The organism is Anaerobacillus sp. MEB173, assembly GCF_052119505.1.
In the GTDB taxonomy this organism is placed as follows: domain Bacteria; phylum Bacillota; class Bacilli; order Bacillales; family JBJMAU01; genus JBJMAU01.
In genome coordinates, this window is sequence record NZ_JBJMAU010000014.1 from 1 (window position 1) to 57,671 (window position 57,671).

Below are 57,671 nucleotides of genomic sequence, written 5' to 3' on the forward strand. Positions count from 1 at the left end.
AAAGCAAACACATCCGTTTTGGGTGTGTTTTTTTATTGATTTTTTATCTAAATAAATACAATTGTAAGATAATTGAAATTTCCTAATGCAAAAACTTTGTTAAAATAATAGAATAAGCCATAAAGAATAATATTCATACGAATTATATTAAAACCTTACTACATAAGGAAAGGGACTAATACTTATGACACTTGAGAATCATTTGATTAATAAGACTTATTATGAACGGTATTTGATAGAGAACAATGGCACTCATGCAATTCAACTACTCGCTGAACTATATATTACTGAAGAACAGAATGATTCACCGGATGTAAACTATTTGCGTTTTTCACAAGGTGAGATGTATTTTCATTATAAGGATTTTGAGGCAGCAATATTTAAATGGGAGAAGGTTTCAAATGAATTAGAATCTTGGGCAATCAAAAATATTGCTGATTCTTACTATAAAATGGGGGATTTCTCCATTGCTGAAGAAAAGTATAAATCAATTAATACGGATAGCCTTACCCTTAATACTGAGGTTGCATTAAAGTTATTTCAAATCTATGTTGAACAGGAACGGATAGATGAAGCGACAAAAGTAATAAAGAATGTGGTCGCGATTAACCCTGATTATGAAACTGTTACAATGATTGCCAGAACCTTTTTTGAAGAATTTGGGGATTGGAGTAATGCGATTGAGTTAGCTGTATTCGAATCTAACCGAACAGAATCGTTAGAATGGTTCGAAGCTTTGAAAACTTATGTAGACCAAGGGTTAACGAAAACAATTGCTCCTGAATACTTCTCTAAAGTATTACGCACATTGTTTAATGTTGACCAGGTTGTATTTGAGCATTTAACGTCAGCATTATGGAAAAGTTACAAAAATGAAAAACTCTACTTTACATGGATTAGTGACTTTAACGAAATATTCTTACAGATGGAAGTTAACCGTACAGAAGCGTGGAATGAACTAGCCAGTCTTTATCAGGAGACATTCTATGATTTGATTAATGGCGATTACTTCGTAAGTGAATTGTCAGAGGTCATACCAAAACTATTAACGAACTGGTTAAAGGTAACGGATTCCTCACATGCACTATTAGCAGCAGCCGCTGTGCTTTCTTGGAACGAGATGTTTCCTTCAAGTATGAGTTCGTCAGTACTGAGTGAAGCGGAGAAAAAAAGTTATGAAACAAGTGATTATTCTGGTGATATAGAGCAAAGTGATAACTTGTTTACTTCTATTGTCAATTGGTCACAAAGTAATGGATTAGATGTAGGACATAGAATAAAGTGGATTGTTGATGAACTTACAAATTTAAATAAAACGCACCTTTTAATTGCTGGTCTGGCCGGGAGTGGAAAATCATCTTTTATCAATTCTATACTTGGTGAAAAGATCGTAGAAGGTTCATCCTCAACATTTGTTATGTTTAAGGATGCTTCGGACACAAAGATTAAAGAAATAACAGATACTGATATTAGTTCAGATTTGACACTAACTGATTTTCATACAGTAACTGCAGTACCGCGTCAATCGCATATTTTAGATTTTTCAATACCTAACCAATTTTTAAATGAGCATTCACTTGCAATCATCGATACTCCAAGCTATAAAGGAGTCAAAAGTTGGAATGAATTGTTTAAGTACCTACAATTAGGCGACAGTATGTTGTTTGTATTAGATGCTAGAATGCCTTTTACTGATAAAGAATGTGATATTCTACTACAAATTAAAGAACTTGCTCCGAATATTTCCATTCACTTTTTATTAAATAAAATTGATGTAATAAATCATAACAAAGAAGCAAAAGGACTTATTGATGAAACTAGAGTGAAGATTCAAAAACATTTTCCAAATGCACATATCATACCTTACTCTTCACGATTTGATTCTAAAGGTCAAAGGGATGACCTTATTGCATTAGTTAATCAAGTGAAGTCTGCACGGAATCATGAAGAGAGAAATAGAAAATTACTTTTCTTTATTCGTAAAACGATTGCCCACCTTTTTGAGAAACGAGTTGAGATGGAAAACAATATGTCTGTCTCAATTAACTGGAATGAAGAACTAGTTTCGAAATTAAATGGAGCTGTTAATCAGTTAAAAGATATAGAGAAAGAAAAAATAAAAAATATCAAGCACTCGTACATGATGATTAAAGACGATATGAAGAACGATTTAACGAGTACGATTCCAAGTTTACTGCGTGAGTGCGCGAATTTAATTAAAGAAGATAGTGATTTAGGAACCATTCATCAACAGTTGAATGATGAAATGAATCAAAGAATTCGTCAATACATTCAACAGACGTTATTGCACAAATTTACGATATCAGTTCAAGAGTGGATTCAATTAGCTAAAGAGGAATTTAATGAGAGTCAATCTTACCTAGAGGATATTCGAGATGGGTTTAATGCTCTGTATGAGGAAGAAAAGTTAAATTTGGAATGTGATTTCAAAATCCTTGATGATTGGAGTCGTGATGCCCAACGAATGACAACGGGGATCCAATTAGAAAACATTAATATTCTAAGTGGGTTTAAACCGTCTTTAATGTTATTAAAAGGCTCAGGAAAGTTATTTGGAGGACTTCCAACAAGCAAAACCCTATATAAGATATACAAGAAATTTATAGAGAATGAAGGTTATGAACAAGCTTCTGCACTTGTTTCGAAGCAGTTTATGTTACAGTTTGAGTTATTTGAGAAGGGGATTGAGCGGGATATTACTTTATTCTTCAAAAACCCATTCGATATACTTAATGCTGCAATCGAGGAAGCACAAACGGAAATAGAAATAAACAAGGAATCTTTACAAACCTTAAAGTCAAATCCTGAGATTTATTTCGACCCGTTAACCTTATTTGAAATAAGATTACGTCAATATGAGTTAGTGATGGATGCTCTACAAAGGCAACAAACAAGAGAAAAACGGCATGTCAATTAATAGATGAATGACAATAATAGAGAGGGTTCTCACGTGAAAAGTTGAGAACCCCCTTCTTTTTTGCATGTAATTAGGTATAGATTAGTTATCTGTATTTCCGGCACGTTCACTCCAATCCTCATCAACCTTATATTCCTCTTTGATTTCACCACAGGCGGTTAGTACGGTTACAGCTAAGATACCGGCAATTAATGAAAGTAATAATCTTTTCATTTTTGATCCTCCTGATTGACTTTATATTATTTTTTTATAAATGTATGAGTTATTTATAAGAATTATGAATATTTATAAAACGCTTGAATAGTTTTTAAAAAAAAGAGTTGTACTTCAGTGAGTAGCCAAATAGTGGTTTGAATTGTCACGTAATCTCACGTATTTTTTCTCTATATTATATTTATTACCGTTTACTATATTGCAATAACAGAAGTTTTACTTTATAATTCGAATATATTAAAGATTCAAAAAGATTACAAAAAAATGGTAGAGAAAAAGGAGGCAAATTTATGGAACAAATCGTCAATTGGCTTAATGGTGTTCTGTGGAGTAACCCGATGATTTATTTTTGTTTAGGCGTAGGTTTACTTTTTTCAATCTTAACGCGGTTTTTACAAGTCAGACATATTAAAGAAATGGTTCTATTAATGTTTAAAGGGAAAAGTTCTGACGCAGGCGTTTCATCTTTTCAGGCATTATCAATTGCTCTTTCAGGACGAGTAGGAACTGGTAATATAGCAGGTACAGCAACTGCGATCGCGTTTGGTGGACCTGGGGCTGTTTTTTGGATGTGGACAATTGCTTTTATTGGAGCATCAAGTGCTTTTATTGAATCAACATTAGCACAAGTATACAAAGAAAAACATAATGGACTATATCGTGGTGGCCCAGCCTTTTATATTGAAAAAGGAATTGGTTGGAAGTGGTATGCTGTTATTTTTGCGATCGCTACTCTATTAGCGATGAGTCTTTTAATGCCAGGGATTCAATCGAATTCTATTGCTGTAGCAGTTGAGAATGCGTTTTCCATTTCACCATGGACAACTGGCTTTATCCTAATGGCTATTATTGGTGTTATTATTTTTGGTGGAGTTAAACGTATTGCAAATGTTGCTCAGCTCGTTGTTCCATTCATGGCGGTAGCTTACATGCTTTTAGCATTTGTTATTATTTTTGCAAATTTTTCTCAACTACCAGCAGTTTTTTCATTAATCATTAGCAGTGCTTTTGGTGCTGATGCTGCATTTGGTGGTATTATTGGTTTAGCGATTGCTTGGGGTGTAAAACGTGGTATTTATTCAAATGAAGCAGGGCAAGGAACTGGACCACATGCTGCAGCAGCTGCTGAAGTATCACATCCAGCTAAGCAAGGGTTAGTTCAATCGTTCTCAGTATATATTGATACACTTCTCGTTTGTTCTGCAACCGCTTTCATGATTCTTTTCACTGGTATGTATAATGTTGTTGATGGTGCAGGCAATACCATTGTGAATTACATCGGTGAGATTCCTGCAGGTGCCGGCTATACACAAGCTGCGATTGAATCCGTAATACCTGGCTTTGGCGCAGCATTTGTTGCGATTGCATTATTTTTCTTCGCATTTACAACGATTATGGCGTACTACTATATGGCGGAAACAAATGTTGCTTATTTAATAAGAGGAAAAAATAGTAAAATTGGAATGTTTATTTTGAAAATCGTATTATTAGGTGCTGTGCTTTTTGGAGCGGTGAGAGAAGCAGACCTTGCATGGGCACTAGGTGATATTGGATTAGGGCTGATGGTTTGGTTAAACTTAATTGCCATTCTTATTCTAGCAAAACCTGCACTAAGAGTTTTAAAGGATTACGAAGAGCAAAAGAAACAAGGGCTTGATCCAGTTTTTGATCCTGAGAAACTTGGAATTAAGAATGCAGATTATTGGGTAAATGAATACAAACAAGATCAAGAAAAAATGGATAAAGAACGCTCAAGCTAGTTTTGATAGAAGAAAGAGTTGCTCCTATAGCAAACTCTTTCTTCTATTTGTTTCTAAATGTTGATGCAAATGTGCGATATGTTACAGACGATGAATAGAGAACTGCGCTATACTGGATTCAAAGTATGATCAGTGAGGTGAATGAATTATGATATCTGGTGAGTTTCTTTATTTATTTATGAACGGAGCAGCAGCATTAATCTGTATCATCTTCATAATACAAGTCATCCGTTGGACAAAAAAACGCGTATAATTTAATCAAAAGGGGATGTCTAGTAAGCAACAGCTCTCCTCTAACGTTTTCAAAATCCAGAAGTTACATCACGAATTTACTTCTAGATTTTGTGTTCGAGGTGACTGTTACTTTGCATTAGAGACATCCCTTTTGATGTTACTTTGTATCGTCATTAAGTCTTTTTAGTGGGGATTTGGCTGGTCCCTCAATCACTGACCCTTCGATTGAAAATCTTGAACCATGACATGGACAATCCCATGATCGATCACCACTGTTCCATTCTACTTCACAACCCATATGAGTACATGTCGTATCAACGAGATAGAGATTTCCCTCATTATCTTTATAGGCTCCGGCTCTCTTACCATTTACAGATACAACTGCACCTTCGTCGGGATCTAAATCCTCTGGTTTTCCGAGCGCCATTTCCACTTTTCCTTGAATAAGATGCTTTGCTACATCTAAATTCTGACTCACGAAGTGTTTAATACTAGGATCAGCGACAAATCTTGATGGCGTGACCACATCATGATATAAGTTGTCTTTTCCAGTAATTAAATCAGTGAGTAATAATGCTGCGGCGGTTCCGTTAGTAATGCCCCATTTTCGATATCCGGTAGCTACATAAATGTTTGTATGATCCCTGGAAATGCGGCCAATATAAGGAAGTTTATCTAATGTTGTTAAATCTTGGGCTGACCAACGGTACGGAATTTCTTTGATACCGAAAGTTTCATGGCCGAATCGCTCAAGTGATTCATAGTGCTGAATGGTTGGAATTCCTTGTCCTGTTTTATGGTTTTCTCCACCAATGAGTACAAGCCTCTCACCATTCATGTTTGCATAACGAAGGGAGCGTGTTGGATTTTCAGCGCTTAAGTACATACCACCTGGAAACTCCTTTTCTGTTCTGACACCAAGAACATAAGAACGCTCGGCATACATTCGTGAAAAATAAAAGCCGGAGCCATCGTCGAATGGAAAGTGTGAACAGGAGATGATATGTTCTGCTGTAACTCGATTCCCATTGGATGTCACTACATGAATCTTGTCACCCTCTTGGTCAATATGGTCTGCTGTTGTTTGTTCATAAATAGCCACACCAGATTCAGTACAAAGATCGAGAAGGTGTTTCATGTACTGAAGTGGGTGAAATTGTGCCTGTTTTTTCATAACGATTGCTGCTTTTACATCAATAGGAATCGGGATCGACTCTACATATTCTGAATCAGCACCTATAATTTCATAAGCGAGAATTTCTTGTTCTAATTTTGAAATTTCCTGTTTTGAGTTCGTGTAAATATAGGCGTCTTCTTCGCTAAGATCACAATCGATGTTATGTTCAGCGATGGTATCCTTAATAAATTGAGAAGCTTGTTGAATCGCTTGATAATAAAGCTTTGTTTTCTCTGGACCGAAATGATTGAGATATTCATTGTAGATGAGTCCATGTTGAGCTGTAATTTTTGCTGTTGTATGACCAGTCGTTCCATTGAGCACTACCCCAGCTTCAAGCAAGGCAACTTTTACCCCTTCTTTCGCCAAAAGATAGGCATTAGTGATACCGGTTATTCCTCCTCCAATAATAGCTACATCAGCCTTAATATCTTCAGTAAGCTTTGGATAGGAGTTTAGATTAGTTGAATCTCTCCAATAGGGCTCTGGAAATTGAGGCATATTCCCTGATTGTAAATGTTCGCGCATGTTTTTCACTCCTAATCTTTTTCATCGTATTCATTATTTCCATTTAATAGAAAATAAATCAAAATGAAAAGGAATGAATGCAAATAATATTTAAACTTGTCTCATATCTATATAGAAATAAGCCTTGATAAGGAGACTTTCATCTATGAATACATTTTTTCGAGGAACGCTTCTTTTAGTTATTGCGGCATTTATTGGGGAGTGCTTAGAATTTTTCATTAATATGGTATTAGCTAGAGAGTTAGGTGAAGAAGGATTAGGGCTATATATGGCCATTTTCCCTTCAATTATATTTGTTGTTGTTCTTGCAAGTATGGAACTGCCGATTTCAATATCGAAATTCGTTGCGGAGAAAGATAAGAAATATCATCAAAGTATGCTCAAACATGCGTTACGATTTATAGTTATATTCACCGTGATATTTGTGCTTGTTGCTGCTATTGTTATTCCGATGATTCCGGTTTTTGATAAATATCATCCGTTAGTTCAATGGCTTGTTATCATTCTAATACCGCTCATTTCCTTATCAACCATTGCTAAAGGGTACTTTATGGGCTCCCATCATATGGGAAAAATCGCTTTTGCAAGTTTCTTAAAAAAGGCGGCTCAGCTAGTCCTATTAGTGGCTGTTTTTCAATTTTTTGAGTTTAAGCAGGATGTGGCGATTTTAATTGCACTTTGTACATTGGTAGGAAGTGAATTTGTCATTTTTGTGTATTTAATCACTGTCTACTTTATTCAAGTTCGCCATATGAAGCATGGACCTAGTGCAACAATGAGTGGTAAATCTGTTCGCAAACATTTATTAGCGGTATCGCTTCCAACAACTGGTTTACGGATTTTTCATGCGGCATCTTTTGCGATCAAACCATTTTTAATAAAAGCAGCTTTAGTGAGAGCAGGTTTAGCTGAACCGCTTGCTATGGTCCAATATGGCAAATTAGCAGGTGTTGCGATGACAATTGGTTTTTTTCCGGCGTTTATAGCGCACTCTTTTTTGATCGTACTTATTCCAACTGTTTCTGAAGCTTATTCTAAAAATGACCTTGAGAAGCTGCACAAGCTGTTGAAACAAGTAGTCATGTTGACTTTGCTCTATGCGGTGCCATCTGTGTTTGTGTTTTATTTTTACGCGGAACCATTAACTGATCTGTTCTTCAAAGACTCTCCGGCAGCTGGGTATTTGCAGTTACTTATACCTTATTTCTTTTTTCATTTTTTCGTTATGCCATTGCAAGCATTTTTGATTGGATTAGGACTTGTCAAAGATGCCTTTCTCCATTTCGTTTATTCAACCTTTATATCATTTGGGCTAATGTATGTTCTTGGTTCGATGGCTCATTTACAGATGGATGGAATTATCATTGGGATGAATACAGGGGCTGTCCTTGTGACATTTATGCACTACTTAACAATTTGTAATAAAATAGGGATAACTAGTACAATGACAAGTTTGGATAAAAGGAAGGTAGTATAACTATCAAATTCATTTAATGGAGGTGGGTGGGTTTTGGATCGAATTGTGTTACGCGGACATCACTTATTGTGTGTTCATGGCTTTCAAGGAATGGGATATAGTCTTCGGTTTGTAGAAAAGATGGAAGAGATTGTGTCAAGAATAAGAGATAGACAATTAGATTTTGAGATTCAAGTGGTTGCTGCTATTGATGATGCATGTCATGTTTGTCCTAACCGACAGGATGAGATATGTATGGCGAATATAGAGTCAAATCCCCATGTCTTATCAATGGATCAACGAGTAATGAAGCAGCTGGGAATTCAACATAACGACGTATATAAGAAAAGTGATTTACTGCGTTTAACCGTGAAAAAGGTGGATCCTGAGGATTTAGATTATTTGTGTGAGGGCTGCTCTTGGTTACGTTACGGCGTTTGCAAAAATGGATTAAAGCAGTTAAAAAAGCATGATGTAGAATAGCTTTTACTCATTTGAATACAAGAAATGGATCTAAAGATTAGTCAATAAACAAAACTGTTAAAAATTCTCTAGTATTCAATAGATTGACAATGTTTAAGAATCTTCTAATCTGGTAATAATTTATACTACTATATATAAGAACCGTTGAGGAGATGATAGAACATGAGTTTTAAAAATAAAAGTGATATTTTAAAAGCAAGACTTACCCTACTAACACTTGGTTATACGTTCAAAGAATTAAACACGATGAGTGAAACGGAACTGATATCATTGGCTATTCTATCATATCGTAAAAGCTCTTTAAGTAATTAATATAGTAGTTTCATAATTTGATCAGAAATTGAAAGGGTATACCTTTCTTTTTTTTGCCTGCTTTTGGAACAAATCAAAACTTTTTTTTCAAATCTAAATCATCTATTATTTTAAAAAAATGTAAAATAGTGTTAAACTATAAGGATTATTGTAACTAATGTTAGAAGGTGTACAAATGACTAGATCTTATCTTTTATTAATTTTCACTGTCTTGTTTTATTCAGGTAATATTTTGATTGGAAAGGCCATAAATGATTTGCCCCCAATTACAATCACGCTTATTCGCTGCTTGATTGCATTCATCATCTTATTACCAATAAGTATTAGAGAGATTAGAGTTCATAAACAGTTATGGCGGAAGGAATGGAAGCCATTAGTTTGGTTATCGTTAACGGGAATTGTGTTGTTTAATAGTTTGCTATACGGATCGTTACAATTTACCTCATCTACGAATGTTGCCATCATTGAAGCGATTACCCCTGTTTTTACAATCCTTTTAGGTATAACCTTGTTAAAGGAAAGACTTAACAGGTTGCAGTGGGCAGGGATTTTACTTTCAATTATCGGGGCGATTTGGGTGATTTCCAAAGGTTCATTGCAAGTAATTCTGCAGCTTCAGTTTAATCTAGGGGATCTTATTGCCCTTTTTGCAGTCGTATCATGGGCAGTTTATTCAATTTTAGTCAAACAGCACAGTTATAAGTTCCCGGTATATGGTGGCATAGCTGCTATGTTACTCATAGCGATCATTTTCTTAGTCCCTTTAGCTTCAGTAGAGTGGAGTCGGGATCTGCTTGATTTATTTAATCTGAAAATGATAATGGGTTTATTATATTTAGGAATTTTCCCGTCAATTTTAGCATTAATGTTCTGGAATAGAGCTGTAGCTGACATTGGCCCATCAAGAGCATCAATTTTTCTTAACTTATTACCTGTTTTTACAATCATAGGTGCAGTTCTTTTTTTAGGAGAAACGGTAACGATTGTTCAGTTATTAGGTGGAGTAATTGTAATTGCAGGTGTATTTTTATCAACGAGAGGCAAATCGAAGGAGCCGTTGAAAGAGGAATATAAGGAAAAAAACTGTAGCTAATACGAGAATGATCAATACATAGGCCTTAATTAAACGATTAATTAAGGCCTATGTTCGTATATATGTAACAATTGTAGAGAAAACGTCAGTTAATCACTTCCATATTTAAGTATCCACACATATGTTGTTATAAGGATCATTAATAATAGCAACAAGTTTTGATAAAAGGAGGTAAATTAGCTATGAATCCATGGTTTGGGGGCTTTCACCAGGTTCAAAATACTCCCTTTGATCAACAAATATTTGGACCTTTTCATGGGTTTCCGTTTAACCAAGTTCCTATTCACCAAGGGCCATTCCCGTATGGAGGAAATCCGTTTCAACAATTCCCATTTCATCAAGCACAACAATTTCAGTCACAAATACCGCAGTTTCCATTTCAATCGTTATTACCACAACACCAAAGTCAGCAAGTAACACCATCTCAACAAAATACACAGCAGCAATTACCTGGACAATTCACACCGCCAGATCCGTTTGCTGGCTTTAAGACGAAGGATGGAGATATAGACTTTACGAAGATTGGAAATAGTATTAATCAAGTGATGGGCATTGCCAATCAGATCGGTCCATTAATGAAAACCTTTGGGATAGGAAGATAATACATGATTAACAGGGGCGGTCATTTATGAGACATCCCCTTTACATAATCAGTGAAAAAGTGAATAAATTGAAAATAGATGATCTGTGATACTTGAAACAAAAAGGGGAGATTTCAATGGAGAAGGCTAATAGTAGAAAAGTACATATCTTTGCTCATCGGGGCTATTCTGCAGCTTATCCTGAAAATACAATGGCAGCATTTAAAGCCGCTGAACAGCTTCATGTAGATGGGATAGAATTTGATGTCCAGCTTTCGAAAGATAATATCCCGGTAATTATACATGACTCGACACTTGAACGTACGACAACAGGCTATGGTGAAGTCCGAGCCTGTACATTTCAACAGCTTCAGGAGCTAAGTGCCGGAAAGTGGTTTTCTAATTATTTTCAAGTTGAAAAAATCCCTTCTTTAGAGCAACTGTTAAATTGGGCGAAGGGAACAACATTACTCTTAAATATCGAATTAAAACCTCGACCGATTGATCGTGCTTTATTATGCGATGCTGTCCTCCAATTAGTCAGAAAATATCAACTCGAAGATAGAGTGATTATCTCATCATTTGATCATAAGCTGATTCAACACATTTCAAGTAAAAAACCTCATATTGAATCTGCTATTATTGTAGCGTCTTCTTTAGTGAATCCTGCAAACTATTTAAAAACAGTTGGAGTGACAAGTCTTCATTATGATTATCAAATGATGGTTACAAATGATGTCGTAGATCTGTTAGATGAAGGGATAAAGGTTAGACCGTATACAATAAACTCTGAAAAAGAGATGAAAGTATGTTTTCAAAACGAATATTCTGGCTTTTTTACAGATAATCCGAAGTTGGCGATAGAAGTTAGAAACGCTATCCATTGATACTCTTTTTTTGTTAATTAAATCAAGTTTAGGTACAATGAAAGTGAATATAAATATGGGAGGGCATTACATATGGTTACTAGTATTACCGATTGTGCAACGTTACATAATGGTGTGAAAATGCCTTTGCTTGGTCTTGGTGTCTATAAGGCAGAGGACGGTAAGGAAGTTGAAGAAGCGATTCATTATGCGATTAAAGCTGGCTACCGCAGTATTGATACAGCTGCTTTTTATCAAAATGAAGCGGGTGTTGGCAATGCAATTAAAGATTCAGAAGTTCCTCGTGAAGAATTATTTATTACGACAAAAGTTTGGAATTCTGATCAAGGTTATGAAGAGACGTTAGCAGCTTTTGAAGAAAGTCGCCGAAAGCTTGATCTTGAATATATTGATTTATATTTAATTCATTGGCCTGTAGAAGGAATGTATAAAGACACATGGCGTGCACTAGAAAAGCTCTACAAAGATGGCCTTGTTAAAGCTATTGGAGTTTGTAATTTCCAAGTTCATCATTTAAAAGATTTAATGGAGACGTGTGAAATCAAACCAATGGTGAATCAGGTGGAATTTCATCCGCGTTTAACGCAAAAAGAATTACTGCAGTACTGTAAGGAACAACAAATTCAACTAGAAGCATGGAGCCCATTAATGAGAGCGAAAATTTTTGATAACCCTGTGCTTTGCGAAATAGCTGAAAAACATGGGAAATCACCCGCCCAAATTATTCTTCGCTGGGATGTACAACATGGTGTTGTAACCATTCCGAAATCAGTGAAAGAACACCGAGTAAATGAAAATGCGGGCATCTTTGATTTTACCTTGACCCAAGAAGAAATGGATAAGATTGATGGGCTGAATAAAAATGAGCGTGTCGGTCCAGACCCAGATAACTTTAGTTTTTAAGCGTAAGCCTCGGTATTGCCGAGGTTTTTCTTATGGGAAGAACAAAGGTAACTATCGTTATGAAGAACCTCCTCCATGAAAAATCATATATTAACATTGATGGGGAGGTAAAAATTATGAGGAAAAGACAGCAAAATATCATTTGGGGTATTGATTCAGCTGCAGCGGCTAATGACAATTTATATGAATGTGTTAGAGACAATTTCGGGCATCCTGACTTTTGGGGTCGGTACTTAAATACAATTCCTAATGTGAGTGAAGGGTTAACTGTAAATGAAATCACTTTTTTAAAAGGAAAAGGGATTAAAATAATGCCGATTTATAATAACTTCCGTGAAGCAATAGGATATCGTAATGGTTCAGTGGCAGCCAGGAATGCGATCTTTAATGCGCGCAGACTAGGCATTGATGAGGGGGTATTTCTTTTTGCCAATGTTGAAAGGTTCTTTCTTGTTGATGCTGATTGGTTAATAGGCTGGGTTGAGACAATGATTCCAAGTGGTTATCGACCAGGCATTTATAATGATCCTAATGAGGGGCCATTTAATGAAGCCTATTGCGAAGCGATTCAGAGAAATAAACAGGTTAGAATTCAATCAGTTTTATGGAGCGCAGAACCAGAACCAGGAGTTACAGCAAAATCGAATCCCCCAAGATACAATCCGACTACTCCAAATTGTGAAGCGAATGTTTGGGCATGGCAATATGGACGTGATGCGAATGAATGTCCTATTGACACAGTTTTGATGGAACAAAGATTATATGTAAACCTGCATTAAATTGACAAACCTCTTAGTTATTTCATACTAAGGGGTTCTACTTTTGTTTTATATACAAATATTACATACGTATTTTAGTTATTATTTTGTTACTATTAATCGATGGAAGTCGTCTAATTAGTAGATCATGATCGTTCATCACAATTATATATAGAGAGGTGATCACCGTTGACTGATGAACAGCTTATCGATAAGGCTAAAAGTGGGGAAGATGAAGCGTTTCAAATGATAATAGAAAAACACTATAAAACAGTTGAGAAATTTGCCTATCAAATTGGTGTTAGACCGGAAAATATAGAGGATGTTACTCAAGAAGTTTTTTTGCGCGTTTATCGATTTCTTACAAAATATACAAGGGGTAAGTTTACGACATGGCTCTATACATTAACATTAAATGTTACCCGAGATTTAATAAGAAAAGAAAATAGCTTGCGAAAAAAAGCGGAAAGAATGCAACGGGAAACTGTTGATAATGCGTACCATGAGCTGGCGGTTGATGAAGAGGCACTTGAGCTTCATAGTGTGATTCAGCAGTTAGAAGAGAAATATCGAATCCCAATCGTCCTTCATTATTTTCATGACCAAAGCTATAAAGAAATTGCTGTTGTACTTGGTGTTAGGGAGTCAACAATCAAAACGAGAATGATGCGGGCAAAACAAATGTTAAAATCAAGCCTTGAGAAAGGGAGGATGCTCTATGAATAACGAACATTTTGAAGACATAATGAGCAGGTTAAAAAAGGGATATAATGGACTTCCTGAACACTCCTCTCCAGAGAGAATTATGCAGCATATTCATATGCAAAATAAAAATAGAAAACCTAAGCGCCAATGGATGTATGCAGCAAGTATTTTAATAGTCGTTACACTTGGAACGATTCTTCTTATGAACCAGTGGACCGGTACAGAGCAAATGGCTTCCGAAGATAGTGCAGGACATGATTTGACACCCGAAAGTGCGGCTATAATGATGGAAGAAGAGTTCGATAAGAATAATCAGGAAAGTGAAATGAGAGTGTTCATTGATGATGTTCCTGAAGGGGGAAGTAAAGTTGATCGTGATAAACAAATAGTAAAGTCTATTTTAATCGAAGGAATGGAAGAAGAAGTACCATTCACTCTTTATGTTGATGAATACTTTCAGTTTTCAACGTATTTGCCAGAGCAGTTTGAGACAGAACAATCCTCTACTGATGAAGGTACAACGACATTGATACATCCTGTCTTTAATGGGGTCTATCATGAAAATTCGTTTATTAGCATTTCTGAAGAGGAAAACTTCAAGAATCAAACAATCGATCAAATAGCTGAGAATCAAACATTACTATTGGAGGAAAATGGATTTAACGTTTCTTCTATAGAAGAGAGTATGAGAAGAGAGATTGCAGTTGACCACTATGCATATAGTAAGGGGTATAATCTGTTAGGCGAGCTTATAATTGTTGAACATAATGAACGGAAATTTGTCATTAAAATCCAGTATAGTGCCGAGCTAATGGATGGAATAAATCCTCGATTAGATGTCATATTTTCAGAATTAGAGTGGATTGAATAATGATAACAAAGTAGTAGATAACCCTGTTCCTACATGTACTGTAAGAACAGGGTTTTTTTATAATATTTTAGGTTCTGATTATTTTGTTTGTATCGATTCTTTTACTTGATGACGTTCATCTAATTTTTTCTCAATTTTCATAATAGCTGCTGGATCGCTTAATAGTTTCTTTTTGTTTTCACGTACTAATTCATCAAATGAAATTTTTTTATGTCTGCGCATGTTTACCCACCCTTTACATTTTTTTAAATTTTCTATTTATTTCTCTCCTACATCTATTGTACATAATTTTGTCGAAAAAAGATAGCAGAATTGTTACAATTATTCGAAAACTTATATATCGACATTTTTTTTGCTTCATTCGATAAATTACAAATTTGTATTAAAATTCGTGTTATAATTGATCAAAGTAATAGAGTTTTTTTAAATTTAGACAAGAAGATAGTCGATGTAATACTAATACTAATACTAATACTTCGGAAGAATAGTTCCTGAAGGGTAGGGGTTTCCTATTGTTGTATTTTAAAACAAGTGAGATAAGTCCAAATCATGAGTGGGTCGTCTTCTTTCATGGGTTAGGTGGCAATTCATCAATTTGGTATAAGCAAATAAAAGACTTTAAAAAGCATTACAACTTATTGTTTATCGATTTGCGTGGCCATGGTAAATCGAAGAATAATTTAAAAGAATTGTCGCAGTATACATTGACCACGGTCGGACAAGATGTGATTGAAGTAATGGATCATTTAAATATTAAAACAGCTCATTTTGTCGGAATTTCATTAGGTTCGATTATTATGAACAGAATTAGCCTATTTGCTCCTTCAAGAATTTCATCGATGGTATTAGGGGGAGCAATTGCCAGGTTTAATTTGCGATCCAAAGTATTAATTGAAATTGGTGATATTGGGAAGGCAATCACCCCATATATGTGGCTGTATCGTTTTTTTGCATGGATTCTAATGCCAAATAAAGATCATGCTTATTCCCGAAATATGTTCGTTCGTGAAGCAGAAAAACTGGGACAAAAGGAATTTATTAAATGGTATAAATTAACAAAGGAAGTAGAGCCGCTATTTAATGAATTAAGGCGAAACGAAGTACCTATTCCTAAGTTTTATATTGCGGGGAAAGGTGATCATATGTTTCTGCCTATTTTGAAGCATGAAGTGAAACGAGACAAATATGCTTCTCTTCATGTAATTGATGAGTGTGGTCACGTATGTAATATTGATCAACCTGAGGAATTCAATAAACATGTGATTAAGTTTTTAAAAAATACCAGTGCTGTTCAAAAACAAGCGTTATAAGAAAATAGGGGATGTCTCATAAGTGACAGCTCTCCTGCAAAATCTAGAGGTTACATCATGGATGAACTCTAAATTTTGTGATCGAGCTGACTGTTACCTATGAGACATCCCCTTACTAATGGGAATGAATCTCTCTCTTAAACTGTTAGGACAAATTGTTTATCCATATATGCTTTTACAATGAAGCCGTACATTTCCTTTGTAATATTTAAGCGCGGAATCCTGGCTTCTGCTAAAACTCGCTGCATATTCGAATCATCAAACGTACCATAATGATGTAAATAATTCTCGTATGTTTGCACGAAGGAATGAAGAATTTTCTCTTCCCTAGTTAACTCTTCAGTTGCAAGTCCTTTTATTAATTCAATTGAAAAGTCACGGATATCTAGAAGCTGTAATGATTCTGTAAATAAGAATTTATTTGAAAAAGGGGTTGAACTTGTTAAATGATAGATACCTGTTTGAATACCTTGCTCAAAGGCAGCCAAAATACAATTGCAAACATAATTTACCGGGACAAGGTTTGATGTTCCTTCAGGGTCTCCAATGATTCGGATTGTCCCGCCAGCAACTTTCTTACCAAATTTTCTTTGGAAGAGCTGGACCCCTCTCATATATCCGTAAAGTGTAAAACTAGTATCAGCTTCCCCAGTTTCAGAGTCTCCAACAATAATACTTGGCCGGAAAATAGCTGTTTTAAATTGCTCATCTTGGGCATTTGCTACCTCATATTCAGCAAGAGCCTTTGATTCTTCATATGGATTGTGAAATTGTGTGCCTGCAGGTTGAAGCTCTTCAGTTGCCAGGCGGTTTTTTCCGATTGTATAGGCCGTACTAATATAGTAAAAGGTAGTGACACATATCTGTTTAGCAAACGAAATAAGATTTTTTGTACCGTAATAGTTAACTTTAAATAGTTCATCCTTAAGTTCTTGATCAAAGCGTACTAGACCTGCAGAGTGAATGACGGTATTGATTGCCCCTTTCAGAGCGTCGATGTCTTTCTGTTTTAGTCCAAGGTTTTCTTTTGTTACATCTCCAGTAATAATTGTTATTTGATGATGGTACTGATTGTCGATAATGTCGTGTAACCGTTCTTCAACAGATTGTCCTCGTTTTTCACGAATGAGTACATAAATATGATGTCCTTTATGAACAAGACGGTGTAAAAGGTCCTTCCCCAAAAAGCCAGTGGTACCAGTTAATAGTACAGTTTTTTTCATTTTTAAACCCCTTGTCTTAACACATAGTTAAAAAGCTAGCTTACTAGCGATTATAACATGAATTTCGACATTTTTTGCTTTTGTCATGAAAATTTCTAGTTGGAAAAAGCAGCTAATGAAAACATACTATATGGGATATCCACAGTAGTTACTAGAATAAATCCGAGATTTACACAGTTTTATCCACATTATTAACAACGATGTGGATAAATTTAAACACAAAGTTACTAACAGCTCAAATAGTATCAATACACATGTTGTTTATTATATCCACATTTGTGGATTTGTTTGTGGATAAGTATCCTTCAGGGCGGAAAATAAAGAATTAAAAAAAAATTGAAAATGACAGCGATTACATTTTAAAAAGCGGTTTACAAATGATTCGAGAGTTGTTAGAATATTTTTAAATTAATAAAACGACAAAATGTTCAATAAACATCGATGCTGAACAACGGTTCAAAGGTAGTTAAAACGGTTCGTTCAGAGTCGAAAATTCTTTTAGTTATTATTGTCAGAAAATTCAAACAAATTAAAAGTGGGGAGAGGATCAAGATGACAGTAACAGTAGACGTAAAAGTATTAGAGGAAATGGAAAAGAAAATCGAGAGCTTAACAGTTGAATTAAAACAATTAAAGAAAGTAAAAGCTGAGGGATTTGAAAAGCTTGATACTGATTGTTACTTAACAGAAGTTTATAACTGATGAGTTAAAAAAGTGCTTAACTATAATGTTAGGCACTTTTTTGTATATTTACAAAAAAATACAATAGAGTAGTTAGAAAATACTGACAATATCACTGTAATAAGATAGAATTAAGTTATACATTAAAATTACAAAAGGGGGAGAGTATGCATGGAAGAGGAAATGTTTCACCGATTTACATTCTTGGTCGAAAAGGGAAAAGTAAAAGAATTTGTGCAAGCCATTGGAGATTCTAACACAATCTATGTTGATGAAGAGGAGGCTCGCAAACAAGGATTTAGGAATATTCCTGTACCACCTACTTTTGGAACGGTCATCGAGATGTGGGCTGGATTAGACTTTGAAGATCTTATTAGTAAATTTAATTTAAATATATTAAGAGTTTTACATGGAGAACAGTCCTATGAATATAAAGGACAGCTTTGCGTAGGTGATGAAATAACAGGCGAAACAACGGTAATCGATCGCTACGAAAAGAAGAAAATGACATTCTTAAAACTAAAGACAACCTATACAAATCAGTTTGGAGATGAAGTTCTTGTTGCCAAATCACTCATTATTGAACGGTAATCTATTGAGCGCTCGTTCATTCTGTTACTAGTGAAAAAAAGGAGGTTTTTCTATGGACTCATTCAAGCCGCTAAACAAGAAAGAAATCACTCATTCTCAGCTTGTGAAATATGCAGGTGCTTCTGGTGATTTCAATCCAATCCACACTGTGACTCCGATTGCCGAGCAAGCTGGACTAGGTGGTGTGATTGCTCATGGTATGTTAATTATGGGGTTTGCCGGACAAGCGATCACGCAGTGGTTTCCATTAAAACATGTAAAGGAATTGAATGTTAGATTTACAGCAATTACAAGACCTGGTGAATCGATCACGATTTTTGGAAAGCAAATTGAGGAGCAGCAGGTTGAAGGAAAGACCTATCTCATTGGAGAGGTTATTGCAAAGAATGAGGAAGGCGAGATGAAGTTAAAGGGACAGTTCAAAGTAGAAAAGTAGCGAAGATAAGGGGGAAGAAGGATGTTAGATGGGATAAGAGTGGTCGATTTTTCACAGTATTTACCGGGTCCCTATGCAAGTATGAGATTGGCTGACCGAGGGGCAGAAGTAGTTAAGGTTGAATCATTAAATGGTGATCCGGCAAGGGTAATGGCTGATCAAAAGGATGGTACAGGTCTTATATTTCTGGCAAATAATCGTAATAAAAAAAGTGTCGCATTAAATTTAAAAGAAGATGAGGGCCGGCAAATTGCATTGGATTTAGTTGCAAATGCGGATGTAATCATCGAAAGCTTTCGTCCTGGTGTAATGGCTCGGCTTGGGTTGAGTTATGAAGAAGTAAAAAAAGTAAACCCGATGATCATTTACTGCTCACTTTCTGGGTACGGTCAAGATAGTTCAATCAGTCATTTAGGTAGTCATGATTTGAACTATATGGCGCTTAGTGGGTTGTTATCACAACTAAAAACAAGTGATGGTACACCAGTTCAACCGAGTATGACTTTTGCCGATCTCATTGGTGGGATTGCTGCAAGTGAGGCGATCTTAGGGGCGTTAGTTCAACGGGGACGCAAAGGAATTGGACAATATATTGATTTAGCCATTGCAGATGTTATGGTCTCCTTTATGGCAAATCATGCTGCTATTGCTTCTGAAACAGGGCATAAGTATGGATTATCTGAATTAGCAGGTGAACTAGTATGCTATAACATTTATCAAACACAAGATGATCGATACATAACTTTAGGAGCATTAGAGCCGAAATTTTGGCAGAACTTTTGTAAGGCAGTTGAGAAAGAGCAATGGATAGAAGGACATTATTCTAAGGCAGAAGAAAGTAATACTCTATACAAAGAAGTAAAGGATTTGTTCTTTTCAAGAACTTTTGCCGAGTGGCATGAGTTTAGTATGCAGGTTGATTGTTGTCTGATGCCGGTGTTTGAAACCAATGAATTAAAAAAATTGCAGTATATTAATGAAAGAGAATTAATAAAAGATGATCAGTCAGGTACAACCTATGTAGCAACCAATACATCGCTTAGTCAAACTCTCATGACACCTGGTCTAGGTCAGCATACTGAGGAATTATTAGGGCAATTGTTAAAGAAAAACAAAAAAGAAGTAGCTCGCTTGAAAGAAAAAAAGATCATTCCAGATCAGACGGTGAATGTACAAAGGTAAAATGGGAAACGTATTTATAAGGGGATGTCACTAATGGGACATTCCCTTACTCTATTTGACGAAAGATTCAATAAATTTCAGATTACTGCTGTGCCATTGTTAATAGTTATTGATAAAATATAGGCGAGGCATAATGAAATAGTATTTGCTAACTAGTAAGGGGGAGAATTTATTGGAAAACAATACACTTTATAAAGGGATACTTATTGGGGGAGCTATTGGTGCCGCTATAGTATTAATCAATCCGTCGACAAGATCAAAAGTCATTAATAATCTAAAGGATATGAGCAACTGTACTTCAGAATGTATTAAGTTGATTTCAGAAAATCGCTCGGAAATTATTGAACAAGTGAAAGAATCAACAAACAAAATTTCAGATGTTGTAAGAGAGGCAAAAGATGATGTCTGCCAAATTGCTGAACGAATTGAGCATCTGAAGAAGAATTCGACTGAGATTATTGACACAGCAAAACAGGTAAAAGATGACCTAACTAATATGACAAGGAAATTAAGAATAGAACAGGGACAGGAAAATTAAAATCTTAATTAAATTTGTGCATGTTTAATTCGATTGTGGATATCCTATTTTTTGAACGAAATGAAAAGGAGGATGTCTTACATGAGTAAAAATAAACAAAACCATAACAACAAAAATAATAAGAAGCAAAAAAGCGGTAGTAATCATAAGACAAGCAGTAGTGCTAATAAAAAGAATGATTTTCACTAATTTAATTCATAATTTTTACCCCTTTTGTTAATATTAGGAGTAACAGTCAAAGGTATCCTATTGTAATGATTCATTTGCAGCTGCAAGCCGTAAGGCAAAGGATGACCATCTTGACTTGTTAATATCAATATGGTAACTTTTATCATATCAAAAGAATCATTTCTTTTGGCCAACTTTCTTTGCTTTATTACATAAGTCAGACTGCTTTAAATGAATCACCTTCATTTTTCTTTTTCGATAGTCTTAAGTTTTATGTAAGAGTAAAAAAGTGGTAACAACTTTAGTTCGCAGAATATTGTGTACAGATTTTAGGAGGAATTTACAATGCAAAACGGTAAAGTAAAATGGTTTAACGCAGAAAAAGGATTTGGATTTATCGAAGTTGAAGGTGGAGACGATGTATTCGTACATTACACAGCAATCGAAGGTGAAGGCTTTAAAAGTTTAGAAGAAGGTCAAGAAGTTAGCTTCGAAATCGTTGAAGGCAGCCGTGGACCTCAAGCTTCAAACGTTACAAAAATTTAATAACAATAATACAAGCGTGAGAGAAATTTCTCACGCTTTTTTTGTTCGGTTTTGCTCCACGGACTGCACATTCTCTTATCTATGCAACTCCTTCTACAGTTTCATTCTGATGGTTTTTCCCGCCTTTAAAACATAATCCGGCAATCGATACTAAGAGTAATACTCCACTAATTAAGAAATATATACTCCCTGAATCGAACAAATCAATAAAAATGCCACCGATTATAGGTCCAATCATGCTTCCAATTCCAAAACTAATAGCGACCATCACATTTCCAGTAGGTAGTAAATGGCGAGGAAGAATGTCAGCTAAGAATGCAATTCCTAAAGAATATAAAGAGCCAACTAGCGCTCCGCTAATAACAAATAAAATAAGCAGGCTATTCATTGATGATTCAAAGAAATTCATACTTAAGAAGGAAACAAAACCAAGAGAGGTGACTAAGAGTACTATGTTCCGCCTGCCAAAACGATCACTTATGATCCCTAACGGTAGTTGTGTTATCAATCCCCCAATGACAAATGATGGCAACAAAATAGATACCCAATCAACAGCAATTCCGGAGCGTAATGCATAAACTGGGAAATTCCCATGAAGTGATGCCTCAAGAAACCCATAACAAAAACCAGGTAATAAGGCAAACCATGCTTGACGGAAGACTGCTTTGTACCGTTGCCATACACCTAACTGGTGCATCGCGTCTGTATTCTTTTCAGGCCATTCATTTCTAAGAAAAATGACAAATCCCCATGTAAGGAAACTGGCAATTGATGCAATAATAAAAGGTAAGTATGGATTTATGGACAATAGCCTGGTCATCATTGGCCCTATAGCAAATCCCATTCCAAATGCAAATCCATATATTGAAAGGTTTCGGCCTCGTGTTTTAAGTGAGCTAGTTGATGTTATCCATACTTGAGTTGCAAAGTGTACCATGTTATCACCAATACCGACGATAATTCTAAGAATAAACCAAAACCAAAACACTTGCCAAAATGGAAAAAGCAGTAATGAAACTGTTACTAGAACTAGCCCAATCATGATAATTGGTTTGTAGCCATAGATACGTAATGGTTTTTCAATAAAGGGAGAAACAAGTAATATCCCGATATATAATCCAGCTGCATTAATTCCATTTAACGAAGAGGAGACACCAATGGTTTCTAACATAATTGATAACAATGGTAAAAGCATACCTTGGGAAAATCCCGTGATTGCCACCATAATAACTAAAACGATAAACCTGTATACCGGACTATTCAAATTCTGTTCATTTATTTCTTTTCTCATTACATCGCTCTCTCCAACTAAAAAAGTTACACACTATTCATATTTTAGAATTATTATATTCATTCATGCAACTATCATATATTTCCTAATTCGTGACGCAAAACTGTTTTAATTATACAATAGATATATACTTAGAGAAGGGGTTGGAAAAGTTGGAATTTAAAATGAAGGAACACAGTTTTGTAACAGAAGTTGAATTTGGTGAACTTGAGGTATCAGGTGATGCGCAGTATGGGTATCGACCATATCAATTGCTCGTTTCTGCAATAGCCGTCTGTAGCGGAGGTATTTTAAGAAAAGTGCTTCAGAAGAAAAGATTAAGTTACGAAGATATTCAAATTAAAACAGAAGTAACCCGAAATGAAGCAGGAGCTCAGGAAATTGAAAAAATTCATATGCACTTTATTATTAAAGGTTTAGAAATAGAAGAGGAAAAAATGGAAAAAATATTAGCCATTACAGAGAAAAACTGTTCAATGGTTCAATCTGTGAAGGAGAGTATCGAGATTACTGAAAGCTTTGAGATGATAAAGTAACGTCAGCAGCTCGATGATAAAAGACTAACCCCCTTTTTGAAAGTGGTTCTTTCAAAAGGGGGGAAGTTATTATTCATCAATGTGCAATGTTTCTGAATGACCAGTCGTACTTTCAATTAAGTGAAATAAATAAGGTTTGATTTCTAGGATAACGTAATTAGGATCTTCAGGTCCTTGTAACCATGGTTTTAGATTATCGTTCCAAAACTTCTTTTTTAACTCCTCAGTATCAATCACATTAGCAGTTGCCTCAACTTCCACGTAGGTGTCACCTTCTTTTTGGTAACCAAGTATGATATGAACGTTATAGTTCTTTTCAATTTCTTCTACCTTATGTGTTTCCTTACTAGTAGCTGTATAAAGCTTTAGGCCCTCATTAAAAATCATCATATACCTTGCGTGCGGCTTGTCTCCTTTAATCGTAGATAAAACCCCTAAACGATTATTTTCAATTACCTGTAAGATTTTATTTTTAAGGTCTGTTTGAGACATTATTATCTTCCTTTCTAACAATATTTACCTTATTACTATTTCTAAATTAATGAATTTTAAAACACAAATAATTAATGAGGATGCTTTTTCTTTTCGATATTCCCAATCGTTTCTTCATTAGCTATATTATATAACCTGCTTTTTGGCTCAAAAATTGTTTGTGAAGGCCATAAGCTGTGATGTCCTGATACAATATAACTAATAAAACATGCAATAAAAAAATATTCTATTCCTTTACCATTAAACATTTCTACGCTTAATAGGAAAGCTGCTATTGGTGTATTTGCGCCGCCACAAAATGTAGCAATCAATCCTAAGCCAGCAAGGAAGGAAGTCGGAAGGTTAATCACGTCAGATAAACTATTTCCAAGTGTTGCTCCAATGAAAAATAAAGGTATCGCCTCGCCACCAACAAAGCCCGATCCTAGTGTTATGGCTGTGAAGATCAGCTTGAAAATAAATGCGAAACTAGGAACGTCTTGTTTAAATGATTGTTCAAGCATGTCTAGTCCACGCCCATTATAATCTTGTGAACCGATCAAAAGCGTTAAGGCAACTATTACAATTCCACCAACAAAAGCTCTAATCATATGATTCTTCTTGAAAATTCTTTCTGACTCCCTTTGTATCCCATGTCTTAATTGACAATAGAAAACAGCAATAAGGCTAAAAATAATGGCAACGATAATGACTTTAAGAAAAGAAATAACCGATAATTCTGGTACAGTTTCAATAATGAATTTTTCATGTTCAACTCCCCATAGGGCATGAGTTATATAGTGACCAACAAAACTTGATACTAGACATGGAACAATGGCTTCAAATTTTAGTTTACCTAAGGAAGCCATTTCAATTCCAAAGATAGCACCTGTAATTGGTGTGCCGAAAGCTGATCCAAATCCAGCACTTATCCCGCTCATTATAAGAATCTTTGTGTCTAAAAAGTAGACTTTAAAGTACTTGTTTATAGCTTCGGCAACACTTCCCCCCATTTGAATTGCTGCACCTTCTCTTCCGGTTGATCCCCCAAATAGGACTGTAATAAATGTTCCTAAATAGACAATAGGCCCCATGCGCTTTAGAATCTTTGCTTTTCCATGGACAGCTTCTATTACTAAATTATTACCTTTTGCAGAGTCATTCCCGGCATACTTGCCGTAATACATATAGAAATAGCCTAAAACAATCCCGGCTAAAGGCAGAAAAAAAATAAGCCATGAATTTTTTTCTCGTACTTCTCCAAGAAAATCGTTCGTTGTTAATAGTAAAGCAGTTGTTGATCCAATCACTACACCAATAATTCCCCCAAAAAATACCCATTTGGAAAGGGTTGAAATAAAAACTTTATATTTTAGTTTGTCATCCATTGCTTTTCCTCATTTCAAATGTTCTGGAGGTGGGTTGGAATTCCCATTATTTTTAACTTCTGTAAAAAGATTATTAGGTGTATTAAAAAGGGGTATTGGATGTTGTTGTCCTGAAAGATTAGGATTATTACTTGTTTGTAATAAGGAAATTATCATTTGTATATCTTCTTTTGTAGCGTATTGTTTTTCAGGGTTTAGTAAGTACCCTAATTGACCGTTGGACTCAATCGTAGCCCATTGTATATCACTAATATTTTGAATGCCTTGCTGTCGTATTCGCACCTCAAGCATATCTACCGTTAAACGAATTTTTTTTAAGTTTTTCTCATTAATTTTGCCGTTTTCGACGACGATAATTGACTTGCCGTAAAAAAAACTTTCAAGTGCGTTATATTTTAAGACGATATACTCAATGAAAATAAGAGTAAGTACAAGCAAAAACGTAATGATCATAGTAATCCAAATATTCCTGTCACCAACTGGCTGAATAATTAGTGAACCAACGGCAACCATCATGACCGTTTGCGCAACAGTCAGTTGCGAAATTGATTTCCTTCCGGCTAATCTTAAAATAAGTACCCCACCAATAACAATAACGATTGCTTTCCATATAAAGTGTAAGTCCATTGAATATCCTCCATTTATACCTACCAATTAAACATTTAGAACTCAGATATTTATTGTGAATTAATCTTTTATTTTGTTAGAGTGACAAAATATAGGAGAATTTATTCTATATATATGTAGAATGATAATTAGTACATAAGTATGACTGAGCTTAAGCTTATATTGGAGATGAGGATAAATGTCAAAGTTTATTAAACGAGGAATAAGCTTTATCTTAGGTTTAATTATTCTATCTATTGGGATATCATTCACGATTCTTGCAGGGCTAGGAACAGGGGCATGGGATGCGCTGAATGTTGGGCTATCTCAACAAATAGGATTTACAGTCGGAAACTGGGTAATTATTATAGGGGTGTTATTAATTGTTATCAATGCCTTTTTACTTAAGGCAAGACCAGAAGTGGTTTCAATCATAACTGTAATATTGATTGGCTACTTTATTGATTTTTGGTTACTGTATGCTTTAGTGAATTGGTACCCTGAACCATTCTATTATCAAGTAATGGTATTAATTATTGGAGTGGTTTTGATGGCACTTGGTATTGCTATTTATTTGCAGGCAGAGTTTGCCGTCATTCCGATTGATCGATTAATGATTGCGATCAGACGAAGAACAGGGTTTAGCTTGATGGTTTCCAAAACAATAGGAGAAGTCATTGCCTTAGTTTTTGCCTTTTTGGTGGGGGGACCGATAGGGTTAGGAACAATTGTTGCTACATTCTCTATCGGTCCATTAATTCAAGTCTTTTTCCCACGAATTGAAAAGCTTGTGAAAACGTAATAAGCTTCTTAGTACCTATTTTTAAATAATTTTTGAATTTAAATGATGCGGTTATGGATAAATTATTACCTCCTCGAAAAAACTATGGTTACTGAATACAGAGTTTTTGTCCTATATCTATGTTTGATTCAAGGAGGAGCAATATTATGAAAAAGTTAACATTGTTCTTGGCTGCAATTATTCTTTTCATGTTGCCATTACATAGTTTGGCTGATGACAAAAAAGAGGAAAATGCTAAGAAAATACCTGATTATGTGATGAATATTTCTAAAGAAAATACGTATCCAAATCCTACTCAAGATTTACCGCAACTTCAGCCTAGTGAGCTGGCCCAAGAGTTACTAAACAGTGCCGACGTCAAAATTGAAAATCCTGAGCTGATACGAATGTTAAATGAAACGACCATTAACGGTTCAAAATTAGCGTTACTGTTTAATGCCTCCATTTATTTAGGACAGTGGCCTTTAGCCTATGAGTCAGCTGAAACAAATGTCAATTGGGAATTTAAAAAAATTAACACAAATTATGTAGATAACCGTGGTGGTAAGGCAGCACAAAGAATGCAGTACGCACAAGAGCAACAAAAAAATGTAACAGGTGGATTAACGGCCAAAATACCAAATAGTGAAGAAGTAAAGAAGATGATGATGATTAAAGCAACAGAAAATACCGGCTTACCGCTTGCTTTTGAAACAATTATCGGTCAAGGAACAAAAAAAGGAGGCGGTCATTACTATAATATCGCACCTAAAAATGTCGGATATCTATATGCTTTTGTTCCTGCCGCAAATGAAAAAGGAAAAGTCACATATGGTGAGGTCTATTTAAAGCTTAAAGGTGGTAAAAAATCATTAGAAGTGAAAAATGTAACACAACAAGGAATTGGCGCATGGATTCCAGTTCAAGACCATTTGGCATTGAAGTTCAATACTTCGAATCACCCTTACTAATAAAAAAACAGACGCATGTCTTGTTCCTGCGTCTGTTTTTTTTTTGGTGTAATTATAGCCGAATTTGTGCTGTTTTCGTTGTAAAATCAACACCTTTATAATATGAATCTTTAACAAGGACATTAGGGCCGAGACATTTCACGGCTGGACAATGACAATGTAAGTTCTTGGCTAAGTCGGTACTAAGCCAATTGTTATATGCATTCTGTAGTGTAGTTGTTTGAACATTACCAAGCGGAGGAGTATCCCCAAAGTCAGTAACAATAATGCTGCCATCAAAAATATTAATATTCAAACGTGAACGCCCGTCAGGGTCATTTCGTACTGTTACATTTTTTTCTTGATATAGCCGTCTAAGAATGTTTTGGTCATCCTTGTTTGTACTACAAGGGTAGAATGGCAATGTTCCAAATAACATCCAAATTTCTTCGTTCCGATGGTCAAGAAGTCTATGAATACCACTTCTTATCTCAGCTAATGAAGCAGTTTCAAGAGTACTGGCGAAATCACTAGAATACATAGGGTGAACCTCATGTCGTACACAATTCATCGCAACAATTTGATCGTGTATTTGTTCGAGATATGGTAGTGTACGCTTGTTGATCATTGTTTCTGCTGAAATAAGAACTCCAGATTTAGCAATTTGCTTTGCATTGTCAACCATCTTATCGAAGTAGGCTATTCTTTGTTTATAATTAGGTTTTTTGTCCATCATGGCAAAACCAATCTCTGCGAAGTCATCCACAGTCCCGTAATTATGAGAAATGTGGAGAACATCAAGATATGGAAGGATTTTTTCATATCGACTTAGATCAAGGGTGAGGTTTGAATTAATTTGTGTTCGAATTCCTCGCTCTCTCGCATACTTTAACAAAGGGACAACATAGTCATTCACTGAGGAGATCGATAGCATCGGTTCACCACCAGTGATGCTTAATGAACGTAAATGGGGGACTTCATCAAGACGTTTAATGAAAAGCTCGATTGGTAAAGCTTCTGGATCTTTCGATTGTAAAGTATACCCGACAGCGCAATGTTCACAGCGCATGTTGCATAATGTTGTTGTAGTAAACTCAACATTTGTCAGGCGCATTTCACCATACTCCTCTATATCTAAATAAGCTTCCCATGGATCATAGCTTGGTGTAATTGATTTCAGTTTGTTAATAAGCACTATAAATACTCCTTTATTTGAACAAATAATCATTCTAAAAAAGACTACCTTTTATCATAACGTAAAAATGATGAAAAGGAAAAACAAATAACAAACTCATGATTTTTTTTGTGTTTGGTTAGGCTAATGTTGTAGGTGCAGAAAAAATTTGATAAAGTTACGTTGTATGTGAAAGGAGCGAAGAAGATGGCAGAAACAGTATACCAAAAGTCTCAAATGAGTGATTTATATAGTCAAATGGACGGTTTGTTAACGATGTTGGATACGATTAATCCAGAAGAGGCTGGAGTAGAGGAAATCGATCGAATTATCGCAATGCTTGATGATCTTGAGAACAAGTGTCGAGAAGTTCGAGGAAATTTCTCTTCTAAAGGAGAAGCATAAAGAATGAAGTTATATTTAATTCGTCATGGTGAATCTGAGGCAAATCGAATTGGTAAGATTCAAGGCTGTCAGGACTTTCCGCTTTCTTCATTAGGCAAAGAACAGGCTTCTAAGCTTGGCGATCATATGTCCTCGATTACACTTGATTATCTTTATAGCAGTGATTTGACACGTGCTTATGAAACGGCAAAGGCAATTGAAGCCAGACAACCAGTTTCCGCTAATAAATGGGATAGAATCCGTGAAGTAGGGCTTGGACCATTCGAGGGGAAAACAAAGGATGAAATTTACGGTTTATATCCTGAAATGAGGAGCTTACCATTACTAACATCCGGTATTAAAGGGACAGAGACGATAGAACAGTTAACCGAACGTTGCCGATATGTATGCGATCAATTGTTAAGAGCTCATGATCGACATCAAGTGGCACTTGTCTCCCATGGTGGATTTATTTCAATACTGATCATGTTTATCATGTTAGGTGAAGAATGGTCTCAACATCATCGTCCCTTTCAGATTGATAACACAGGTATCACCCTTATAGACTGGCAACACGGGCAAAAGCCAATGATTGAATATATTAATCGTAATACACATCTTCTCGACCTTGAAGAACATTACAGAAAGTCGATTTAACATTGGAATCATCGTGAGGAAGCTTGTATCTCATCAAGAGGTCACAGGCTTTTTTGCATTGGAAATACAAATAAGATCAATTTGAAAGGATTCCCTTTTTAGAAAACCTTTCGAAATCTTTCGACAAGGCGTATAATATTAGATGGGAAAAATTTTTTAATAGATTTATAAAATATTAATCTTTTAGGGGAAAGGGAGTTTTTTTAGTGGAAAAGATAAAAGATAGTATGTATCAACTTATTCTTCAAGCATCTACTAATCTTCCAAAGGATGTTCGCCGGGCAATCGTTCAAGCAAAAGCAAAAGAAAATGCAGGAACACAATCGGCATTAGCACTATCAACCATTACTGATAATATTACAATGGCAGATACAAATGTATCACCGATTTGCCAAGATACGGGAATGCCAACATTTAAGTTTAAAGTACCAGTTGGCGTGAACCAAATTGAAATGAAGAAGGCCATCTATGAGTCAATGGAACAAGCGACAAAAGACGGAATTCTCCGTCCAAACTCTGTTGATTCATTAACAGGTGAGAATAGCGGAAATAACCTTGGTCCTGGTACACCAGCGATCTATTTTGAGCAATGGGAAAAGGACTACATTGATGCTCGCCTTATTTTAAAAGGCGGCGGCTGTGAGAACAAAAATATTCAATATAGTTTACCTGCAGAATTAGAAGGTCTTGGTCGTGCTGGACGTGACTTAGACGGTATTCGTAAATGTATCATGCATTCCGTATACCAAGCACAAGGACAAGGCTGTAGTGCTGGCTTCATCGGTGTTGGGATCGGTGGGGATCGTACATCAAGTTATTCATTAGCAAAAGAACAGCTTTTCCGCTCGGTTGATGATCAGAATCCGATTGAGGATCTTCGTAAGTTGGAAGAGTACGTAATGGAAAATGCGAATAAACTAGGCATTGGAACAATGGGATTCGGTGGTGAATCAACATTACTAGGCTGTAAAGTTGGTGTGATGAATCGTTTACCTGCAAGCTTCTATGTTTCTGTTGCGTATAACTGTTGGGCATACCGTCGTGTTGGTTGTCAAATTGATGCTGATAATGGTTCAATCCAAGAATGGTTCTACCAAGAAGGTGAAGAGGCTGACTTAAATAAAGCGATCGAAGAAGTGGCGGCAACTACAGAAGAAAAAGAATCTCGCACTGTTGAGTTAACTGCCCCAATTACTGAAGAACAAATTCGTGAATTAAAAGTTGGGGATGTTGTCGTGATTAACGGTATTATGCATACTGGACGTGATGCAATCCACCATCACTTAATGGACCACGATGCGCCAATCGATCTTAACGGTCAAATCATTTATCACTGTGGACCAGTTATGTTAAAAGACGATCAAGGTGAATGGCATGTAAAAGCAGCAGGACCAACAACTAGTATTCGTGAGGAGCCTTACCAAGGTGATGTTATGAAGAAGTTTGGTATTCGTGCTGTAATTGGGAAAGGCGGTATGGGTCCAAAAACACTTAAAGCTCTTCAGGAACACGGTGGTGTGTACTTGAACGCAATCGGCGGAGCGGCTCAATACTATGCTGACTGTATTAAGAAGGTTGAAGGTGTTGATTTAATGGAATTCGGTATTCCAGAAGCAATGTGGCACCTTCAAGTTGAAGGATTTGCAGCAATTGTAACGATGGATTCCCACGGTAACAGTTTGCATGCCGATGTAGATAAATCTTCATTAGAAAAGCTGGAGCAATTCAAAGAGCGTGTATTTTAATAAAAAATAGTAAAAGGGATGTCACTTATGAGACATCCTTTTTTGCTGTAAATGTGTGGAAAATTATTCCCTGTATAATGCTCCCAAATCGTGTGAAACTACTCACTAGAATAATGTAAAGGGGACGTTATCCAAATGAAGAAACATCTATTTCTTATTTTTCTATTACTAACAACTGTTATCGCTCCACTTAGCAGTAGTGTAACAGCAACTGAAAATTACAGTAATAAAGCTTATGATTGGAGCTTCAAACCGAATAAAACCAATGAACCTGTTACAACAGAACCTCTTTATGACGAGTTGCTTACGAAATATGGTGGATATTTTATTGGGGATTCAACAAAAAAGGAGTTGTACTTAACTTTTGATAATGGTTATGAAAATGGGTATACTGCCCAAATCCTCGATGTATTGAAGGAAAAGCAGGTTCCGGCAGCCTTTTTTGTGACTGGCCACTATTTAAAAACTGAAGAGGCATTAATTAAACGGATGGTAGATGAAGGGCATATTGTTGGCAATCATTCATGGCATCATCCGAGCCTTGCCGAAGTAAGTGATGAACGTTTGAAAGATGAGTTAGAAAAAGTAAGAGATAAATTTACAGAGATGACGGGAATAAAAGAGATGAATTACCTACGTCCACCGCGTGGGATTTTTAGTGAACGAACTTTAGCACTGTCTAATGAACTTGGCTATACAAATGTTTTCTGGTCAATGGCGTATAAAGACTGGGAGGTTGAAAAACAAAAGGGATGGAAGCATGCATATGATCAAATTATGAAGCGCGTACATCCAGGTTCAATCATGCTTTTGCACTCTGTTTCCAAAGATAATGCAGAAGCATTAGGTAAGGTAATCGATGATCTTAAGGTCGAGGGCTATACATTTAAAAGCCTCGATGATCTTATGATGTCAAAACATCTTCCTAATTAAAGAGCAAACAAAAACTCCCTTTGTTTAAGTGTGACAAGGGGAGTTTCATTATTATTATCTTTTAACTTTTAACTTTTAACTTTTAACTTTAACATCTAATTCGCAAAGCTGCGTTCACCAATCGCTTGGGCGATCGTTTCGAGGGTTGTAACATCTGTTACATCAAAAGCAATTGGCTGTTTACTGCGAACGACCATTGTGCCAATCTGCTGGTTATTTGAATTTGTGATCGGAAATTTCAGTTCACCATTACATTCCCATGAAATATCATCTTCAATATCGGAAGCAGCCACTAATGTGTTATCCTCATTCTCAAGTAGATAGATACCGACCCAATCTATGTAAGGTACCTCATTTACAAGACTTTGGACCGTTTTCTCAAAAATGTCTGATAAACTTTTTCTTTTATATACATCAGCCATTATTTGAAGTGATGCTACATCTGTTGGTATAGACAAAATCATTCTCTCCTTCCCTAATACGTGCTTATCTAATTTTAACAAAATGTTCACCAAAGTTGTTCTAGTAAGTTTTAGGAATTTTGCATGTTATAATTGGAAAGAAAGTGAAAGGAAGGGGAAAATTCATGTGGCAGGAAAAAGTATATCCAAATGCCCCCTATGATTTCCAACGTGTGCTAGCAAGATTAGCTGTTGATCCACTTGTTAATCTGAATCTAGAGAAGAGTGAAATATATGTTCCACTAGAAGTGGGCGGTGAAAATATTGTTGTTCATCTCAAAAGTCTTGGACAGATTGAAAAACCTCAATTTTTAATAACGTGTAGTAGGAGCGATGTCAAACAAGAGATTCTTACTAAGCTCGCACATATTTTTCAATGGGATATGTCTTTAGAAGAAGTGAACAACCACTTTTCAAATACTAAATTACATTCAATCTTCACTGCATATCGAGGAACACCACTTGTGTGTGATTTTGATCTCTATCGATGCTTGATGAAAACGATTATTCACCAACAACTTAATCTTAAATTTGCCCACATACTAACAGAACGTTTTGTCAAAGAGTTTGGTAAAGAAATCGAAGGCACCTGGTTTTATCCAACTGCTGGGCAGGTGAGTGTCATTTCCTATGAGTCGTTAAGAAAGTTGCAATTTAGCCAACGGAAAGCAGAATATATCATTGATACATCAAAGCTAATTGCGAATGGTCAGCTTCAATTAGAGCAGCTTGAAGAAATGAATAGTGACCAAGTCATTACGACCTTAACAAAAATTCGTGGCATTGGCCCTTGGACTGCACGTAGTTTACTGTTATTTGGATTAGGGAGAAAAGATCAGTTGCCAGCGAATGATATAGGCATTCAAAATGCTTTAAAGAAATTATTTGATTTGGAGAAAAAACCAACTGTTGAACAAATCAACGACTATGCTAACACATGGGCACCGTTTGAGAGTTATGCCTCACTTTATTTGTGGGAAAGCTTAGGGAATCAGACGGTAAATAATAGTTGAGAGTTGAATTATGCTGCTCAGTAAAGGAAATTATAAATTTTGAAATGAAAGACCGGTGTTTTGAATGCAGAAATCTTTTAAAAAGCAAAAGAGCGTTTTTATGAAAAAGGGTCAGGAATTCCCGTTAACAATCAAGCGTCTTGGCATTAATGGGGAAGGTGTTGGCTATTTTAAAAAACAAGTAGTCTTTGTACCAGGAGCACTTCCGAATGAGGAGATTGTTGCTGAAGTAACGAATGTACATACAAAGTATGCGGAAGCAAAAATTAAGAAAATCCGCAAAAAATCACCAGATCGTATAAAACCACTTTGCCCAGTTTATGACCAGTGTGGCGGTTGTCAGTTACAGCATTTAAGCTATGAGGCACAATTAAGAGAAAAGCGTGATATTGTCAGACAAGCGTTTGAACGTCATACAAAATTAACGGAAAAGCAATTAAAGATTAAGGAAACGATTGGAATGGAGGATCCTTGGAAATACCGTAATAAGAGTCAGCTTCAGGTTGGAAAAGAGAAAGAAAAAGTTATAGCAGGATTATATGGTCTTAATTCACACAAACTCATTGATATATCTGAGTGCATGATTCAACATCCAACTACAAATAAAGTGACACAAAGGGTAAAAATGATACTGCAAGATTTAAATATTCCTATATATGATGAACGAAAACGTGAAGGGCTTGTTCGAACCATTGTAACGAGAGTAGGCTTTGAGTCGGGTGAAATACAGCTTGTTCTAGTTACAACAGAAAAAGAGATTCCGCGTAAAGAGTTGCTCTTATACAAAATACAAGATGCTTTACCAGAAGTGACCTCCATTCTGCAAAATATAAATGGACAAAAAACATCGTTAATCTTTGGGGATGAGACTGTTCATCTACAGGGAGAAGAGGTCATCCAAGAAACATTAGGTGATGTTTCATTTGAATTATCAGCGCGTGCCTTCTTCCAGCTTAATCCGAAGCAAACGGTTAAATTGTATGATGAAGTCAAAAAAGCAGCACAACTAACCGGCAAAGAGAGAGTCGTTGATGCTTATTGTGGAGTCGGAACGATTGGTTTATGGCTCGCCCCGCATGCAGCTGAAATTCGTGGAATGGATGTAATTTTAGAATCGATCGATGATGCGAATGTGAATGCAGCAAAGCATGGATTTACTCACGCAACCTATGTAGAAGGAAAAGCAGAGTATTGGTTGCCACGGTGGGTGAAGGAAGGTTGGAAACCTGATGTTATCGTCGTCGATCCGCCAAGAACGGGCTGCGATGATAAACTCTTAAATACGATTATCAATGTAAAGCCAAAGCGTCTGGTATATGTCTCATGTAACCCAGCAACATTAGCGAAAGACTGTGATAAATTAGTAAAAGCAGGATTTAAAATTAACTTTTTGCAACCGGTTGATATGTTTCCTCATACAGCTCACGTGGAGGTTGTTGCGGAGATTGAATTAAAAATATAGGCTCACGTACTAATTTATAGTACATACTATAAATTAGTACAAATAAGGAACAAATAAGACAACGGTTATTTTATGGCCGTTGTCTTTTCTATGTTTAATAGATGTAGGTTTATATTAATTTTGAGCTAATCTCGGTGTGATCTCAGAAGGCGTTTCTGTAATAGGCTCTTCTGCTTGTTTTGCCCTTTTGATAAAGAATGCAAGAATAAGGGCGACAACGGCAATGAAAGAGGAGACGAAGAAGGCAAAGTTTATCCCATCCAGCATCGCTTGAATAGCTATCTGTTGTTGTAATTCTGTAGTTAGTTGATTTGTTGACTGCTCTGCATCAACTGTTAAGGCTGCAGCACTTGCTTCCATTCGGTTTGACATTACCGTGACTAACAATGCTGTTCCAATTGCGCCTGATACTTGGTTTAACGTATTGTTCATCGCGGTACCGTGTGGGTAGAATTGAGCGGGTAATTGATTTAACCCATTGGTAGAAACGGGCATCATCACCATTGACATTCCAAACATACGAATGGCATGGAGAATCATTAAATAATTGTAAGTCGTATCAAGTGATAATGTACTGAAAAGATATGTCGTTACTGTCATAATTGATAGTCCGATGATGGCTAAGGCACGTCCTCCAAACTTATCAAACAATCTCCCAGTAATTGGTGACATGAAAGCCATAACGAGTGCTCCTGGTAACATCATTAGACCGGCATCGAACGGTGATATTCCTCTTACGGTTTGAACATAGATTGGCAGAAGCAACATTCCTGAAAACATTGCCATATTAAGTACCATCGCAATGGATGATGAAAGTGCAAACATCGGATATCTGAAAACGCTGAAATTCAGCATTGGTCGTTGCAGTTTTGATTGGCGGGCTATAAATGTGACTAATGAGATACATCCAACAATAATTGTTATATATACTTCAGGACTAGACCAACCTTTGCTGCCTGCAGAACTAAAACCATAAAGAATTCCCCCAAAACCGATACTCGATAATAATAAGGAAATTAAGTCAAGACGGATATTGACTTTATCTTTTTTATCTTTAAGTAAGAAAAAGCCAAGTGCTAGAATTCCGATAGCAATGGGTGTTACAAAATGAAAGAGCATTCTCCAGTTGTAATGTTCTACGATCCAGCCTGATAATGTAGGACCGATAGAGGGGGCAGCCATTAAGATTAATCCGAAGACACCCATCGCTGTTCCCCTTTTTTCAATTGGGAAGCTGATTAACATTACGTTCATTAATAGCGGCATCATAATGGCTGTCCCTGAGGCTTGGAGCATACGTCCAGTTAATAACAAAGGAAATGAATGGGCAAGACCGGAAAGTATCGTTCCGATCGTAAAAAGTCCCATGGCGGTTAGAAAAAGTCGACGAACTGAATATTTTTGTATTAAAAACGCTGTAGTTGGTATCATAATCCCATTTACTAACATAAAACCTGTTGTGAGCCATTGTACAGTTGCTGTATCAACCTGTAAGTCATTCATAATGGACGGTAGGGCAATATTTAAGAGTGTATTATTTAAAAAAGCAATAAAAGCACCAACCATAAGGATCGATAAAATCCCATAGTTCGGTCGTTGGATTTCTTTTTTGGGTTGATCCATTTTTGATTCCTCCTGTACTAGCGGTTCAATAATTTATACCTTTAGTTTATCCAGATAATATCTTATACTAGGAGTTCAATAATTGCAATGATAATATGTTCCTGATACATGAGTGTTTGTGTAAAGGTTAAAAATAAGGTAGTATGAATTTTATACAGGTGGTCCAACCAGGCGAGAGGTGAATTTTATGAACGACCGGAAACAGCATGTCATTAAAATGGCGCATCACTTATTTATTGAAAAGGGATATCAAGCTACGTCAATTCAAGACATATTGGAATATAGCGGTATATCGAAAGGAACTTTTTATAATTATTTTTCATCTAAGAATGAATTAATCATTGCCTTATTTAAATCAATCTTTGAGAAGATGAAACGGAAAAGAACTGAATTGCTTGTCGGACAGGATCCTTCCAATATAGAAGTTTTTATTAAACAAATCGAAGTGCAAATGCAAATTAACAAGAAGAATAAATTATTTACTCTATTTGAAGAAGTTCTTGTTTCCAATGATGACGAGCTTAAGCAATTTATAAAAAAAGGTCAATTAAATTTGATTCGGTGGATATACTATCGCTTCATAGACATTTTTGGTGAAAACAATAAAACGTATCTATTGGATTGTACTATTATGTTTATGGGGATTTTGCATAACAATATGAAGTATTATTCTATGGTACATGATCCAAATAGCAGCATCAATCAAGTTGTCAAGTATAGTGTAGAAAGAGTAGTAAAGATTGTTCAAGAGGTGGCTGAGTCAGGTGCGCAATTAAATAAGCCTGAACTTTTTGGACATATTTTACGTGATTGTAATGAGGGAGACCACACATTTCAACAAACGTTATCTGAAACCGTACTACTCCTGAAGGAAAAGGTAAGAAATCAAGAAGAACAACCTAAATATAACGAGCTGTTGGACTTTATTCATGATGAATTGCTGCATGTTAAGGCGCCGAGAAAATTTCTAATTGAAAGTGCAATATCGACAATGAAAAATGATCAATGTCCTATCGAAAAAAATCATATTGAAAATTTAGAGAAAATAGTGGAACAATATTTTAGTCAAAGTAAAGAGAACGTATAAAATTGTTTTATGGTGATGGGACGTGAATAGAGAAATGGTATTATAGTTCCAAAATCAAGCAGATGGAATGATTTATTTTTTGAAAACTGTTATAGTTAGGTTTTCTGATATCGAAAATCTAGAGCAAGCTCATGGTCCCTTAACAAAATAATAATAGTACATATCATAATTCTCTTCTAATTTTCGATTGTTTCACTAAACTTTTGCGTTGGAACATGATTTAGTGTATGTAGTGGATGAAATGAATAAAGAGAAAGTGGGTAAAGTAATACTGAGTTCCCACTATAGGAAATTAGGAAAGTAGTTGGATGGCTGTTTTTTTAATCTGGGATTGATTTATTAAGAAGAAAGGAATTTTAGATGAAAAAAATATCAAACGTTTTTTGGATTGCGATAGCAATTGTACTTGGAGCAGTAATTTTTGGTGTTACGGCGCCAGATAGTTTTGAAAGAGTAGGTGCAAATCTTCAGGCATTTCTTACAACTGCCTTTGGATGGTATTATTTAATTTTAGTAACAATAATTGTCATTTTTTGTATATTTCTTATCTTCAGTCCTGTTGGGACGATAAAACTGGGTAAACCTGATGAAAAACCTGAGTTTTCAAAAGCTACTTGGTTTGCGATGTTATTTAGTGCAGGTATGGGAATCGGGCTTGTATTCTGGGGAGCTGCTGAACCACTTTCGCATTTCATCAGTCCGCCATTGGCAGAGGGCTTAACTCCAGAAGCACAGAGAGAGGCAATGAGGTATACGTTCTTTCACTGGGGAGTTCATGCTTGGGGAATTTATGCTATAGTTGCTTTGGCGCTAGCATATTTTCAATTTCGTAAAGGCGAACCGGGTTTAATTTCGGCGACATTAAAGCCTGTATTAGGTAAAAGTATGGAGGGTCCATTAGGGACTGTTGTCGATGTTCTTGCTGTATTTGCTACTGTTGTTGGGGTTGCGACAACTCTTGGTTTTGGAGCTACGCAAATTAATGGGGGACTATCTTATTTATTTGGGATCCCCAATAATATCCTTGTGCAATTTATTATCGTTGCTGTAGTAACAGTCCTATTCATGATTTCTGCATGGACTGGATTAGGCAAAGGGATTAAATATTTAAGTAACACAAACATGGTCTTGGCAGTAGCATTGTTAGCCCTAATGTTTATTACAGGTCCAACGATCCTAATATTAAATATGTTTACTGATACGATCGGTGGATACATTCAAAATATTACCCGAATGAGTTTTCGGATTGCACCACTTGATGAAGAGCACCGCTCATGGATAAATGGATGGACGATCTTTTATTGGGCTTGGTGGATTTCATGGTCACCATTTGTTGGTATTTTTATCGCCCGTGTATCGAGGGGGAGGACAATTCGGGAGTTTTTAATAGGAGTATTATTACTTCCCTCAATTGTAAGCTTTTTTTGGTTTTCGGTATTCGGTACATCTTCAATCAGTGTACACAACGCAGGGTTTGATCTAACACAGTTTGCGACAGAGGAAGTGTTATTTGCGACTTTCAGCCAGTTGCCATGGTCTAGTATCTTAGCGGTTGTAGCAATCACACTGATCAGTACATTTTTTATTACTTCAGCAGATTCGGCGACATTTGTTTTAGGCATGCAAACAACCTATGGTTCGCTGACACCGCCTCGTTCAGTGAAATTGACATGGGGAATTGCGCAGTCAACGGTTGCATTAATTCTTTTGTATAGTGGCGGATTACAAGCCCTTCAAAATGCTTTAATTGCTGCTGCATTTCCGTTTTCTTTTGTTATGATCTTAATGATGATATCACTGTATCGATCTTTAATGATAGAAAAGAAAGAACTTGGCTTATATTTCAAGCATAAGACAAAGAAAGAATACAGATAAAAAAGGTGCTTTCTCCCGGCTTTACTGTTAGGGAGAAGGCATTTTTATATGCTAACAAAAATACAATTGATTTTAATAAGAGCTGTGTTGTACATTGAACGTGTACGGCAGCTTGTGGAAATTTATGTGAGTCATTATACAATGAAATGAAAGGGGGAAGAAGAGGTGAAGAAAAGAATAACACTATTTCAATATGAATTTTTAAAAAAGGAACTGATTTATCTTGAAGAACAAGGTAAGTTACTTCCTGAACAGGCCAATGAACTAATGGAATGTTATGAACTTGAGTCGAAAAACACAAAGGCAAAAGGGAATATACATTTTGTACAACTTTTATCGATTATTGGTTCTGTATTAATCGGGCTTGGTATACTTAGCTTTGTTGCAAGTAATTGGTCTGGTCTTTCCGATATGACCAAGTTCCTTGTCCTACTAAGTGGACTTATAGTAACTTATTGTTTAGCTTGGGTGTTCGAGGAGAGAAAGCCCATCTTTTCAAAAAGCTTATATTACATCGGTGGATTTGCTTACGGGGCAGAAATATTCTATATTGGGCAACTTTTCCACTTGGGAGGTTCATTGGAAAATGCTTTGCTAGCTTGGGCACTAGGCGTGTTACCACTTGCTTATTATTTAAAAGACAAATGGATTTATATCTTTAGCATCATTCTTATCTATCTTTTTATCGAATTGAAGTTCATGATTATTGAAGGTGAACCATCTTATTGGATGGTTGTAGTTATACCAATGCTTTTTGCAGTTTGGTATTATTTTTTGAAAAAATCAACTGTTATGCTCTTCGTTAACTTTGTGTTACTCTACCAATTTATCGAGATGAAATTTGGTTTTCACTATGTTGAGGTGGGAGAGTATCCGATTATCTTTACAATTTTACTGCCGATTCTATTTGTCATTGGGCATAAGATAATGAATAAATCAGCACCGCTTTTTATTGTTAATATGCTGCTGTTTTATCAGTGGATAGGTATTACACTTCATTATTTGCATGTTGAACGTGTGGTTATTTATGTACTTCCATTTTTTATCATTGGACTTTGGTTATGGCATAAGCCTTTGCGCGATTATCAGGAGGTAGCTAAATTACTAGGTTTTTTAACTCATTTTGTTGCCGGGTTATTGCTGACAATGGAATGGGTATGGATGGCGGGCATTGGAATGAATCCTAACTCAACTGCATTTCCATATTGGATTATTGTAGGGGTTGCCTATATGATTTATGGTCTGTGGTTATCTTACAAAGGAGAACTAATAGGGATCTTTTTAGTAAGTGTGTTAATATTCCGCTTTTATGTTGACTTATCATTAGTCTTTATGAGTAAATCGATTGCCTTTTTCATTGGTGGTATTCTACTGCTTGTACTTGGCTATTGGTTTGAAAAAACGAGGAGAGGAGAGAAGAATCATGATAAAAAGACGACCAACTAAATGGTTTTTCTTAGCTCTAATCGTTCCGGTATTTGTTTTAACAGCAATGCTATTAAAGCCGGTTCAAGCCTATATGCTTGGCGATGAAATTCGTTTAGCTACTGTACCACTTGATCCTAGAGACCTTTTTTACGGTGATTATGTCATCCTTGACTTGGAGATTGAAACCGTACCAACAGACTTGTTAGATCAGTCACTGCTTTCAAGAATAAAGGAAACAAATGAGTGGAGACCTTTTTCAGTCTATACATCACTACAACCAGGAGAAAATAATGTCTATGAAGTTGAAAAAGTTAGTGAGGCAAAACCTGATGGATTATTCATTAAAGGGGAAGTCTATCCTTATATCCATGATGAGAGACAATGGAATGAGGATTCAACAATAGAACCATATGTGCAAATATCATATGGAATTGACCGGTTTTATGTAGAAGAAGGAACGGGTTTGGAGTTAGAAGAACTTTCGCGACAAGGAAGAATCGTCGTTACCGCAAAAGCTCATAATGGGTATGTTATTTTAACAGATATTGCAGAAATAGAATAATTAGCTTAAAATAATAAAATTCATAGATTTTTTACTCTTATAATATTAGACCACCGAGTGAATACACATATAAAGGTGGCTAATATTATTTTTTTGTCCATTCATTCAGAAAATTCCTTTAATTTTTGGCGAGATGTTATATAATAATGTATAATGTTATATAACAGCAAATTACCATCTAATGGGAATGGTAACATTCTAGGTAAATATTAAGGAGGCATATTTAATATGAGAGACTATGTACAGGTAGGAAACATTCAAGTTGCTACAGCTCTTTATCAATTTATCAATTCCGAGGCACTACCGGGAAGTGGTGTGACGAATGAGCAGTTTTGGGCTAGTATGGAAACGGTAATCACAGAATTAACTCCTGAAAATAAAGAGTTGTTATTTCGCCGTGAAGAGCTTCAAAAAGCGATCAGTACATGGCACAAGGAAAATAAAGAAAGTTATACATTTGAAAGCTATAAAACATTTCTACAGGAGATTGGCTATCTAGAACAAGTTGTGGATGATTTTGAAGTTTCCACTGAGAATGTTGATGACGAAATTGCACTCCAAGCCGGACCGCAACTTGTAGTTCCAGTAAATAACGCTCGATATGCTTTAAATGCAGCAAATGCAAGGTGGGGAAGCTTGTATGATGCTCTATACGGAACCGATGCGATTTCGGATGAGGATGGGGCTGAAAGGGGAAAAGAATATAACCCAAAGAGAGGAGAGAAGGTTATTTCATTTGCTAAAGACTTTCTTGATCGAGCTGTTCCCCTTGAAGAAGGCTCTCACAGAGACGTTGAGAAATATGTGATAAGCAGTGGAAAGCTGACTGCTTTGCTCAGCAATGGAAAAAATACTAAGCTTCAAGATGCTGCGAATCTAGCAGGCTATCAAGGACACCCTGAAAATCTATCAACGATTTTATTAAAAAATAATGGGTTACACTTTGAAATACAGCTTGATCGTAATCATCCAATAGGTAAGACTGATCAGGCTGGTGTAAAAGATATTTTGATGGAAGCAGCAATTACAACCATTATGGATTGTGAGGATTCTGTAGCAGCTGTTGATGCAGAGGATAAGGTCGAAGTGTATCGAAATTGGTTAGGTCTGATGAAGGGGAATTTAACGGAAACATTTACGAAAGGAAAGAAAACAGTAACACGTTCACTTAATTCTGACAGAACATATACATCCCTTTCTGGAAGTACATTTACATTACCAGGACGTTCGCTCATGTTTGTTCGTAATGTTGGACACTTAATGACAAATAATGCTGTTCTTGATCAGAATGGTGAAGAAGTCCCTGAAGGAATTCTAGACTGTATAATAACAAGTGTCATTGCCAAGCACGATCTATTAGATAATAGTAACGTGAAGAACTCAAGCAAAGGTTCAATCTATATTGTTAAACCAAAAATGCACGGCTCGAAAGAAGCAGCATTTGCTAATAAACTCTTTAATCGTGTTGAAGATTTACTGGGACTTGAGAGAAATACAATAAAAATCGGTGTAATGGATGAAGAACGACGTACATCATTAAATCTAAAAAACTGTATTCATGAAGTAAAGGAAAGAATTGCATTTATTAATACCGGCTTCTTAGATCGAACAGGTGATGAGATGCATACGTCGATGGAAGCAGGGCCGATGATTCGCAAAAATGATATGAAATCATCGACTTGGTTGCAATCATATGAGAAATCAAATGTAAATGTAGGTCTTGCTTGTGGCTTACAAGGTCATGCCCAAATTGGAAAAGGAATGTGGGCAATGCCAGATTTAATGGCTGAGATGTTAAAGCAAAAAATTGGCCAATTACATGCTGGTGCTAATACAGCTTGGGTGCCATCACCAACAGCAGCGACATTGCATGCTCTTCACTACCATCAGGTGGATGTGCCGCAAGTTCAAAATGAATTGAAAAAGAGCATCAGTAACTTACAAGATAAAATATTAGAGTTTCCAGTCGCTGAAAATCCAAGTTGGAGCGAAGAAGAAATACAACAGGAATTGGATAATAATGCCCAAGGAATTCTTGGTTATGTTGTTCGTTGGGTAGAGCAGGGAGTTGGTTGCTCTAAGGTCCCGGATATTAACAACATTGGTTTAATGGAAGACCGCGCTACATTACGTATTTCAAGTCAGCATATGGCGAACTGGTTACGCCATGGAATTTGTACGGAAGAGCAAGTGGTAGAAACGTTAAAACGAATGGCAAAGGTTGTTGACGAGCAAAATGCTGGCGATCCTGCATATCGTCCTATGGCACCTAATTACGAGGGTTCTGTAGCTTTTCAGGCGGCTTGTGAATTAGTGTTTAAAGGAATTGAGCAGCCTAGCGGTTATACAGAGCCAATTTTACATCGTCGTCGTATCGAGGCCAAAGCAAAATTCGCTGCAGAAAAAACAACGAAATAATGTAATTGATGGGGATGTCTCATAAGTGGCAGTTTTCCTCGAACACTTACAAAATCTAGAAGTTACATCACGGATCAACTTCTAGATTTTGTGGTCGAGGTGACTGTAACTTTGTGTTTGAGATATCCCTTTTATTTATGGGGAAACTAATAATAGAGAGTTCGAAATTGCTAAATTTCATACGCTTTTGTACGACTTTTTAAGTATTTATTCATTATTATGGTAAAATCGAATGATCAAAATGTTGTAGGAGGTAAATTGTGATGAACGAAACGACTCAAAACTACTTTGAGAAAAACCGTGAAATCCATCTTTCTGAACTGAAAGAGTTATTAAGAATACCAAGTATTAGTGCGGAATCTCAATATAAGGATGATGTGAGTCAGGCAGCACATTGGATTACAAAGTCATTGCAAAAAGCAGGAATGGAAAATGTTGAAGTGATACCGACAGATGGTCATCCTGTTGTATATGGCGATTGGTTACATGCTGAAGGGAAACCAACAGTACTTATTTATGGACATTATGATGTTCAACCAGTCGATCCTGTTGAGCTTTGGGATAGTCCACCATTTGAACCTGACATCCGTGATAATAGGATCTATGCACGTGGTGCGAGTGATGACAAAGGGCAAACATTTATGCATATTAAAGCCCTTGAGGCTTTGCTGCAAATAGAAGGGGCACTTCCTTTTAATTTTAAATTTTGTATTGAAGGTGAAGAGGAAATTGGAAGTCCGAATTTAGATCGTTTTGTTGCAGAAAGGAAAGAACAGCTAGCAGCTGATGTATTAGTCATTTCTGATACACCAATGCTTGAAAAAGGAAGACCAGCAATTTGTACGGGATTACGTGGTTTGTGCAGTCTGCAAATCGATGTAAAGGGTACGAAAGGGGACCTCCATTCAGGATTATACGGAGGCGCAGTTCAAAATCCGATTCATGCTCTTGTACAGCTTCTTGATTCAATGAGAAATGAAGATGGACAAATCACCATCGATGGATTTTATGATCATGTTACACCGCTTTCCAAGGAGGAAAAAGAAGCATTTGAAGCATTAGGTTATGATGAGGGAGCAATGCAACAGGAGTTAGAAGCACCAGAATTATTTGGTGAAAAGGGTTATACAACGTTAGAGAGGACCTGGGTTCGTCCCACATTAGAGGTGAATGGCATTTATGGAGGGTTTCAAGGAGAAGGTGTAAAAACAGTCATTCCAGCAGAAGCCCATGCAAAAATCACTTGTCGTCTCGTTCCTGACCAAGATCCGGAAGAGGTTGTATCACTCATTGAGAAGCATATTGCCAATCATACTCCGAAAGGGGTAACGATTACGATAAAAAGATATGACAGCGGCCGACCTTTTGCAACACCAATTGATCATTCTGCCATACAAGCAGCGGGGAGAGCATATGAGAAAGTGTATGAGACCCCTGTCGCATTCACAAGAATGGGGGGCTCGGTTCCCATTGTGGAAACGTTCAATCGTCTCTTACAGTTACCTGTTGTACTAATGGGATTTGGGTTGCCGAATGAAAACTTCCATGCACCAAATGAACACTTTCACCTTGAAAATTTCGATAAAGGATTACTGACACTTTGTGAGTATTGGTATGAGCTAGAAAGAACTCTTACGAAGTAATGGTTTGGTTGTGATAGGCGTCACTTCTATAGTAACGGTTGTTTGTTAAAATAAAACTAGTTAATGATAACATTTCTCATTAAATGGTTGTTAGACTGAACAATTATTGTACTATAGAAAGGACGTTGACAATGGCAAATATTCGAATTGAAAAGAATGATTTAATTCTTGAAGCAGATTTAGCAGACTTACAAGTGATTATTGAGGAAGCAACAAATAATTTAGATAAGTATAAAGAGGAGATCGCGGTTATATACGAAAAGATGCCTAAATTTGATTATAAGTATTTTTGCTTTTACGCATATTCTACGTATCGACTGCTTGAAACGGCATTAAACTTTGATACAGACAAAGTAGGGCATTTTCGTTTAATCGCACCAGATGAGTTTTTCTATGCCTTTTATGGTATGATTGCTACTCTTCACGAACAAGCGAATTTGGTAGTTGAAAGTTGAAAGTTAAAAGTTGAAAGCATCGATTTCATGAGTGAAATCGATGTTTTTTGGGCGGCTTTCTGTTACGAGATCATGAACAAAAAAGCTGAACAGAATTTTCTGTTCAGCTTAACTATTTAGTATATTGAAATAGAACAATTGATTTTTAAAATGTTATTTAGTTCTTTTTCCTTTTGCCCGTTTATCAGCAGCTTCTGCTCTTGCTTGGGCTTCCAAATCATTATGATCTGCTAATTCACTTGAATATTCTACGTCCAAACCATCTGGTTCTGGTGTGTTGTTTTTACGATTTTTCTTTCCCATCTTGCCATCCTCCTGATTATGTTTATTATTGAATGTTACCCACGTCTTGATGAATTATAGATCCGATCAGCGGCTTTAAATTCTGAAAAAAAATGAACTTCCTGCGCCTTTTTTAAAGTCCGTCTTTCTTCTTTCGCACGGCGTTTCTTACTTTCCATGAAAATTCCCCTCACTTTCCTAGAAGTTACGGATATTTTTCCCAAAAACAATAAAATCTATGTAGAATTTAGAATTTAGAATTGTTTGCGGGTCTTTTCAAGTAGGACAAAAAGGCCTCTTAGAAATCGCTAGATAATTTTACATTTTACATTTTCAATTTTACATTAAAAAAGATGACCGGCTCTGCGGTCATCTTTGGTATTATGCTTCTTTCAAGTGGCTTTCTTCGATTGCTGTTTGTTGACGCATTGTGTAGAGGTGATATTGATCCTTTTCAATTTGAAAGAGATCGTATATTATCTCATTGGCATTAATTTGGTTGTAGACATCAGAGCGAATTTCGTTTGCCAAGGTAGAATAAGGTAATTTGCTTGCTGCTCGTATTGAACGAATATTTTCCTTGCGGATACGCATGAAAATCGTCTGAATATCAAGTTCAAAGAATAGTTCCGAGAAGAAGGCGTTTTTGGCAGCTTGATTATAACCTTTGCCAAAATAAGGCTTACCAATCCATGTTCCCAAAAAGCCTGCACCATCCTGTACATCAAATAAGTTGATCGTTCCAATGGGATTTCCCCACTCGTCGACAATCGTACGAGAGACGAGTTCGCCTCGTTCTTCTGCTTCAATCGTTTGTTTTGTTAAAAATAAAAATTCATCATAAGAATACGCTTTTTGCCTTACATACGGAAAGACAGCTGGGTCAATCAATAAATCATATAATGCGTGACAATCAGTGAGTTCTCGTCTTTTTAGCATAGGAAATCCCTCCTTGCGAGGGCAGAAAACAAGCCCACCCTCGAATTTAATGTGAAATTACTAATCAAATTCGGGGTGGGAATCGAACCCACTAAAACCAGTTGTTCACTGGTGGCGCAACCAATTGCCTTCCCATTTAAGTTTTTATGTGAAAGTGTTTTGACTTTTTAATGAATACGGAAATAGTTTTCATTTTTATAATTTCTCCGTATTATGGTGATATTTATGGAATTAACCCGTATTCAAGAAAAAGAATGTATTTATATATAGTATGATGTGCTTTCCTCTGTATTCCATCAAATATCTTTAATTTCCTCATTTATCATAATCGATTTTATTCTAAAATGATACTATTTTTTTGTGTCATTCTTGTAAATTTTTTCCCCGTTAATAATTGTCATAATGGGAGTAGCAAGGTAGTGAAAAGGATGATGGTTCCATAATACGAAGTCGGCATCTTTTCCTTTTTCCAGACTTCCAACAAGATGATCAACACCTAAGTTTCTTGCCGGATTAATCGTAATTGCTTCGAGAGCTTTGTGCTCATCCAATCCTTCACGAACAGCTATGGCTGCACATATATTTAAATATTGAATGGGTGTATATGGGTGATCCGTCGTAATTGATACCGAAACGCCATTGTTAGCAAGGACATGGTACGTATCCCATGTTTTATTTTTTAACTCGATTTTTGAACGCCGGGTTAATGTAGGACCAATACTTACTTGCAGGTTAAGATGTTTTAGTTCATCAACAATCAAATGTCCTTCTGTACAATGCTCTAAACGCAGGTCAAGATCAAATTCTTCAGCAAGACGAATGGCTGATAGAATATCATCAGCACGATGGGCATGTATTCTTGTTGGAATTTCTTTATTTAGGGCGGCAACTAAAGGGGCAATCCTTGGATTATTAGGCTGCTTGCTATGTTTTGCCTCATAAAATGCTTCACGCAACATGCCCATAATCCCCATTCGTGTAATCAAATCGTTTTTTGAGGAATTACTATGGATGCGTTTTGGATTTTCGCCTAGAGCTATTTTTAAACCGGCATTTTCACGAATCATCATGTCTTTGATATTTTTTCCGACAGTTTTAATTACTGAAGTAGTTCCGCCAATGACGTTAGCACTTCCAGGCATCACTTGGACTGTTGTCACACCATATTTAATAGCATCTTTGAACCCAATATCAAGCGGGTATACACCATCCATTGCCCTTATATGTGGTGTTAGGGCTTCTATGGTTTCATTGGCATCATTACCTGCCCAACCGGTTCCTTCATCATATAAGCCAAGATGCGTATGAGCATCAATAAAGCCGGGTAATAAGTGCAGGCCATTGGCATCAATGATTTTCATTGTGTTATTTTCAGGGATGTGCTCACTAACTTCATGAATCTTTCCATCCTTTACATGAAGATCAGCTTTATTTAATATAGGTGATGTTATCGGATAAACGGTAGCATTTTTAATTAAAAGTTCCATAAGTTCTCCTTTTCCTCGAGTTCATAGGTAATAATAGTATATGTAATGTGGGCGATTATTGCTTATTGTCTTACTAGATCGGTTAATGCTTGAGTTAAGGTAGGATAATCGAATGTGAAGCCAAATTCTTCAGCTCTTTTTGGAAGAACATATTGTCCTTCTAAGACAAGCACACTCATTTCCCCTAGAATGATTTTCAAGGCTATGCCCGGCGTAGGTAACCAATGGGGTCGCCCAATGACATTACTTATTTCTTTCCCCATTTCCCTCATTTGAACTGGGTTAGGAGCCGTTACATTTAATGGTCCTTGAATAAGATCATTTTCAAGCGCAAATAGGATCATCCTTATAGCATCGTCAATATGGATCCAAGATAACCATTGCTTACCTGATCCAATCGTTCCGCCGGCAAAAAATTTATACGGAGTAACCATTTTTTCAAGGGCACCACCAAGAGTAGACAAGACGACACCAAAACGTACTAATACTGTCCTTACACCTAAATCGTTTGCATGATTTGCAACCATTTCCCATTGATTCACGACATGAGCCAGAAAGTCAGTGCCGCAAATTGTTGTATCTTCAGTAAACGTCTTCGTAAGCGAAGTTCCGTAATATCCTATTGCCGAGGCATTAACCAATACATGTGGATTTGTTTCCAGTTTCTCAATTAGATTTAGAATTTCATTTGTTGCATCAATTCGGCTATCTAATATGTTCTTCTTTCTCGTTTCCGTCCAACGCCCACTGTTCAATGATTCCCCGGCAAGGTTAATTACTGCATCTATTTGTTTAAGGTGTTCCTCAGGCTGGTCTCCATCATTTAACCATTGAACATATGTAACACGCTCACGATTGTTTTTATTCTTCGTACTACGAGTCAAAATGTAGATATGATGACCAGATTGAAGTAACATTTCAGTTAGTTTGCTACCAATGAATCCTGTTCCACCTGCGATAACTATATTCATTCTTCATTCACCTTCCAAAATAAATGTATTAATACTACTATACTCTTTTAGGATACAGATCTTCACTAAGAGAAAAATACTCACTGCCTATACTCTAAACTCTACACGCTAAAAGTGGTAAAATGAAAGAGGGTGATGTTCTGAATGATCTTAGTTACAAGAATTACGACACAAAAGAGGAATCAGGAACGGTTTAATGTTTATATTGATCGGGGGAACGGTGAGGAGTATGGTTTTAGTGTTGATCAGGACGTTCTCATCTCATGTCAATTAAAAAAAGGCTCTAATGTTGATGAAGCCCAATTAAAGGTAATCTTGTATCAAGATGAAATTAAAAAAGGGTTTAATGCAGCACTAAATTATTTATCATACCGAATGCGGACGGTAAAAGAGATACATAGTTATTTACATAAAAAAGAATATTCAGAAGCGGCCATAAATGAAGTGATAAAGAAATTGTACGAATATAAATATGTAGACGATCTGGAATTCGCAAAGGCGTTCGTTCGTACCCGAAAAAATACAACTGTGAAAGGTCCAGAAAAAATTAAACAAGAGCTTAAGGAAAAAGGTGTAAATCAAACTCATCTAGAAGCGAGCCTTGAGCAGTACTCGTTTGAAGAGCAGGTTCAAGCTGCTGTGACTTTCTTAGAAAAGAAAACAAAAATGAGTAGGAACCAATCAATAAATTCGTTGAAGCAAAAGCTAACAAGGACACTATATGGAAAAGGATTCTCCTTGGAGGTCATTGAAAAGGCTTTTGGATATGTAGACATGTCTGTTGATCAAGAAACTGAATGGGAAGTGCTTGTGAAAGAAGCAGAAAAAGCAATGCGAAAATATCATCAAAAATACCAGGGGTGGGAGCTGGAACGACGCATTCGGCAATATTTATACGGCAAGGGCTATTCATTTGAATTAATTGATAAATATATTAGTACAATTCCCGACAATAATTAATTTACTATATGACAAAATAACTTAAAGGAGATTTGGCAATTATGGAAAAAAGATATAGTGAGCTAACAGAATATGAATTAAATCAAGAGATTGCTGCATTAAAAGAAAAGGCTAGAAAAGCAGAACAAATGGGGATGGTCAGTGAATATGCAGTATATGAACGGAAAATTACGATGGCGAAAGCATATTTAATGGATCCTGATAATTACAAGGAAAATGAAGTGTATGAAATTGAAGGGGAGGAAGGATCAGTATTTAAAATTTCATATATGAATGGAAGGTTTGCGTGGGGTCATCGAAATAATGAAAGTGAAGAGAGCGCTTTACCCATTTCCTTATTATTGAAGAAGGTTGAAGAGAAGTAGTCGAAACTACTTCTCTTTCGGTACCTACGCGCGTTTTCTTGTTTGGATTCGTAATACTTGGTTGTGCAGACTACGCTCTGTTTCACCGTTAACTTGTGCAAATGCATGTTTTGGATTAGCTCTTGGAGATTGGAAAGGGTCGCTATAATATCTGTGACTATTTGCATGTTTTTTACCCAATTTAAACGCCTCCTTAGATGATCCAGTTAGACTTATTAGCACTACTCATTTTTAAAGATGATTAACCAAGTATTTATGCTTCATTGTTATTCTATTTCGCGCTTTTTGTTGGAGTTGAACATTCGTTCTTGTGGATGGTCACGAGTTGTTCCATTAGGTCGTTTAGAGGAGTATTCCTCCTTTGCTCGAGGTTCTCCATCATATGACATCCGATTAGGAAAGCCATTTTCTTTATTTCGCACCATTTGGTGAAACCTCCTTTCTAACCGGTACAAGCATAGTATTTGTTGTTTTCAATTCTTTATGGTATGTAAGTATTGTTAACTTTTTTAGGGGGTAAAAAAATGAATGATCGCTTTAATCGTTTAGCAGCTACATTGCTTGAATACAACGACCAACTTTCGTACGGTCAAGCGCTTTCTTGGGTCGAAAGTATGTGGGAAGATTACGAAGCAACCTATGCCAAGGCAGGAAGAGAATACAGAGATATAAAAGAAACAGAAAAAATGATCTTAGACTGGATCCAAATCTACGGTCCGCACTTACACGAAATCGTCAGCCTAAACCCAAAATTTGCACATTTACTGGAAGATAATTATTTGAAACACTGAAGCCTAATTTAGAATGTAGAATTTAGAATTCTTGTAAGTAATCTCATTGATGATATAAGGAAAAAAAGTGATGTATAAAGTACATCACTTTTTTAAAAATTACTTCTTTGATTTTCTTAAATAATTCTAAATTCTACATTATTAATTCTAAATTAAACTAGTCTGTTGCAAATTCGAGTTTCTTTTTTAGCGTTTCCTCACTGTAGACCCAGCCTGTGTAGGAGCTAAGGATATTGTAATCGTGGTCAAGCTTTACAATGGCTACAAATGGGTAGTGACCTTTACTTCGGTAACGGAGGTCGATAAAGCGAACTTCGTTGTAGTCCTTTTTTTCTTCGACTTCCCAGCGGTATGTTGGTGAGAAGGACAGAAACGCATGTAAATTGTCATCTTTTCTCGCTGCATTAATTAACGGTGTATCGGGAATAGGGATAAACTCGTACTTCTCAAAAAAGTTAATCTGATGATTTCTTGATTCAGCAACATATAAATATTGCCGTGTACGGATGACAAGATGCCATTGGTTCCATTTGAAACTGGGTGAAATAAACACATGTGTTGCATCAGGAATAATTCTTTTTGCATGTTTAATGACACTATGTCTGGCATTTGTTCGCCAAATATAATAGAAGATCAAAACAATATAGAGGGTAAGAAAGGTATAACCGGGATCAAAGCCGTAACGCCACAAAATAATGGCAATTATATGAGAAAAGAAAATAAACGGATCAAAAATATTTATAATACCGAAGGCAATCCAACGCTTAGAAAATGGTGCTAATCCTTGTGTGCCATAGGCATTGAACAGATCTACAAAAACATGTAAAAACACTGCTAAAAATGTCCATAACCAAAGATGAAGTAAGTTTGCTTCAGGAACAAAGAAGAAGATTCCTGCAGTAATCAGCAATGGCCATATGATAACAGCAGGTATAGAGTGTGTCATTCCTCGATGATTACGAATATAGGTTGCATTATTTTTTAATTTAAGTATTGTATCAAAGTCTGGTGCTTGTGAACCTATGATGGTTCCGATCATCACAGCTTGAGCAAGTGCAGGATCATTTCCAACAACAGGATCTAATGTTGCCAGGCCACCGAGACCTATCCCCATAACAACGTGGGTCCCTGTATCCATCTTATGTTTGATCCTCCTTAATGTAAATGTGTGCTATCTATACTTTGCCTCTATACTTATTTATACCCGATAATTGTGAAATTAAAAAGGGAGGAATATGAAAATTGCGAGAAAATTTACAAATCTTTATTGAATACAAAATTAAAGCTGAAGCTGTTCAAGCATATGAGCAAACTATGAGAAAAATTATTGATCTATTGCCAGAATTTGAGGCGAAAAACATCCAATGGTTTGTGGCAACAGACCAGCCACATCTTTATGTAGAGATGTTTGAAGTTCCAACTGTTGCCCATTACCATGCATTAAAGAAACTTAGAAGATCGAATGATCATCACTTATTTAAAGAATTAGATCCATTAATTGATGGCGGACTGCAAAAATTAAATTGCTGGGCGTTCCAATCATGTCAGCGAGAAGAGTAACTGGAGGAGAATTTAAGCGTGAGAAAAAATACATTACAACAAGATTTAACAACATGGTTCAAATATAATCAACGCGACCTGCCATGGCGGGAAAATCAGGATCCATACCGGATTTGGGTTTCTGAAGTGATGCTCCAGCAAACGAGAGTCGAAACGGTGATTCCGTTTTATCATCGATTTATAGAAAAATTCCCAACAGTTGAGGCATTAGCATCGGCTGATGAGGAACACGTATTAAAAGCGTGGGAGGGCTTAGGGTATTATTCACGGGTAAGGAATTTGCAGAGTGCCGTTCGAGAGGTATCTGAAAACTATAATGGTGTCGTTCCAAATACTAGTGAAGAAATTTCATCGCTCAAAGGTGTTGGACCTTATACAGCCGGTGCGATTCTAAGCATTGCTTATGATCAGCCTGAGCCAGCCGTCGATGGCAATGTCATGCGGGTATTATCACGCATTTATAACATTTGGGATGATGTTTCTAAACAAAAAACAAGAAAGAATTTTGAAGAAATCATTAGAGAACTATTAATTGATACAGATCCATCGATGTTTAATCAAGGATTGATGGAATTAGGGGCTTTAATTTGTACACCACGGAGTCCATCATGTGAAACATGTCCGGTCCAAGTCCATTGTCTGGCATATGAAAAAGGAGTACAAGCAGAATTGCCAGTCAAGAAGAAAAAGAAGGCGCCAAAGCCAAAGAAAATGGCAGCTGTTTTCTTAAAAAATGAAAATGGAGAAGTACTGATTCATAGACGCCCTAACACGGGGTTACTAGCACGTCTATGGGAGTTTCCAAATCACGAAACCATCGAAAAAGCCGGCTCACAACAGGAACAATTAGGGGCCTTTTTACAACAGGAATTTAACATTAAAGCAATTATTGGTCATGAAATTCAACAGGTTGAACATGTTTTTTCTCATCTTGTTTGGAATATTACCATTTATGAAGGAGAGCTTCTTGGTGAAAAATTTGAGGATGAGGATTTTCACTGGGTGAATGCGACTAAAATTAAACAATATCCATTTCCAGTTTCTCATCAGAAAATCATTGCCCAAAACATAAAGGAGGAGTAAATTCTTGGATTTAAAATTGCAAAATAAGGTTGTTTTTGTTACAGGTGGCTCAAAGGGGATTGGAAAAGGAATTGCTAAAGCTTTTGTTGAAGAAGGAGCGAAAGTGGCTATTGCTGCAAGATCCAAAGAAGCACTGCTGAAAGCAAAGGAAGAGCTCGGAGGTCATGTTCAAGTATATGAGGCTGATTTATTGATAAAAGAAGAGCGCGAACAGCTATTTGAACATGTAATCAATGATTTTGGAACGATTGATGTGCTGATTAATAATCTTGGCGGCAGTAATGGCAGTGCAACACTTGAGACTGAGTTATCATTATTCGAGGAAGCGATGAATTTAAATTACTTTTCAGCTGTTCACTTTAGTCAGCTTGCTGCTAACGAGATGAAGAAGAAGCAGTGTGGTGCGATTATTAACATCTCCTCTATATTTGGACGGGAATCAGGCGGTAAGCCAACCTACAATAGCGCCAAAGCAGCAATGATTAGTTTTACGAAATCATTAGCAGATGAATTGATTAAAGATGGAATTCGTGTAAATGGTGTAGCCCCTGGATCAATTATTCACCCAACAGGTAATTGGCAAAAACGGTTAGATGAAAATCCTGATAAGATAAATCGATTTGTTGCTGATGAAATTCCTGCTGGACGATTTGGAACAGTAGAAGAAATAGCGAATGTTGTTGTCTTTCTCGCGTCAGAAAAATCCTCCTGGGTCGTTGGGGCCACAGTGAATGTTGATGGCGGACAATCAAAATCTAATTTTTAATATGGGAGTGAAAGACATTCACTGTATTAGTTTAAGATTGCTAAATAAATACCACAACATGCGAAAATTAACATGTCAAAAAAATGAGCTGGAGGATGACTGCTAGCTCATTTTTTTCACCAACTTATAATTTTGTAATTAGCGGTTTCAATCGCTGGGCTGCTTCAATTAATCGATCGTCTGATTGAACAAGGGCAATCCGTACATAGCCTTCTCCTCCATCTCCGAAAGCATGCCCGGGAGTAACGATAACACCTTCATCAATAGCAGCGAGGGCAAAGCTTAATGACGTCCAGCCTTCAGGGATTTTTGCCCAGATAAACATTCCGCCTTGTGGTACTTGGACATTCCAGCCTAATTTATGTAATTCATGAATAAAAACATCACGACGCTTTTGATAAATCGCTGTAGATTCTTCTAAAAACTGATAATTACTCGTTAATGCTTGTGTGGCAGCTGCTTGGATTGGATGAAATACGCCGTAATCAATATGTGATTTTAAGATTGCGAGTGGTTCTAATAATTCAGGCTTACCAATGATGTAACCGATGCGGGAGCCAGCCATATTAAAGCTTTTTGATAATGAGTTTATTTCAATGGCAGTTTCTTTTGCACCTGGTATGGATAATATACTTAACGGTTTATTCTGATCAAATAGTAGCTCACAATACGCAAAATCATGAACAATTAATATATTATGTTTCTTTCCAAAATCAATTAGCTTTTCAAAATAGTGACGGTCGACCAAAGTTGGAATTGGATTTCCGGGGTGGCTTACAATCATTATTTTTGCTCGTTTACAAATTTCCTCAGGGATGATATTTATATCTGCCTTAAAATTGTTTTCTTCGTTAAGTGTGACTGGATACAGTTCGCCTCCAGCGATATGGACACTCGCAGAGTAAATTGGGTATCCAGGATCAGGAACAATTACAATGTCACCTTTATCTAAATATGCAAGGGCCAGGTGAGCAAGACCATCCTGTGAGCCCATTAACTGTAATACTTCATTTGACGCTAGATTTACGTTGAAACGATTTTTGTAATAGTATGCAACGGCTTCTTTAAATTGTTCAGTTCCTGATAGTGCATAACCATATTGATCATTTTTCTTAACTTTCTTTGCTAAACATTCTTTTACAAATTCAGGTGGTGGAAGATCAGGACTTCCGATACTTAAATCAATCATATCAAAGCCTTTTTGAAGCTTTAGTGATTTTTTTGCTGCTAAATCACTAAAAACACTGGTTGCTAAATGCTCTAATCTTGAAGATGGTGTAATCATAAATTTCCCCCCATTGTCTGATTTCTCTCTTTATTCATTATATAACAAAAGAAGTTTAGAGTTTAGAATTTAGAGTTTAGAGTTAATTAAATGGATATTAAAATAAAAATAATTTTTCATATTAGAGTAGGTTTCAATAACTCTACACTCAACACTCTAAACTATTTAACGTTTGTATAGTTAATTTAAGGATAGAAGGGAAATCTTCTAGGTGATCTTCATTTAGTTTTCGGTTAAACTGAAGGTTGCATGTTGAAGTTAGATTTTGTTTTTGATGATTGTTCCAATTGTAGGAGATCTGTTGGGTAATTAATGGTCTGGATTGCCAGGCATCCTTTAATATATGATAGATTTGTTTTGGATCGTCATTTTCATCCTTTATTGGAATCGTGAACGAAATAACAAGGTGGCAGCCGTTGTTTTTCCCGTGTTGCTCAAGTATCTCACCAGCCAAGTCCTCCGTATTAGCAATGAGTGTAACCGTTGCTGAAACGGGTGTTTCTTGTTTTTTCGTTTTAAATGTACAGTGATATTTACGTGACATAAGCGCTAAATCTATTAAATCCTTCCGATCAATAATGAGAATTTCCTCATTCAGATCAAGATCATAAATCACCCCTTCAAGAACAACTTTCATATTTTCATATATCGTAGGATCAAACATA

61 protein-coding genes are annotated in these 57,671 nt (G+C 36.3%); 40 read left to right on the top strand and 21 right to left on the bottom strand.

Features of this window, described 5'->3' with window-relative positions:
- The first annotated feature begins 184 nt into the window (after window positions 1–184).
- A complete protein-coding gene (locus tag ACJ2A9_RS18665; RefSeq protein ID WP_441423201.1) occupies window positions 185–2,938 on the top strand; it encodes a GTP-binding protein in 2,754 nt (917 codons plus the stop codon).
- An 81-nt stretch (window positions 2,939–3,019) separates the two neighbouring features.
- Here the strand turns inward: ACJ2A9_RS18665 and ACJ2A9_RS18670 are convergent, their stop codons facing one another.
- Window positions 3,020–3,151 carry a hypothetical protein gene (locus ACJ2A9_RS18670; RefSeq protein ID WP_441423202.1) on the bottom strand — a complete coding sequence of 44 codons (132 nt, stop codon included), beginning with the start codon at window positions 3,149–3,151 and terminating at the stop codon, window positions 3,020–3,022.
- A gap of 290 nt (window positions 3,152–3,441) precedes the next feature.
- Between ACJ2A9_RS18670 and ACJ2A9_RS18675 the strand changes: the two genes are divergently transcribed.
- Window positions 3,442–4,911: an alanine/glycine:cation symporter family protein gene (locus ACJ2A9_RS18675; RefSeq protein WP_441423203.1), complete on the top strand. Its 1,470-nt coding sequence runs from the start codon at window positions 3,442–3,444 to the stop codon at window positions 4,909–4,911.
- A 391-nt stretch (window positions 4,912–5,302) separates the two neighbouring features.
- On the opposite strand, the gene ACJ2A9_RS18680 is transcribed toward ACJ2A9_RS18675, so the two are convergent.
- Window positions 5,303–6,850 (bottom strand): FAD-dependent oxidoreductase, encoded by a 1,548-nt coding sequence (locus ACJ2A9_RS18680; RefSeq protein ID WP_441423204.1) that lies wholly within the window; start codon window positions 6,848–6,850, stop codon window positions 5,303–5,305.
- A gap of 145 nt (window positions 6,851–6,995) precedes the next feature.
- Here ACJ2A9_RS18680 and ACJ2A9_RS18685 point away from each other — a divergent pair, with 145 nt between their 5' ends.
- The 9 genes from ACJ2A9_RS18685 (at window position 6,996) to ACJ2A9_RS18725 (ending at window position 14,899) form a co-directional block, all read left to right on the top strand.
- Window positions 6,996–8,327, top strand: a complete 1,332-nt coding sequence (locus tag ACJ2A9_RS18685) for a polysaccharide biosynthesis protein (protein ID WP_441423205.1) — start codon at window positions 6,996–6,998, stop codon at window positions 8,325–8,327.
- 33 nt (window positions 8,328–8,360) lie between these two features.
- Window positions 8,361–8,789, top strand: coding sequence for a DUF1284 domain-containing protein (locus ACJ2A9_RS18690; RefSeq protein WP_441423206.1), 429 nt, complete (start codon window positions 8,361–8,363; stop codon window positions 8,787–8,789).
- Between the two features lie 487 nt (window positions 8,790–9,276).
- Window positions 9,277–10,194: a DMT family transporter gene (locus tag ACJ2A9_RS18695; RefSeq protein WP_441423207.1), complete on the top strand. Its 918-nt coding sequence runs from the start codon at window positions 9,277–9,279 to the stop codon at window positions 10,192–10,194.
- Between the two features lie 182 nt (window positions 10,195–10,376).
- Window positions 10,377–10,796 carry a YppG family protein gene (locus ACJ2A9_RS18700; protein WP_441423208.1) on the top strand — a complete coding sequence of 140 codons (420 nt, stop codon included), beginning with the start codon at window positions 10,377–10,379 and terminating at the stop codon, window positions 10,794–10,796.
- Between the two features lie 116 nt (window positions 10,797–10,912).
- The gene (locus ACJ2A9_RS18705) at window positions 10,913–11,662 is read left to right on the top strand and encodes a glycerophosphodiester phosphodiesterase family protein (protein WP_441423209.1); all 750 of its coding nucleotides are present in this window, start codon (window positions 10,913–10,915) and stop codon (window positions 11,660–11,662) included.
- Between the two features lie 72 nt (window positions 11,663–11,734).
- Window positions 11,735–12,565: an aldo/keto reductase gene (locus ACJ2A9_RS18710; protein ID WP_441423210.1), complete on the top strand. Its 831-nt coding sequence runs from the start codon at window positions 11,735–11,737 to the stop codon at window positions 12,563–12,565.
- A 116-nt stretch (window positions 12,566–12,681) separates the two neighbouring features.
- Window positions 12,682–13,344 carry a glycoside hydrolase domain-containing protein gene (locus ACJ2A9_RS18715; protein ID WP_441423211.1) on the top strand — a complete coding sequence of 221 codons (663 nt, stop codon included), beginning with the start codon at window positions 12,682–12,684 and terminating at the stop codon, window positions 13,342–13,344.
- A 168-nt stretch (window positions 13,345–13,512) separates the two neighbouring features.
- Complete coding sequence (locus ACJ2A9_RS18720; RefSeq protein WP_441423212.1) at window positions 13,513–14,049, top strand: RNA polymerase sigma factor; 537 nt, start codon at window positions 13,513–13,515, stop codon at window positions 14,047–14,049.
- The gene (locus tag ACJ2A9_RS18725; protein WP_441423213.1) at window positions 14,042–14,899 is read left to right on the top strand and encodes a hypothetical protein; all 858 of its coding nucleotides are present in this window, start codon (window positions 14,042–14,044) and stop codon (window positions 14,897–14,899) included. Before ACJ2A9_RS18720 ends, ACJ2A9_RS18725 begins: the two co-directional genes overlap by 8 nt.
- Window positions 14,900–14,977: 78 nt before the next feature.
- On the opposite strand, the gene ACJ2A9_RS18730 is transcribed toward ACJ2A9_RS18725, so the two are convergent.
- Entirely contained in the window at window positions 14,978–15,121 is a 144-nt protein-coding gene (locus tag ACJ2A9_RS18730) for an FbpB family small basic protein (RefSeq protein WP_441423214.1), read from the bottom strand.
- 293 nt (window positions 15,122–15,414) lie between these two features.
- On the opposite strand from ACJ2A9_RS18730, the gene ACJ2A9_RS18735 reads away from it, so the two are divergent.
- Window positions 15,415–16,209: an alpha/beta fold hydrolase gene (locus ACJ2A9_RS18735; RefSeq protein ID WP_441423215.1), complete on the top strand. Its 795-nt coding sequence runs from the start codon at window positions 15,415–15,417 to the stop codon at window positions 16,207–16,209.
- A gap of 137 nt (window positions 16,210–16,346) precedes the next feature.
- Here ACJ2A9_RS18735 and ACJ2A9_RS18740 read toward each other — a convergent pair whose 3' ends face one another.
- On the bottom strand, window positions 16,347–17,432 hold the full coding sequence (locus tag ACJ2A9_RS18740; protein WP_441423216.1) for an SDR family oxidoreductase: 1,086 nt from the start codon (window positions 17,430–17,432) through the stop codon (window positions 16,347–16,349).
- A 552-nt stretch (window positions 17,433–17,984) separates the two neighbouring features.
- On the opposite strand from ACJ2A9_RS18740, the gene ACJ2A9_RS18745 reads away from it, so the two are divergent.
- From ACJ2A9_RS18745 to cspD, 6 genes are all read left to right on the top strand, one after another.
- Window positions 17,985–18,134: a hypothetical protein gene (locus ACJ2A9_RS18745; RefSeq protein ID WP_441423217.1), complete on the top strand. Its 150-nt coding sequence runs from the start codon at window positions 17,985–17,987 to the stop codon at window positions 18,132–18,134.
- 150 nt (window positions 18,135–18,284) lie between these two features.
- On the top strand, window positions 18,285–18,704 hold the full coding sequence (locus tag ACJ2A9_RS18750) for a MaoC family dehydratase N-terminal domain-containing protein (RefSeq protein ID WP_441423218.1): 420 nt from the start codon (window positions 18,285–18,287) through the stop codon (window positions 18,702–18,704).
- Window positions 18,705–18,756: 52 nt separating this feature from the next.
- Window positions 18,757–19,140 (top strand): MaoC/PaaZ C-terminal domain-containing protein, encoded by a 384-nt coding sequence (locus ACJ2A9_RS18755; protein ID WP_441423219.1) that lies wholly within the window; start codon window positions 18,757–18,759, stop codon window positions 19,138–19,140.
- 21 nt (window positions 19,141–19,161) lie between these two features.
- Window positions 19,162–20,322 carry a CaiB/BaiF CoA transferase family protein gene (locus tag ACJ2A9_RS18760; protein WP_441423220.1) on the top strand — a complete coding sequence of 387 codons (1,161 nt, stop codon included), beginning with the start codon at window positions 19,162–19,164 and terminating at the stop codon, window positions 20,320–20,322.
- A gap of 172 nt (window positions 20,323–20,494) precedes the next feature.
- On the top strand, window positions 20,495–20,860 hold the full coding sequence (locus ACJ2A9_RS18765) for a YtxH domain-containing protein (RefSeq protein WP_441423221.1): 366 nt from the start codon (window positions 20,495–20,497) through the stop codon (window positions 20,858–20,860).
- Window positions 20,861–21,373: 513 nt separating this feature from the next.
- The gene (gene cspD, locus ACJ2A9_RS18770; protein WP_441423222.1) at window positions 21,374–21,574 is read left to right on the top strand and encodes a cold-shock protein CspD; all 201 of its coding nucleotides are present in this window, start codon (window positions 21,374–21,376) and stop codon (window positions 21,572–21,574) included.
- Window positions 21,575–21,653: 79 nt separating this feature from the next.
- On the opposite strand, the gene ACJ2A9_RS18775 is transcribed toward cspD, so the two are convergent.
- Window positions 21,654–22,865, bottom strand: coding sequence for an MFS transporter (locus ACJ2A9_RS18775; RefSeq protein ID WP_441423223.1), 1,212 nt, complete (start codon window positions 22,863–22,865; stop codon window positions 21,654–21,656).
- 152 nt (window positions 22,866–23,017) lie between these two features.
- Here ACJ2A9_RS18775 and ACJ2A9_RS18780 point away from each other — a divergent pair, with 152 nt between their 5' ends.
- Window positions 23,018–23,401, top strand: a complete 384-nt coding sequence (locus ACJ2A9_RS18780; protein ID WP_441423224.1) for an OsmC family protein — start codon at window positions 23,018–23,020, stop codon at window positions 23,399–23,401.
- 69 nt (window positions 23,402–23,470) lie between these two features.
- On the opposite strand, the gene ACJ2A9_RS18785 is transcribed toward ACJ2A9_RS18780, so the two are convergent.
- The 3 genes from ACJ2A9_RS18785 to ACJ2A9_RS18795 form a co-directional block, all read right to left on the bottom strand.
- Window positions 23,471–23,893 carry a pyridoxamine 5'-phosphate oxidase family protein gene (locus ACJ2A9_RS18785; RefSeq protein ID WP_441423225.1) on the bottom strand — a complete coding sequence of 141 codons (423 nt, stop codon included), beginning with the start codon at window positions 23,891–23,893 and terminating at the stop codon, window positions 23,471–23,473.
- 71 nt (window positions 23,894–23,964) lie between these two features.
- The gene (locus ACJ2A9_RS18790; RefSeq protein ID WP_441423226.1) at window positions 23,965–25,260 is read right to left on the bottom strand and encodes a voltage-gated chloride channel family protein; all 1,296 of its coding nucleotides are present in this window, start codon (window positions 25,258–25,260) and stop codon (window positions 23,965–23,967) included.
- Between the two features lie 9 nt (window positions 25,261–25,269).
- The gene (locus ACJ2A9_RS18795) at window positions 25,270–25,887 is read right to left on the bottom strand and encodes a DUF421 domain-containing protein (protein WP_441423227.1); all 618 of its coding nucleotides are present in this window, start codon (window positions 25,885–25,887) and stop codon (window positions 25,270–25,272) included.
- Between the two features lie 178 nt (window positions 25,888–26,065).
- Here ACJ2A9_RS18795 and ACJ2A9_RS18800 point away from each other — a divergent pair, with 178 nt between their 5' ends.
- Both ACJ2A9_RS18800 and ACJ2A9_RS18805 read left to right on the top strand, forming a co-directional pair.
- Entirely contained in the window at window positions 26,066–26,668 is a 603-nt protein-coding gene (locus ACJ2A9_RS18800; RefSeq protein WP_441423228.1) for a YczE/YyaS/YitT family protein, read from the top strand.
- Between the two features lie 146 nt (window positions 26,669–26,814).
- Window positions 26,815–27,618 carry a YfkD family protein gene (locus ACJ2A9_RS18805; protein ID WP_441423229.1) on the top strand — a complete coding sequence of 268 codons (804 nt, stop codon included), beginning with the start codon at window positions 26,815–26,817 and terminating at the stop codon, window positions 27,616–27,618.
- 52 nt (window positions 27,619–27,670) lie between these two features.
- Here ACJ2A9_RS18805 and yfkAB read toward each other — a convergent pair whose 3' ends face one another.
- Complete coding sequence (yfkAB, locus tag ACJ2A9_RS18810; protein ID WP_441423230.1) at window positions 27,671–28,825, bottom strand: radical SAM/CxCxxxxC motif protein YfkAB; 1,155 nt, start codon at window positions 28,823–28,825, stop codon at window positions 27,671–27,673.
- A gap of 153 nt (window positions 28,826–28,978) precedes the next feature.
- Between yfkAB and ACJ2A9_RS18815 the strand changes: the two genes are divergently transcribed.
- The 4 genes from ACJ2A9_RS18815 to pdaA all read left to right on the top strand — a co-directional run bounded on the left by ACJ2A9_RS18815 (window position 28,979) and on the right by pdaA (window position 32,490).
- Entirely contained in the window at window positions 28,979–29,176 is a 198-nt protein-coding gene (locus ACJ2A9_RS18815; RefSeq protein WP_441423231.1) for an SE1561 family protein, read from the top strand.
- 3 nt (window positions 29,177–29,179) lie between these two features.
- Window positions 29,180–29,812: a histidine phosphatase family protein gene (locus tag ACJ2A9_RS18820; RefSeq protein ID WP_441423232.1), complete on the top strand. Its 633-nt coding sequence runs from the start codon at window positions 29,180–29,182 to the stop codon at window positions 29,810–29,812.
- A gap of 227 nt (window positions 29,813–30,039) precedes the next feature.
- Complete coding sequence (locus tag ACJ2A9_RS18825) at window positions 30,040–31,557, top strand: fumarate hydratase (protein WP_441423273.1); 1,518 nt, start codon at window positions 30,040–30,042, stop codon at window positions 31,555–31,557.
- 135 nt (window positions 31,558–31,692) lie between these two features.
- Window positions 31,693–32,490 carry a delta-lactam-biosynthetic de-N-acetylase gene (gene pdaA / locus ACJ2A9_RS18830; protein ID WP_441423233.1) on the top strand — a complete coding sequence of 266 codons (798 nt, stop codon included), beginning with the start codon at window positions 31,693–31,695 and terminating at the stop codon, window positions 32,488–32,490.
- A gap of 95 nt (window positions 32,491–32,585) precedes the next feature.
- On the opposite strand, the gene ACJ2A9_RS18835 is transcribed toward pdaA, so the two are convergent.
- Window positions 32,586–32,948, bottom strand: coding sequence for a GAF domain-containing protein (locus tag ACJ2A9_RS18835; RefSeq protein ID WP_441423234.1), 363 nt, complete (start codon window positions 32,946–32,948; stop codon window positions 32,586–32,588).
- 128 nt (window positions 32,949–33,076) lie between these two features.
- Here ACJ2A9_RS18835 and ACJ2A9_RS18840 point away from each other — a divergent pair, with 128 nt between their 5' ends.
- Together ACJ2A9_RS18840 and rlmD are read left to right on the top strand one after the other, a co-directional pair.
- Window positions 33,077–33,964 (top strand): DNA-3-methyladenine glycosylase family protein, encoded by an 888-nt coding sequence (locus ACJ2A9_RS18840; protein ID WP_441423235.1) that lies wholly within the window; start codon window positions 33,077–33,079, stop codon window positions 33,962–33,964.
- A gap of 100 nt (window positions 33,965–34,064) precedes the next feature.
- Complete coding sequence (rlmD, locus tag ACJ2A9_RS18845) at window positions 34,065–35,426, top strand: 23S rRNA (uracil(1939)-C(5))-methyltransferase RlmD (protein ID WP_441423236.1); 1,362 nt, start codon at window positions 34,065–34,067, stop codon at window positions 35,424–35,426.
- A 114-nt stretch (window positions 35,427–35,540) separates the two neighbouring features.
- On the opposite strand, the gene ACJ2A9_RS18850 is transcribed toward rlmD, so the two are convergent.
- Window positions 35,541–37,049 (bottom strand): MDR family MFS transporter, encoded by a 1,509-nt coding sequence (locus ACJ2A9_RS18850; protein ID WP_441423237.1) that lies wholly within the window; start codon window positions 37,047–37,049, stop codon window positions 35,541–35,543.
- Window positions 37,050–37,236: 187 nt separating this feature from the next.
- Here ACJ2A9_RS18850 and ACJ2A9_RS18855 point away from each other — a divergent pair, with 187 nt between their 5' ends.
- The 7 genes from ACJ2A9_RS18855 (at window position 37,237) to ACJ2A9_RS18885 (ending at window position 46,517) form a co-directional block, all read left to right on the top strand.
- Window positions 37,237–38,136 carry a TetR/AcrR family transcriptional regulator gene (locus tag ACJ2A9_RS18855; protein ID WP_441423238.1) on the top strand — a complete coding sequence of 300 codons (900 nt, stop codon included), beginning with the start codon at window positions 37,237–37,239 and terminating at the stop codon, window positions 38,134–38,136.
- Window positions 38,137–38,496: 360 nt separating this feature from the next.
- On the top strand, window positions 38,497–40,011 hold the full coding sequence (locus tag ACJ2A9_RS18860) for a glycine betaine uptake BCCT transporter (protein WP_441423239.1): 1,515 nt from the start codon (window positions 38,497–38,499) through the stop codon (window positions 40,009–40,011).
- Between the two features lie 165 nt (window positions 40,012–40,176).
- Window positions 40,177–41,457: a DUF2157 domain-containing protein gene (locus ACJ2A9_RS18865; RefSeq protein WP_441423240.1), complete on the top strand. Its 1,281-nt coding sequence runs from the start codon at window positions 40,177–40,179 to the stop codon at window positions 41,455–41,457.
- On the top strand, window positions 41,435–42,001 hold the full coding sequence (locus ACJ2A9_RS18870) for a GDYXXLXY domain-containing protein (RefSeq protein ID WP_441423241.1): 567 nt from the start codon (window positions 41,435–41,437) through the stop codon (window positions 41,999–42,001). The genes ACJ2A9_RS18865 and ACJ2A9_RS18870 overlap by 23 nt, the downstream gene beginning before the upstream one ends.
- A 228-nt stretch (window positions 42,002–42,229) precedes the next feature.
- Window positions 42,230–44,419 carry a malate synthase G gene (locus tag ACJ2A9_RS18875; RefSeq protein ID WP_441423242.1) on the top strand — a complete coding sequence of 730 codons (2,190 nt, stop codon included), beginning with the start codon at window positions 42,230–42,232 and terminating at the stop codon, window positions 44,417–44,419.
- Between the two features lie 263 nt (window positions 44,420–44,682).
- A complete protein-coding gene (locus tag ACJ2A9_RS18880; RefSeq protein ID WP_441423243.1) occupies window positions 44,683–46,062 on the top strand; it encodes a dipeptidase in 1,380 nt (459 codons plus the stop codon).
- A 131-nt stretch (window positions 46,063–46,193) separates the two neighbouring features.
- A complete protein-coding gene (locus ACJ2A9_RS18885) occupies window positions 46,194–46,517 on the top strand; it encodes a hypothetical protein (protein ID WP_441423244.1) in 324 nt (107 codons plus the stop codon).
- A 153-nt stretch (window positions 46,518–46,670) separates the two neighbouring features.
- On the opposite strand, the gene ACJ2A9_RS18890 is transcribed toward ACJ2A9_RS18885, so the two are convergent.
- From ACJ2A9_RS18890 to ACJ2A9_RS18910, 5 genes are all read right to left on the bottom strand, one after another.
- Window positions 46,671–46,871 (bottom strand): YfhD family protein, encoded by a 201-nt coding sequence (locus ACJ2A9_RS18890; protein WP_441423274.1) that lies wholly within the window; start codon window positions 46,869–46,871, stop codon window positions 46,671–46,673.
- The gene (locus tag ACJ2A9_RS18895; protein ID WP_441423245.1) at window positions 46,856–46,978 is read right to left on the bottom strand and encodes a YfhE family protein; all 123 of its coding nucleotides are present in this window, start codon (window positions 46,976–46,978) and stop codon (window positions 46,856–46,858) included. The genes ACJ2A9_RS18890 and ACJ2A9_RS18895 overlap by 16 nt, the downstream gene beginning before the upstream one ends.
- A 202-nt stretch (window positions 46,979–47,180) precedes the next feature.
- Window positions 47,181–47,738, bottom strand: a complete 558-nt coding sequence (locus ACJ2A9_RS18900) for a GNAT family N-acetyltransferase (RefSeq protein WP_441423246.1) — start codon at window positions 47,736–47,738, stop codon at window positions 47,181–47,183.
- Between the two features lie 350 nt (window positions 47,739–48,088).
- A complete protein-coding gene (locus ACJ2A9_RS18905; protein ID WP_441423247.1) occupies window positions 48,089–49,225 on the bottom strand; it encodes an amidohydrolase in 1,137 nt (378 codons plus the stop codon).
- Between the two features lie 62 nt (window positions 49,226–49,287).
- Window positions 49,288–50,196 carry a TIGR01777 family oxidoreductase gene (locus tag ACJ2A9_RS18910; protein WP_441423248.1) on the bottom strand — a complete coding sequence of 303 codons (909 nt, stop codon included), beginning with the start codon at window positions 50,194–50,196 and terminating at the stop codon, window positions 49,288–49,290.
- Window positions 50,197–50,340: 144 nt separating this feature from the next.
- Between ACJ2A9_RS18910 and recX the strand changes: the two genes are divergently transcribed.
- Entirely contained in the window at window positions 50,341–51,156 is an 816-nt protein-coding gene (gene recX, locus ACJ2A9_RS18915) for a recombination regulator RecX (RefSeq protein ID WP_441423249.1), read from the top strand.
- A gap of 41 nt (window positions 51,157–51,197) precedes the next feature.
- The gene (locus ACJ2A9_RS18920) at window positions 51,198–51,521 is read left to right on the top strand and encodes a YfhH family protein (RefSeq protein WP_441423250.1); all 324 of its coding nucleotides are present in this window, start codon (window positions 51,198–51,200) and stop codon (window positions 51,519–51,521) included.
- A 24-nt stretch (window positions 51,522–51,545) separates the two neighbouring features.
- On the opposite strand, the gene ACJ2A9_RS18925 is transcribed toward ACJ2A9_RS18920, so the two are convergent.
- Together ACJ2A9_RS18925 and sspK are read right to left on the bottom strand one after the other, a co-directional pair.
- A complete protein-coding gene (locus ACJ2A9_RS18925; protein WP_441423251.1) occupies window positions 51,546–51,701 on the bottom strand; it encodes a YpzG family protein in 156 nt (51 codons plus the stop codon).
- Window positions 51,702–51,787: 86 nt separating this feature from the next.
- Window positions 51,788–51,946 carry a small, acid-soluble spore protein K gene (gene sspK, locus ACJ2A9_RS18930; protein ID WP_441423252.1) on the bottom strand — a complete coding sequence of 53 codons (159 nt, stop codon included), beginning with the start codon at window positions 51,944–51,946 and terminating at the stop codon, window positions 51,788–51,790.
- A gap of 99 nt (window positions 51,947–52,045) precedes the next feature.
- Here sspK and ACJ2A9_RS18935 point away from each other — a divergent pair, with 99 nt between their 5' ends.
- On the top strand, window positions 52,046–52,312 hold the full coding sequence (locus ACJ2A9_RS18935; RefSeq protein WP_441423253.1) for a YfhJ family protein: 267 nt from the start codon (window positions 52,046–52,048) through the stop codon (window positions 52,310–52,312).
- Between the two features lie 157 nt (window positions 52,313–52,469).
- On the opposite strand, the gene ACJ2A9_RS18940 is transcribed toward ACJ2A9_RS18935, so the two are convergent.
- The gene (locus ACJ2A9_RS18940; protein ID WP_441423254.1) at window positions 52,470–53,450 is read right to left on the bottom strand and encodes a metal-dependent hydrolase; all 981 of its coding nucleotides are present in this window, start codon (window positions 53,448–53,450) and stop codon (window positions 52,470–52,472) included.
- A gap of 104 nt (window positions 53,451–53,554) precedes the next feature.
- Here ACJ2A9_RS18940 and ACJ2A9_RS18945 point away from each other — a divergent pair, with 104 nt between their 5' ends.
- Genes ACJ2A9_RS18945 through ACJ2A9_RS18955 form a run of 3 tightly spaced genes read left to right on the top strand, consistent with a single transcriptional unit; the run spans window position 53,555 to window position 55,721 of the window.
- A complete protein-coding gene (locus ACJ2A9_RS18945) occupies window positions 53,555–53,872 on the top strand; it encodes a hypothetical protein (protein WP_441423255.1) in 318 nt (105 codons plus the stop codon).
- Window positions 53,873–53,890: 18 nt separating this feature from the next.
- A complete protein-coding gene (mutY, locus tag ACJ2A9_RS18950; RefSeq protein ID WP_441423256.1) occupies window positions 53,891–54,955 on the top strand; it encodes an A/G-specific adenine glycosylase in 1,065 nt (354 codons plus the stop codon).
- Between the two features lie 4 nt (window positions 54,956–54,959).
- Window positions 54,960–55,721, top strand: coding sequence for an SDR family NAD(P)-dependent oxidoreductase (locus ACJ2A9_RS18955; protein WP_441423257.1), 762 nt, complete (start codon window positions 54,960–54,962; stop codon window positions 55,719–55,721).
- A gap of 124 nt (window positions 55,722–55,845) precedes the next feature.
- Here the strand turns inward: ACJ2A9_RS18955 and ACJ2A9_RS18960 are convergent, their stop codons facing one another.
- Both ACJ2A9_RS18960 and ACJ2A9_RS18965 read right to left on the bottom strand, forming a co-directional pair.
- Complete coding sequence (locus tag ACJ2A9_RS18960) at window positions 55,846–57,006, bottom strand: LL-diaminopimelate aminotransferase (RefSeq protein WP_441423258.1); 1,161 nt, start codon at window positions 57,004–57,006, stop codon at window positions 55,846–55,848.
- Window positions 57,007–57,154: 148 nt separating this feature from the next.
- A complete protein-coding gene (locus tag ACJ2A9_RS18965; protein ID WP_441423259.1) occupies window positions 57,155–57,670 on the bottom strand; it encodes a hypothetical protein in 516 nt (171 codons plus the stop codon).
- Between the last annotated feature and the right edge of the window lies 1 nt (window position 57,671).

Coding starts and splice junctions, on each gene's coding strand:
- ACJ2A9_RS18665 (WP_441423201.1), top strand. CDS start 185: ATGACACTTGAGAATCATTTGATTAATAAGACTTATTATGAACGGTAT.
- ACJ2A9_RS18670 (WP_441423202.1), bottom strand. CDS start 3,151: ATGAAAAGATTATTACTTTCATTAATTGCCGGTATCTTAGCTGTAACC.
- ACJ2A9_RS18675 (WP_441423203.1), top strand. CDS start 3,442: ATGGAACAAATCGTCAATTGGCTTAATGGTGTTCTGTGGAGTAACCCG.
- ACJ2A9_RS18680 (WP_441423204.1), bottom strand. CDS start 6,850: ATGCGCGAACATTTACAATCAGGGAATATGCCTCAATTTCCAGAGCCC.
- ACJ2A9_RS18685 (WP_441423205.1), top strand. CDS start 6,996: ATGAATACATTTTTTCGAGGAACGCTTCTTTTAGTTATTGCGGCATTT.
- ACJ2A9_RS18695 (WP_441423207.1), top strand. CDS start 9,277: ATGACTAGATCTTATCTTTTATTAATTTTCACTGTCTTGTTTTATTCA.
- ACJ2A9_RS18700 (WP_441423208.1), top strand. CDS start 10,377: ATGAATCCATGGTTTGGGGGCTTTCACCAGGTTCAAAATACTCCCTTT.
- ACJ2A9_RS18705 (WP_441423209.1), top strand. CDS start 10,913: ATGGAGAAGGCTAATAGTAGAAAAGTACATATCTTTGCTCATCGGGGC.
- ACJ2A9_RS18710 (WP_441423210.1), top strand. CDS start 11,735: ATGGTTACTAGTATTACCGATTGTGCAACGTTACATAATGGTGTGAAA.
- ACJ2A9_RS18715 (WP_441423211.1), top strand. CDS start 12,682: ATGAGGAAAAGACAGCAAAATATCATTTGGGGTATTGATTCAGCTGCA.
- ACJ2A9_RS18725 (WP_441423213.1), top strand. CDS start 14,042: ATGAATAACGAACATTTTGAAGACATAATGAGCAGGTTAAAAAAGGGA.
- ACJ2A9_RS18730 (WP_441423214.1), bottom strand. CDS start 15,121: ATGCGCAGACATAAAAAAATTTCATTTGATGAATTAGTACGTGAAAAC.
- ACJ2A9_RS18740 (WP_441423216.1), bottom strand. CDS start 17,432: ATGAAAAAAACTGTACTATTAACTGGTACCACTGGCTTTTTGGGGAAG.
- ACJ2A9_RS18745 (WP_441423217.1), top strand. CDS start 17,985: ATGACAGTAACAGTAGACGTAAAAGTATTAGAGGAAATGGAAAAGAAA.
- ACJ2A9_RS18750 (WP_441423218.1), top strand. CDS start 18,285: ATGGAAGAGGAAATGTTTCACCGATTTACATTCTTGGTCGAAAAGGGA.
- ACJ2A9_RS18755 (WP_441423219.1), top strand. CDS start 18,757: ATGGACTCATTCAAGCCGCTAAACAAGAAAGAAATCACTCATTCTCAG.
- ACJ2A9_RS18760 (WP_441423220.1), top strand. CDS start 19,162: ATGTTAGATGGGATAAGAGTGGTCGATTTTTCACAGTATTTACCGGGT.
- cspD (WP_441423222.1), top strand. CDS start 21,374: ATGCAAAACGGTAAAGTAAAATGGTTTAACGCAGAAAAAGGATTTGGA.
- ACJ2A9_RS18775 (WP_441423223.1), bottom strand. CDS start 22,865: ATGAGAAAAGAAATAAATGAACAGAATTTGAATAGTCCGGTATACAGG.
- ACJ2A9_RS18785 (WP_441423225.1), bottom strand. CDS start 23,893: ATGTCTCAAACAGACCTTAAAAATAAAATCTTACAGGTAATTGAAAAT.
- ACJ2A9_RS18790 (WP_441423226.1), bottom strand. CDS start 25,260: ATGGATGACAAACTAAAATATAAAGTTTTTATTTCAACCCTTTCCAAA.
- ACJ2A9_RS18795 (WP_441423227.1), bottom strand. CDS start 25,887: ATGGACTTACACTTTATATGGAAAGCAATCGTTATTGTTATTGGTGGG.
- ACJ2A9_RS18800 (WP_441423228.1), top strand. CDS start 26,066: ATGTCAAAGTTTATTAAACGAGGAATAAGCTTTATCTTAGGTTTAATT.
- ACJ2A9_RS18805 (WP_441423229.1), top strand. CDS start 26,815: ATGAAAAAGTTAACATTGTTCTTGGCTGCAATTATTCTTTTCATGTTG.
- yfkAB (WP_441423230.1), bottom strand. CDS start 28,825: ATGATTATTTGTTCAAATAAAGGAGTATTTATAGTGCTTATTAACAAA.
- ACJ2A9_RS18815 (WP_441423231.1), top strand. CDS start 28,979: ATGGCAGAAACAGTATACCAAAAGTCTCAAATGAGTGATTTATATAGT.
- ACJ2A9_RS18820 (WP_441423232.1), top strand. CDS start 29,180: ATGAAGTTATATTTAATTCGTCATGGTGAATCTGAGGCAAATCGAATT.
- ACJ2A9_RS18825 (WP_441423273.1), top strand. CDS start 30,040: ATGTATCAACTTATTCTTCAAGCATCTACTAATCTTCCAAAGGATGTT.
- pdaA (WP_441423233.1), top strand. CDS start 31,693: ATGAAGAAACATCTATTTCTTATTTTTCTATTACTAACAACTGTTATC.
- ACJ2A9_RS18840 (WP_441423235.1), top strand. CDS start 33,077: ATGTGGCAGGAAAAAGTATATCCAAATGCCCCCTATGATTTCCAACGT.
- rlmD (WP_441423236.1), top strand. CDS start 34,065: ATGAAAAAGGGTCAGGAATTCCCGTTAACAATCAAGCGTCTTGGCATT.
- ACJ2A9_RS18850 (WP_441423237.1), bottom strand. CDS start 37,049: ATGGATCAACCCAAAAAAGAAATCCAACGACCGAACTATGGGATTTTA.
- ACJ2A9_RS18855 (WP_441423238.1), top strand. CDS start 37,237: ATGAACGACCGGAAACAGCATGTCATTAAAATGGCGCATCACTTATTT.
- ACJ2A9_RS18860 (WP_441423239.1), top strand. CDS start 38,497: ATGAAAAAAATATCAAACGTTTTTTGGATTGCGATAGCAATTGTACTT.
- ACJ2A9_RS18870 (WP_441423241.1), top strand. CDS start 41,435: ATGATAAAAAGACGACCAACTAAATGGTTTTTCTTAGCTCTAATCGTT.
- ACJ2A9_RS18875 (WP_441423242.1), top strand. CDS start 42,230: ATGAGAGACTATGTACAGGTAGGAAACATTCAAGTTGCTACAGCTCTT.
- ACJ2A9_RS18880 (WP_441423243.1), top strand. CDS start 44,683: ATGAACGAAACGACTCAAAACTACTTTGAGAAAAACCGTGAAATCCAT.
- ACJ2A9_RS18885 (WP_441423244.1), top strand. CDS start 46,194: ATGGCAAATATTCGAATTGAAAAGAATGATTTAATTCTTGAAGCAGAT.
- ACJ2A9_RS18895 (WP_441423245.1), bottom strand. CDS start 46,978: ATGGAAAGTAAGAAACGCCGTGCGAAAGAAGAAAGACGGACTTTAAAA.
- ACJ2A9_RS18900 (WP_441423246.1), bottom strand. CDS start 47,738: ATGCTAAAAAGACGAGAACTCACTGATTGTCACGCATTATATGATTTA.
- ACJ2A9_RS18905 (WP_441423247.1), bottom strand. CDS start 49,225: ATGGAACTTTTAATTAAAAATGCTACCGTTTATCCGATAACATCACCT.
- ACJ2A9_RS18910 (WP_441423248.1), bottom strand. CDS start 50,196: ATGAATATAGTTATCGCAGGTGGAACAGGATTCATTGGTAGCAAACTA.
- recX (WP_441423249.1), top strand. CDS start 50,341: ATGATCTTAGTTACAAGAATTACGACACAAAAGAGGAATCAGGAACGG.
- ACJ2A9_RS18920 (WP_441423250.1), top strand. CDS start 51,198: ATGGAAAAAAGATATAGTGAGCTAACAGAATATGAATTAAATCAAGAG.
- sspK (WP_441423252.1), bottom strand. CDS start 51,946: ATGGTGCGAAATAAAGAAAATGGCTTTCCTAATCGGATGTCATATGAT.
- ACJ2A9_RS18935 (WP_441423253.1), top strand. CDS start 52,046: ATGAATGATCGCTTTAATCGTTTAGCAGCTACATTGCTTGAATACAAC.
- ACJ2A9_RS18940 (WP_441423254.1), bottom strand. CDS start 53,450: ATGGATACAGGGACCCACGTTGTTATGGGGATAGGTCTCGGTGGCCTG.
- ACJ2A9_RS18960 (WP_441423258.1), bottom strand. CDS start 57,006: ATGATTACACCATCTTCAAGATTAGAGCATTTAGCAACCAGTGTTTTT.
- ACJ2A9_RS18965 (WP_441423259.1), bottom strand. CDS start 57,670: ATGTTTGATCCTACGATATATGAAAATATGAAAGTTGTTCTTGAAGGG.